Here is a 56,336-nt window from a genome sequence, read left to right as displayed (position 1 = left end):
CTGCTCTCAGTTTCGTAGATAACGGGCGCGGACGGCGCCAGCGGGCATCAACTGCTCCGACCGACGCATTCGGACCTTCCGACCTGGAACATGCTATCGACCGCGAAGGTGTCAGCCGCGGGTTTTGCTCGCATTCGGCTTGAAGTTGACCAGCAGGGATTTCAGCTCAATTTCGCGAACGCGCCTCGCCGCCTCGCTCGGGCTCACCCAGTCCAAAACGCGTTGCCCGCGCTCTTTGAAATCGGTCTTGATCTCCGTCACTTCAATCTGAAACATCGCCACGATGCAGGGGGCCACATTGCCGTCATCGAGTTCTTTCAGGTAGGTATAGTGGCCTACTGGCCTCTTTTCTGCCTTACCGCGCACGCCGGCTTCCTCCCATGCTTCAATAGCGGCTGCCTCGTAGGGCTTCTTGCCCTTCATTGGCCATCCTTTGGGAATGATCCATCGCCGACTTTCGCGCGAGGTGATGACCAGGATCTCGATCTCGGGACCACCCTCCTTGTAGCGAAAGCAGAGAGCACCGTATTGCTGGCCAAACGCTTTTCCGAACAGCTTGTTCGGAGTTCGAGCAAGCTGCTGGAGCAGCGTCGGTGATTTGCCCGCCGCGGGCGGGCTGCCTGGTTTCTCTGACGTCATGACAATTGAGCGTGTCAAATTTTCTTTTCTATCTCAATTGCCTGCGATGTTTTATGACAGTTTTATGACAGTGATCCACACCGGAGTGATCACTGCTTCTTCGGGACCGAGGACCAACCGAGTGAAGCTGAAAGCGCAGGAAAAAATCTCAGCATCCGCTGCACGCGGTCTTGCCTCCACGGCCGAGGTCGATGAGCGCTATGCCCAGAAGCAGTTCGGGCTCGCCAGCACGGAGATAACGCGGAAATATCAGCGGCGACGCGACCGCTTTCTCGTCAATCTGGTAATGGCCTCCGGGCTTTGAAGCGCGCCCTCCCCTACCGACGTGAAGCCGTTAAGTCAAAATTGGGTGCCAGATTTTCAGCTTGCCGCTTCAATTGAAATCGGGAAGTAAAAGCCACAGATACCGGCGTCGAAGGCCGGCCGCATCAAGGTGGATATGCTGATTTTCGTGAGATCATAAGCCATTGAAATCATGGTAAATGATTTGATAAAGGAACTCTATCTGAATATTAGAGTTTCCCACATGGTACGATCGCGGGTTGACCCTATAACCATCGATAAGTACCTCTTATCGGAAGTGATTGATTCCAGGCCGCAAATCAGCGAAAACACCATCATCGGGCGGCCGAACCGCCGTTCCGACAGCCTGCGTTTGCCGCTCCAGGAGGCTCTTTGGACAATCTTGCCCCGACTGCAGACGCCATCGCCTGGCGCGCCGAGGCGCTCGACACCATCGCCGCGGTGCTGCCGATGGACCGCCGCGACAAGCTCGCCGAGCTGCTGACCGATCAGGACATTGAGACGCTCCGCCATCTGGTCAACCAAGGCATGGGCGACAATACGCTTCGGGCGCTGACGTCCGACCTCGCCTACCTCGAGGCCTGGGCCATGGCCGCCACCGGAAATCCCCTGCCCTGGCCGGCGCCGGAAGCGCTGCTGCTGAAGTTTGTGGCCCATCATCTGTGGGATCCGCAGCGCCGCGAAAACGATCCGGAACATGGCATGCCGATTGACGTCGACCATGTCTTGCGGGACGGCGGCTTTCTGCGGGCTGCCGGACCGCACGCGCCGGACACCGTGCGCCGGCGGCTGGCCAACTGGTCGACGCTGACCAAGTGGCGCGGCCTCGAGGGCGCCTTTGCCTCCCCTGCCTTGAAGTCGGCGCTCCGGCTGGCCGTGCGCGCTGTGCCGCGGCCACGCCGCCGCAAGAGCGCCAAGGCGGTCACATCAGACGTGCTCGCCAAATTGCTGGCGACCTGCAGCGGCGACAACCTGCGTGATCTTCGCGATCGGGCGATCCTGATGGTCGCCTTTGCCTCCGGCGGCCGCCGGCGCAGCGAAGTGGCTAACTTGCGAACAGAACAGCTGACGGTCGAGCCGCCGGTTGCGGTCCAGGACGGCCCTCCCCTTCCCTCTCTGTCCATCCATCTGGGCCGCACCAAAAATTCCGGCGCCGGCCAGGACGAGATCGTCTATCTGACCGGCCGGCCGGTGGAGGCTTTGAATGCCTGGCTCACGGCTTCAAAAATCGACAGTGGCAGTGTGTTTCGGGCGATCGATCGCTGGGGCCATGTTTCGCGCCGAGCGCTCGACCCGAAGGTGGTCAATGATATCGTCAAGCGGCGGGTGAAGATGGCAGGGCTGGAGGTCGGGGAGTTTTCGGCGCATGGGCTGCGATCGGGATACCTGACGGAAGCTGCCAATCGCGGAATACCCCTTCCGGAAGCGATGGATCAGTCACGGCACCGCTCAGTACAGCAGGCCTCTACCTACTACAACAACGCGACGCGTCGGAGCGGGCGAGCCGCTAGAATGCTGTAGCCTGTGCGAACGGCAAAGAATGGCAGCCCTCCTCCGGGAGCGATTCGCTCGCTTTGAAGTTATCCAGGCGCCTTTGATTACTCATAGTGAGTTCTCTGCCCAGGATTCTCAACAGCAAGGTCCAGGGAGGCCGCTTGTCCCAAATGCTTGTTTCAGTTGGTGATTACTCGCGGTTCGGCTATTTGTCTTGTGAAACCAGTAGCTTCGTTAAGATTTTGTTTACCATAAATAGCTTGCCGCGCCGACAGAATCGAGGCTTAGTGCAACAGCGGTGTAAATCGAGTTGAACGCCGCAAAGCGCTGTTTTGGAAAATCGGGCTGACAATGAAGCGGACGGCTGAACAGAAAATTGCGGCACAAGATACGTTGGTCGATCTGATCGAGCGGCACTCCTCGGCGCTGGCGACACAGCTCCAAGCCCACCATCTGAGCACCTTCCCGCCTGTCGCGGAGAAAGGGATTCGCCACTTTCAGCCATCTGAAGCGGCCAAGCTCGTCGGTGTCAAGGAAGTCTATCTCCGGCAGGTATCCAACGATATTGAGGATCTTGAAGTTAGTATAACTGCCGGTGGCCGCCGCTCTTATTCCGTAGAAGATATCGACAAGATCCGCCGGCACCTCGACCGTGTTGGCCGGGCTGATAGGCGGTATTTGCCTCACAGGCGTGATGGCGAAGCACTGCAGGTCATCTCCGTCATGAACTTCAAGGGCGGCTCAGGCAAGACCACAACGGCCGCGCACTTGGCGCAATTTTTGGCATTGCGTGGCTATAGGGTTCTGGCGCTCGACTTGGACCCTCAGGCAAGCCTCTCGGCTCTTTTCGGCAACCAACCCGAACTAGATGTCGGCTCGAACGAGACGATGTATGGAGCCATTCGCTATGATGATGAGCGCCGGCCAATTCAGGAGATCATTCGATCGACCTATATTCCGGATCTGCATCTGATCCCGGGCAATCTGGAACTCATGGAATTTGAGCATGACACGCCGCGTGCGCTGATGAAGCGGCAGGCAGGTGACGTGATGTTCTTTGAACGCGTTCGCCAGGTGTTGGACGAAGTCGAAAGCAATTACGATATCGTCGTCATCGATTGCCCGCCGCAACTTGGCTATCTCACCTTGTCTGCCCTCACCGCGGCAACGTCGGTGATCGTGACGGTTCACCCCCAGATGCTTGACGTGATGTCGATGAACCAGTTCCTGGCGATGGTTGCTGATCTTCTTCGCGAGGTCGCAACTGCCGGAGGAAATGTGGATTTTTCGTGGCTGCGTTACCTGATCACGCGCTTCGAGCCAGCTGATGGGCCGCAGAATCAGATGGTCGGGTATCTGCGATCGATCTTCGGTTCGCATGTTCTGAATTTCCCGATGCTTAAAACGACAGCCGTTTCGGACGCAGGATTGACCAACCAGACCCTTTATGAGGTCGAACGAGGTCAGTTTACGCGCACCACATACGACCGAGCCCTCGAAGCGATGAACAACGTCAACGAGGAAATCGAGACCCTGATCAAGAAGTCTTGGGGGAGAGCTGCATGAGCCGGAAAAACCTTCTTAATCTTGTCGCGGTGGATGCCGCTCGCCCGACAAAAACCCAAGGCCGTCCCCTGCTCTCGTCTACCGCGCAGCCGGAGGACGGTTCTGCCGACAACAAGCTCGTCAAACAAGTCGGCACTACCATTCGTGAAGAGAAGGCGCGGCAGGCTCGAGCCGATGAGATCGAGCGGCGGTTAGCCGAGGGGCAGACCGTCATTGAGATTGACCCGGCCGATATTGAGCCTTCCTTCGTGCAAGATCGTATGCCCGGCGATATCGACGGGCTGATCGCCTCCATAAAGGAAAGCGGACAGCAGGTGCCTATCCTTGTGCGCCCTCATCCGGAGCAGAGTGGACGCTATCAGGTCGCGTTTGGGCATCGTCGCCTGCAGGCCGTTCAGGCTCTTCAGAAGCAGGTCCGGGCGATCGTTCGCGAATTGACCGACGAGCAGCTCGTCGTGGCGCAAGGCCAGGAAAACAACGAGCGGCAGGATCTGACCTATATCGAGAAAGCTCTCTTTGCAGACAATCTCCAGCAGCGTTTCTCAAGGGATGTCATTATGGCAGCCCTGTCCGTCTACAAGAGTGATCTCTCCTACATGTTGTCCGTGGTGGTCAGGATCCCAAGGGAGCTGATTAATGCGATTGGCCCTGCCCCTGGGGTCGGCCGCCGCAGTTGGGTTGAACTTGCCGACCTGTTGACCAAGGATGGCGCGCTTGACGCGGCGAATATTTTCCTTGCCACTGCCGAGGCCAAAGCCCTCCCCTCGGAGGCCCGCTTCAAGTCGCTCGTGCTACATTTGAAACCGCAGTCGACGCCGGTGAGTGCTGACGTGTGGACAACCGACAGCGGGAAGCGTCTCGCGAAAGTGCTCAGCACGGATGGGAAACTGGAAATTGCAATCGACAGGAAGGAAGCGCCGGAGTTCGCCGCGCTCGTCCTGGAGACGCTTGAGGGTCTCTACCGCAAGCACCGTTCGTCGAAATAACATACCGGATCAACAGACCACGGAGAAACCCGCAAAAGAAAAGAGCCCCCTCAACGTTGCCGTCGTGGAAGCCCTCATCTGTTCTGTAGCAAGACAGAGAATCGCATTTCCATGAATCTTCGTCAAGAGTCTTTGGCACCGTTTTGGTGAGCGTATTTCTTTTGCCTTCTGAAAGGTAAAAGACGATGCATACGGGAAGTGTGACGACGCCGTTTGGACGGCGGTCGATGACGCTTGCCCTCGTGAAACGGCAGGTGGCCGCGACCGAGATCAAGCAAGGCAAGTCCGTCGATAAGTGGAAGGTCTTCCGTGATGTTGCGGAGGCCAGGGAAACGCTTAGCCTGCAGGATCGCAGCGTGGCCGTCCTGGACGCGCTCCTGACGTTCCACCCGAGCAATGAGCTTCGGCAAGACAAGTCCACGGTGGTCTTTCCGTCAAACGCCCAACTGGCGCTGCGCGCCCACGGCATTGCCGGAGCGACACTTCGACGGCATCTGGCCATCCTCGTGGACGCGGGTCTTATTGTGCGGAAGGACAGCGCCAACGGCAAGCGATTTGCGCGGAAGGATAGTCACGGCGAGATTGAGACTGCCTTCGGCTTCGATTTGTCCCCTCTTCTTGCGCGCGCCGAGGAACTTGCTCTGATGGCGCAGGAAGTCGTGGCAGCCCGTACCGCTTTTAGGAGGGCAAAGGAGACGCTCACCATCTATCGGAGAGATGTCCGGAAGCTGATCAGCGCGGCCATCGAGGAGGGCGCGGAGGGAGACTGGCAATCGATCGAAGACACCTATCTCGATCTGACGGCACGCATTCCGCGCAGCCCATCACGCGCCGATGTCGACGACTTGCTCGACGAGATGCAGCTTCTTTACGCCGAGGTCGTTAGCCGCCTGGAAACTCAGGGAGAAACAGAATTTAATAGCACCAATGCTGCTCATGATGAGCGCCACATACAGAATTCAAAACCCGAATCCATCAATGAACTTGAACCTAGCTCTAGAAAAGAGCAGGGGGGCAAGTCCGGTGGAAATAGCTTGCTACGACGCCCGGCGAACGCATCCTTTCCGATTGGCATCGTGATGAAGGCCTGCCCGCAGATTTGCGACTATGGATCTGGCGGTGCGATAGGAAGCTGGCGGGATCTGATGTCAGCTGCGGTTGTGGTCAGATCGATGCTGGGCGTCAGTCCGTCAGCCTATCAAGAGGCCTGCCAGGTGATGGGGCCCGAAAACGCAGCTGTAGCGATGGCTTGCATCCTCGAAAGAGCAAACTTGATAAATTCTCCTGGAGGCTATCTGCGCGACCTTTCGCGGCGCTGGGAACGCGGCGAGTTTTCACTGGGGCCGATGGTCATGGCACAGTTGAGGGCGAACAATGGGGACACAGTTAGGCGCGCCTAACCATGGGCGACCCGGCTCGTGTTGGCAGTTTATTCGCCGACTTGAAATCAGGTGACGCTCAGAGTTAGCGGGTACTTGTCCGCGACGCTTCCCAGCAGCGTGGCTGCAGAAACCAGAGTTGCACCCGCTGGGTCAAATCCGATTGGCTCTTGGACACCTCCTTGCCAGAGACGAGTCCCGTTGACAGTACAGTAGGTGATGGATTGGCGGCGCGTGGTCTTGCTCATGTCCGTGGGTCGGCAGGATGCCGGAAGGGGTTTCAATCGACAACGACTGAGACTGCTTCTGGGATAGTTTTGACTGGGCTTGATGTCCGGCGTTAGGCGCGCCTAACTGGATCCGTCTTAGGACCCTGGGGTCATTCCAGGTCGGGGGGCTGAGCTAACTGTAACGTGCCGGGCAGATCTACCGCCGCGAGGGCAAGTGAAAAAGGCGCGAACGCGTGAGCTTCTATTGCCGAGTTAGGCACGCCTAACTGCTGTACAGAGTTTATGACCTCCTGTCTGCCGGCGCGACGTTTTAAAACCGGTCTGGGCGCGGCGACTGAAGCAGCATCAATTTTTTGGGGTCAGCCAATTGACCTGTAGCCTGGTTTTCATTTCAAGGCGCGCATCGTTGCCGGCGATAGACTCTATTTCAACGATGCCGGACGTCCGGCGAGATAGGTCCGATTAGGACAACTAAAATGCCGGCAAGGCGGTAGGCCAATTGTTTCTGAGATGAACTTGGCGCGACCATGCGGACTCGTACCGGAAAAGGATTCGGTGCCACTTCTTCTGGAGATTGCTCCAAGCAAGGATGTGCAGCAGATCGTCGTCGATCAATTTGACAGGCATGTTGATCAAGAGCTTCGCCGGAGTAGACCTCATGGATCAGCTTCAATTCCGGCATTAGCAGGCGAGGGCGGCTGTAATCGCCGCACCTGCAGGCAGGGAAACGCGCGGGGCAGAGCTTAGCGAGGGGCAAGATCAACGGGGGCGGATGGATGGATGTTCGGCCTAGATGAGCCAAGTGATCGCTGATTTCGTGTGTTTCTCCATGCCCCAGGCCTGAATGTTGACTCTTGGATTGAGCTGATCGACAAAGCAGTAATTCACAGAGGACGATCAATGCCTAACGAAGAGAATCAGATTCAGCCGGACGGTACCGGCAAGGCGGGAGTTGAGCCGCCTGCGCCGAAAAAGGCTTCAAGGATCAAGAACGCAACTGCCGCAAAGCCCGGCGTAGGCTCATCCAAACCGGTGAAGCCAAAAACCCGCGGCCTCAGCGATCAGGAGAAGCTAGAAAGGATAGGTCAGATCGAAGCGGAAGTCGCTGGCGGTGCAACCTTGAAAGATGCCGTTAAAAGCGCCGGTATTTCCGACCAGACCTATTATCAATGGAAGAAAGCGACGGCTCAGCACGTCGGGCAGATCCAGGCAGCACCTGCTTCCGAGGACGATGAGCTCGCCGAGTTCATTCAGCTTGAGGAAGAAAATCGGCGGCTCAGAAAACTGCTTTCTGAAAAACTACGTGCGGAAAACGCTGCTCTCCGGAAGAGACTGGGGATGAGCTAGCGGTCTGACGGCACTCTCCAAATGATTTCCATGCATCCTCGGCGTTTGATGGCCTTTAAAAAAGCGCCACTGACTAGATCAGTGGGCGTCATCACCCAACCAAATCTTCCGGCATATGAGAACACCACGATCCAATTTCGTCGTTGAATACAAGATGAACAGGCGCCATACAGGGGCCCGACCAAAGTCGATATGGGGCAATCTGGACTTGCGGGCGATGGCGCGCGCGGTCGAGGCCGACGGCAACATGCCGGAGGTTGACCTGCCTCAAGCCCCTTCAGGCGCGGACGCGGTGGAACCCGCTGTGGTCACCTCGCATGCTTCGGTTGACGTGGAGCGCTCTCCGGGCAGTCCCGACGCAATGTCTTTGCCAGACAAAGCTGCCGAGCCGATAGCTGGCGAGCATTACACGGTCGACGGCGGACCGTCCGCGCAGGAGCAACCGGCATCAGTGCCAACAGGCACTGCGAAATCTCGAGGGACGACACGACGCTCTCGTATCCTACAAGTTCCGGTGCTGCTCCAGCATCCCCGCGATCTGTCAGTTCAGCACGGTTCGGACGAAGATCTGGCAGCTCTTGAGGCTGAAAACCGCCATCTGAAACGCCTCCTAGTCATGAGGCTCCGCGAGGAGAACGACAGGCTCAAGTCCATGCTTCGGTGATTCGGCGGCGCCTAATATAAGTGCTGAAATCCATAGGTCATGGCTCCGGGCGCCGTGCGGACGAGCGCTGGGTGCGAAGTGAACAGAGCTGCGCAATTACCGGCTGAAGAGGCGTTCGATTTCTCGACGCTGCTCTGCGTGTTTTGTCGGATTGTCGTTCTTAAGGCGTTCCAGATTCAGAAGCTTCCATCGTACGGCCGGCAACTCAAGTGCAGCCGGCAGCCCGACGGTATCGAAGTCCGGCTCGATGTCGTGTAGAGACAGCAGGAACTTTTGGGCTGCGTCGTCGAGGCGTTTGCGGATGTCGGCGAGAAATCGCTCACGGGTCTGCAGCAATTCGTCCAGCGAGACTTTTTCGATCGTCATGCCCTCGAATTCCTGATTGAAGACGTAGGAAATGTCTGACGGGTTCGGCGCCAGCAATTCGTGTGGCGGACGTCCAGAGCTCGCCACGTAGACCAGGAAAGTCCGAAACAGCAAATCGCTGATGCCTTCGTTTTCGTAGAGTAACTTGATATCGAACAAGTCGCGGGGATGTTGGCGATCGACTGCAGCATGCATCTTGCCACCGAAAAGATCTTCGAATGCGACAACCTGCATTTCAGCAAAGCCAAACTCGTCTTCGACTCGCTCGCTCACCCTTCGTCGTTCGACGGGATGAACCGTACCTCTGGCGACGGGGGACGTCTCTATCTTGATCGCCGTTTGCCCGCGCCTAACTTCGATACGCGTATCGCCACCACCGCCGCCGGCTATTCGCTTTGCCCGGACGTCCTTGATCTGTTCAACTTTGGCTGCGACACGATCCAGCGTCTGGTCGATGTCGGTCAGGCTCGCCTCTCTCGGTTTGAGTGGCAGGTAGGTGAGATCGATATCGACCGAAAGGCGCGGAAGATCCCTATAGAACAGATTGATGGCGGTTCCGCCTTTCAGCGCGAAAGCGGGTTCGTCCGCAATAGCCGGCAGCACCTGAACGAGCAGCTTGAGTTGAGAGATGTATTGATCACGGGCCATTGGCGCCCTCTGTCTGTCGGGGTAGATATTCTTCGGGAATTGTGATTCGATAGATTGGATGGAGTTTCCCGCCCTTGACGAAAGAGCGGTCGCCGCTGCCCAGGTCGACGGCCGAACGATCGACGTGCTTGAGCCAAGCGTGCTTGTGGCGGTCGGCGAAGACGAAAAAAAGTCTCTTCACCTGAACCTTGGTGCAAGCCGCCAGAAGCTCTGTTAGGCGGCGCGGACGCAGATTGCTCAACCCTTCAAAGATTGCGTCGATGTTGTGAAAGCTCTCGTTTTCCGGAAGTTCGTCTAACGTTTCCAAAACCGCCCGCTCCGGCGTCGAGGCTTGTATCGCCCAACGCTGTAGGTTCAGGATTTGGTCCGCCTCGGTTGGCAATGGCTCGACGCCGAGATCGGCCGTATCGAACAGGCGCGTGCTGCGGGCGATGACAAGACCGTTGGTAGGAAGACTAATCAGCCATCGGGGTGCGTTACCATAGACAAAGATGTTTTCGGCCGCGCCGAGCGCGAGGTAATGCACGTGGCCTTGAAGCGCGAGTGCTGTGCGGCCGCCAACATGAAATTTGTAGTCCATGATCGTCTGTGCGGAAAGGACAGCGATACGCCAGTCCGTGATTTTTTCCGCTGCACCCTCTCGTGTTGAAGGGCGTCGATAAACACCGTGAATAACAGGTTCGAGCCAGCTTCGGCGAACGTAGTCATGTGTGGAGCTTCGGCGAATTTCCATTTTCCGCATCCATGCGGAGTCCACGAGGAAGCCGGCAGGGACCTTTTCTATTACGGACTTTAATTTTTTGCGTTTCTGTTCGTTCATGACGGACAAAAGTGGCATAAAGTAAAGTGCGGAGCAAGCGCGCTTTAGAAATTTGAAAAAATGTCCGCTTAAAGCGGACTTTTGCGAAATGTCGTGTGGCGACGAAGACGAGTCATGTGGAGTCCGCTGTGTCCGTCAAAACATCTCTGCAAGGCGGCCCGAACTTTGGGAGATTCGTTTCAGGAAGCGAAGGGGAGGCCGGCTTCTTACTTAGAGCGCGGCTGCCGGCAAAGCAGAAGCTCGACGACCGTCTTCCTCATTTTGGGCCTCCGTCCCGAATGTAGCGACCGGTTAGCAATCGTCGGTCGCCACTTGCGCCTCCGGTGCCGCAGGAGAAGCTTCGCGCGGCGAGCAGACACCGTGCGTAGCGGAGCGGAGCAGAGGGAGAGGAGGGAAGGGGGATTTGTGGCGGGTTAGGAGGCTGGAGAGAGGTTCCCGGCCGGTCCGCCATGGAGAAACTGACATGGCACAAGCCATCCAGAAAATCACCCTGAGTGCAGCCCGGGATATCCCCTTCAACAAACTGGTGCTCAGCCAGCAGAACGTCCGCAAGATCAAGGCGGGCATCTCGATCGAGGATCTGGCGGAAGACATCGCCCATCGCGGGCTGCTCACCAGCCTCAACGTCCGTCCCGAGCTCGACGGCGATGGCAACGAGACCGGCATCTACCGCATCCCGGCCGGCGGGCGCCGGTACCGCGCCCTCGAGCGCCTCGTTGCGCGGAAGCGCCTGGCCAAGACGGCAGGCGTTCCCTGCATCGTCAGCAAGGGCGAAACGCTCGAAGTCGAGGACTCGCTCGCCGAAAACGTCCAGCGCGTCAGTCTTCATCCGCTCGATCAGTTCCGCGCCTTCCAGACCTTGCGCGAGCAGGGCCTTGGCGAGGAGGAGATCGCTGCGCGCTTCTTCGTTTCCGTGGCGACAGTCAAGCAGCGCCTGCGGCTCGCCTCCGTCTCACCGCGGCTTCTCGATCTTTATGCCGAAGACGAGATGACGCTGGAGCAGATCATGGCGTTTTCGATCACCAACGACCATGTTCGCCAGGAGCAGGTCTGGGATACGGTCTCTCGCTCCCATAGCCGGGAGCCCTATTACATCCGGCGCTTGCTGACGGAGACCGCGATCCGCGCCAACGACCGCCGTGCCGTCTATGTCGGCATCGAAGCCTACGAGGCCGCGGGAGGCGTCACCATGCGTGATCTGTTCGACCAGGATCAAGGCGGATGGCTGCAGGATCCGGCGCTGCTCGAGCAGCTCGTGATGGAGAAGCTGAAGGCCGACGCCGAGGCGATCCGCCTGAGCGAAGGCTGGAAGTGGGTCGAGGCGGCCTTCGACTTTCCCTACGGTCACACGTCCGGTCTGCGCCGCTTCTACGGCGAGCAGGCGGAAATGACCGAAACTGAACTGACGCTCTACGATGCCACCCGTGCCGAGTACGACAAGCTCGACGCAGAATATTCAGAGGCAGATGAGTACTCGGAAGCGACCGAACAAAAGCTGGAGGAACTCGGCAGCGAGCTCGACCGGCTCAACGACCGCCCCTACGTATTCGATCCTCAGGAAGTCGCCCGCGCCGGTCTCTTTGTCTCGCTCGGCGTGGGTGGCGAGCTCAAGATCGAACGGGGCTTCGTGCGGCCCGAGGACGAACCGAAGGATGAAGCTCATCCCTCGGCTGATGTCGGCGACGCTGTCGATCATGGCGGTGACGTGGCGACGACCGGCTCCGTCGGCGACGACACCCAACCAGACGACGAGGACGAAACGATCAAGCCGCTTCCGGATCGCCTGATTCTCGATCTGACAGCGGCGCGCACGATCGCTTTGCGAAATGCACTCGCGAACGATCCTGTCATCGCCTTCATTGCGGCCCTGCATGCCTTCGTCCTGAAGACCTTCTACGTCTACGGCTCGGATTCATGCCTGGAGGTGACGCTGCAAAGCGCTCGCTTCGCCCAGACGCCCGGCCTCGGCGATACGGTCTGGGCGAAAGAGATCGATCAGCGGCACGAAGGCTGGGGCCAGGATCTTCCCAAGGATCCAAACGATCTCTGGGATTTCCTGATCAGGCTCGACGAGGTCAGCCGGGAGGCTCTGTTCGCCCATTGCGCTTCGTTGTCGGTCAATGCGGTCATCGAACCCTGGAACAAGCGGACCCGGGCGATCGCTCATGCCGATCAGCTGGCCCGCTCGATCGGTTTCGACATGGTGGAAGCCGGCTGGACACCGACCGCCGACAACTATCTCGGCCGTGTCACCAAGGCGCGGATCCTGCAGGCGGTTCGAGAAGCCAAGGGTGATCAGGCGGCGGAGCTGATCGGCCATCTCAAGAAGACCGACATGGCTCGCGAGGCCGAACGGCTGATGACAGGCAGCAGTTGGTTGCCGGAACCGCTTCGCATGACGAGTGACGACGCCATCAGCGAAAGCGGCGCTACCGCCGATGATGCCCCCGACCTGCCGACCTTCCTGCTCGACGAGCCGGAAACATCGGACGATGGCACCGGCGATACCGAAAGTGGCATGGACGGCGAGCATCTCGCGGCGGCCGAGTAGGTTCACCAGCATCCCATCAGCCTGACCCGATCGCCGTTGCGGTCGGGTCTTCTTTCAAACAGCCCGGCCATCGCGCCGGGTTTTTCCGTTTCAGGAGGCATCTATGCCTGACTTCACCATCGAGACCACCTATCATCTGCCGGTCTTCCGACATCGCACCTACGCGGCCGACACGCTGGAGGCGGCCTGCCGTGCCGCCATCGACGACGACAGCTGGGACATCGCCGAGAAGGACTTCGACTCCTCCGGTCCAGTTCATATCACCGGCATCTGGGACGGTGCCCATGCGGCCTACGCGGGTCCGCCGCTCCAGATCCCCCAGCAGTTCGACGAACCTATCCAGCGCCGGGCGCGTCATTTCGAGATCCTGCTCGGACTGTTGAAGATGCTGTTGGATGACATCAGTTCGGCCCGGCCGCCGTCGCTCGAATGGCTCGCCCGATCTGCCTGGGCGATTGCACGAGGAGAAGCCATTCTCGCCGGAGAACCGGATCCAGAAGAACCGGCCACCCCACCAAAGCCTTCCCACGTCCTGGTCAGGCTGCAAGAAGCTGGTGTGCGCGACGCAATCGCCGCCGTGCTCGAAATCGATCCGAGCTTCAAAGCTCTGTCACCCGAGGCGGTGACCGACGACGATGTCCATGCGGCATGCCTGTCCATCGCCAGGACGATGGATTTTTCCGACCTCGTCGGAAACGCCGAGTTCCAGGCGGCGCTCTCGGCTATCCGGTCGGCGCATCGCCGGCTGGCTTCCGGGTGATCCCTCTCCCCCGACATCCCTCAACCTCGCCCGGCCACTGCGCCGGATTTCCGTTTCATGGAGACAATGCAATGACCTCACATGCTTCCACTAACCCGCCCGCTTCCTCTGGCTTCAAGGTCGATATCTCCCGTGGCGAACGGATCGGCCGCGTTTCGTCCGAATGGTTTTCGCGTCCCGATGACGAACGCTTCCTGTCGCTGACCGATCTCTACGATACCGTCCGATCCCGAGCCAAGCGCGCCCATGCTCGAACGATCGAAAGTGCTGCGATCCGTGTCGAAGCAACCCGCGACAATGCGGAGCGGCTTGAGCTTCTTGTTCCCGGTCAGCGTCAAGCGATCGCACCGACCCACTGGAGCTACGGCCAGCTCTGCAGCCTGGTTGGCGCACCGGCCACCTATATGCGGCAACTGCCGGCGCCGCTTGCAGCGATCAACCTGCAGCACGGCCTGCTCAATCACCGTCCCGAACTGGTAAAAACGCTCGAGATGGACGATGGCCGGCTCGAACTGCGCGCGGTGACGGGACCCGAATACGGCCGCATCTGGGATCATGAACTGGTTTCCGCCGTGATGAAGATCGCCGGCAATGGCACCGGCGACACGATGTGGAAAGTGCCGGGTGTCCTGGATTGGGCGACGATGACCCACAATCCGTTCGTCGACGTCACCAAGGACACGACGACACTTTATGCCAGCGACCGTGATGTCTTCCTGTTCCTGGTTGACGACACCCATCCGATCGAAGCCGGGCGATTGCCGAACGGCGAGCCGGATCTCTACTTCCGTGGGTTTTACGCCTGGAATTCCGAGGTAGGCTCGAAGACGCTCGGCATCGCCTCCTTCTATCTCCGAGCCGTGTGCGCCAATCGCAATCTTTGGGGCACGCAAAATTTCGAGGAAATCACCATCCGGCACTCGAAGTTTGCCGCCCAGCGGTTCGCGCATGAAGCAGCACCCGCGCTGACGAGCTTTGCCAATTCCTCACCCGCCCCATTCATCGCCGGCATCAAGGCGGCGCGCGAGCGGATAGTCGCGCGCAAAGATGACGACCGCGAAACCTTTCTGCGTCGTCGCGGCTTCTCGAAGGGCGAGACCGGCAAGGTGATCGAGATGGTCTTGTCGGAGGAGGGGAGACCGCCGGAATCGATCTTCGATTTCGTGCAGGGCATCACCGCGCTGGCGCGCACCAAGACCAATCAGGACACGCGTCTCGAACTCGAAGGCAAAGCCAGGAGGCTGCTGGAGAGCGCCTCCTGACATGTTCATGCGCGCCTGGCTCCGACCCGGCCGCGTCTGCAAACCCCATCGTCGTCATCCCAGAGCCCGGTCAAGCGCCGGGCGTCTTTTTGTCTGGAGCACCCAATGGCTATCCCCGATCATGCCCGTACAAACTTCGACACCCTGCTGCGCGCAGCGTCCGATGGCAATCTTGCTCTCATGGAATGCCTCGATGCGGCCACACGCCAGCCGCGTTACGTGCTCTGCGCTGTCGGCCGCGATGATGGCGAATATGTCTTCACGCCATTCGGCCATCTCGCCGACGGCAATCCTTACGACGTCTATCTGCCGCCCGATCCCGACGGTCCAACCGGTTTCATTGCGGGTCCTACAACCTAACCGCCGACGATCGCCGACAATTTTAGTTGGCGATCCTCGATCCCACCTTGGCTGTCCGATTTCGCTCCTCCGACCCGTTCGGCAGGTGCCGGGCCTCGCCGTTCTTTTCTCACTCCTGGAGCATCCTTCGATGAATATCATCTCGTATCCTCAAACCGTTTCCGCCCCTTCGCGTATCGCGACCAATAGCCGCGCTGACGACCTTATAGAAGCTGCCGGTCGGATCGCCTCGCTTTTGGAGCAAGGCAAAGTCGTCACTTCAGGTGACCTGCGGCAGGTCATGACCGAAGTTTTCGGCGGCAGCGACGCCGAAGGCCTCTGGCTGTGGAAAGACGCCTACGAAGCGACAGAGGCCGCCCAGGTCCTGTTTCTGCGCAAATTCCGCTTAATCGCCTCTGGGACCCAGTCGCCTCAGTTGACGCTTGCGATGGTGACGAAGGTGGCGCGGCTCCTGCCGCCGCACACACGCCGATCCGAGGAGAGCCAGGCCCTGCAGCAGTTCTCGACACCGATCCCGCTTGCCTATGTCGCATCTCGTGCTGCCAGCATCACGGCCGCTGACATGGTTCTCGAACCGTCGGCTGGAACCGGCCTCATGGTGATCTTTGCGGAACTGGCAGGCGCCCGCCTGGCGCTCAACGAATATGCGGCTACTCGGCACTCGTTGTTGCAGCAGCTCTTCCCCGGCGTTCCGATATCGCAGCACGACGCCGCGCATATCGACGATTACCTCGAGCGTTCCATCCGACCGACCGTGGTACTGATGAACCCGCCGTTTTCAGCTGGCGTCCATGTCGAAGGTCGTGTCGCCGACGCCGCCTGGCGGCATCTGGCCGCCGCTTTTGCTCGTCTCGCTCCCGGTGGCCGGCTGGTCACGATCACCGGCGCGAGCCTTTCTCCCGACAATCCCGCGTGGCGCGACGCCTTCGTTCGGCTGCAGGGGCAGGGCACGATGCTGTTCACCGCGGCGATCGATGACAGCATCTATGCCCGTCATGGAACGACAATGGAAACCCGCCTGACTGTCATCGATAAGATCCCGTCCGACGATCCGTCGAAGTTCGCAACGTGGAGCGGCACTGCGTCCGATCTGGAAACGCTGCTCAGTTGGATCGCTGACCTACCACATCGCACCCTGGCGAGCGCGCCAGACTCCATTGGAGCGCCCTCCAACGGCATCCTGCGCGCTGGCACGATGCGTCCAGCAGCAGTTGCCGCGCCGCGGTACCGCCCTACACCTGTCGACAACGAGATCATTGAACTTTCCTACGAGCTGCGCGATGCTCAGCCGAAGGATGAGGCGAGCGCTGCTGACGGCATCTACGAACCCTACCGGCTCCAGTCGATCCACATCCCCGACGCAAAACCGCATCCCGACAGGCTGGTCGAGTCTGTCGCGATGGCCTCGGTCGCGCCGCCAAAGCCGAGTTATCGTCCACACCTGCCGAAGCGCATCGTCGTCAGCGGCGATCTTTCCGACGCTCAGCTTGAAAGCGTCATCTATGCCGGCGAGGCTCATTCCGGCTACCTCGCCGGGCACTGGAGCGTCGATGTCTCTTTCGACAATCTCAAGGCGGTCGCGTCCGATGCGGAACATGCCGTTCGTTTTCGCCGGGGTTGGTTCCTTGGCGACGGAACAGGTGCCGGCAAAGGCCGCCAGGCTGCCGGGATCATTTTGGACAATTGGCTGAAGGGCCGCCGTCGGCATGTCTGGATATCAAAATCCGACAAGTTGATCGAGGACGCCCAGCGGGACTGGAGCGCGTTGGGTCAAGAGAAGCTGCTGGTCACACCCCTGTCGCGTTTCCGGCAGGGCAAGCCGATCAAGCTTGATGAGGGCATCCTCTTCACCACCTTTGCGACGCTGCGCAGCGATGAGCGCGAGGGCAAGCGCTCACGCGTGCAGCAGATCGTCGATTGGCTCGGAAGCGACTTTGACGGTGTCATCGTGTTCGATGAAGGCCATGCGATGGCCAATGCCGCCGGCGGCAAGACCGAGCGCGGCGACAAGGCGGCATCGCAGCAGGGTAGGGCGGGGCTCCGTCTGCAGCGCGCCCTTCCGGACGCTCGCGTCGTCTACGTCTCGGCGACAGGAGCAACAGACATCGAATCCCTTGGCTACGCCGAACGGCTCGGTCTCTGGGGCAGCAGCGACTTTCCCTTTCCGACCCGTTCCGAGTTCATTGCCGCGATCGAAGACGGCGGTGTCGCTGCGATGGAAGTTCTGGCGAGAGACCTGAAGGCCATGGGCCTCTACGCATCGCGCTCGCTCTCCTTCGAAGGCGTCGAATATGAAATCCTCGAACACGAGCTCACTGAGGAGCAGGTCCGCATCTACGACGCCTATGCCGAGGCGTTCCAGGTCATCCACAATCATCTGGACGCTGCCATGGAGGCGTCCGGTATAACTGGTGCGACCAGCGCGGCCGGGAAATCCGTCACGCTGAACAAAAATGCCAAAGCTGCTGCCCGCTCCGCTTTCGAAAGCTCGAAGCAGCGCTTCTTCAATCATCTCCTGACCTCGATGAAGACGCCGGCTCTTCTCAAAGCGACTGCAGCAGACCTGGCGGACGGGCATGCCGCTATCGTCCAGCTCGTTTCGACAGGGGCAGCGCTCACCGAGCGCCGGCTGGCGCAGATCCCGACCGAGGAATGGGGCGATCTGCATGTCGACGTGACGCCGCGGGAATACGTCATCGATTACCTGATGCACTCCTTCCCGGTGCAGCTTTTCGAGGAGTTCTCCGACGCCGAGGGCAATCTCAGCTCCCGACCCGTTCATGACCCGAACGGCAACCCCGTCATCTGCCGGGAGGCCGAACGGCGCCGCGACGATCTGGTCGAAACGCTGGGCAGCCTTCCGGCGATCCCGACGGCGCTCGACCAGATCGTCCAGCACTTCGGAACCGAGAAGGTGGCCGAAATCACCGGCCGGTCACGCCGCATCGTTCGCCGCGAGGAAAACAGCGCGATCGCCCGCTATGCCGTGCAGACCCGGCCGGGCAGCGCCAATCTCGATGAAGCGCGCGCCTTCATGGACGACGAGAAAGGCATTCTGGTCTTCAGCGACGCCGGCGGAACGGGCAGATCTTACCATGCCGATCTTGCCGCCAAAAATCAGCGTCTGCGTCTTCATAACCTTCTGGAAGCCGGATGGCGCGCCGACGTGGCGATCCAGGGCCTTGGGCGCAGTCATCGCACCAACCAGAAGCAGCCGCCGCGCTTCCGGATGATCGCCACCAATGTCAAGGCAGAACGGCGCTTCCTCTCGACCATCGCCCGGCGTCTCGACACGCTCGGCGCCATCACACGCGGTCAGCGCCAGACCGGCGGGCAGGGCATGTTCCGGTCCGAGGACAATCTCGAATCGCAATATGCTCGCGACGCGCTGCGGCAATTCTACGGACTGCTGCATGCCGGCAGGATCGGTGGCTGCTCGCTTGAGAAGTTCGAGAGCATCACCGGCCTGGCGCTGACATCCGACGAGGGCGGATTGAAGGATGAGCTTCCGCCGATCCAGACATTCCTCAATCGCATGCTGGCACTGACGATAGCCATGCAGAACGTGCTCTTCGAAGCCTTCGAGCAACTGCTGGCCGCTCGCATCGAGGGAGCGATTGCCGCCGGCATCTATGACAAGGGCCTGGAGACGATCACCGCCGACAGCATGACGGTCACTGAGCGCCGGCTGATCTACACGCATCCGGTCACCGGCGCGCAGTCGCACTTGCTGACGATCGAACGCCGCGATCGAAATGCGCCGATGCAGTTGGAGGAGGTTCAGCGCCTCGTAGAGCAGGATCCACGCGCGAAGCTCATGATCAATGGCAAGTCGGGCCGGCCGGCGGTGATGGTCCCGGCGCGCTCCATCATGCTGGACGACGGCTCCATTCAGCCGCGCGTGTCGCTGATTTGGCCGATGGACGAGCTGCGCTTCGACCTGTTCTCCGAGATGATCAATTGGAAGCTGCGCTTTTTCGTGCCTGTCACAGACGAGGGTGCGGCGATCCTGTTGAAGCTGATCGAGCGCCATCGCCTCGTCGATATCGCGCGCCGGTCTTGAGGGAGGTCTGCCATGCTAGCTGCCTCGGATCTGGCGGATCGTCTCGCGCAGGACGCGGAGGCGGTCTGCCGGCACTATCTCTCCGCCGGTCGTCGAGCCGGCAACTACTGGCTCGTCGGCGATGTCGCCAACAACAAGGGCCGGTCCCTATATGTGCATCTGACCGGTCCCCGCGCCGGCCGATGGACGGATGCGGCGACCGGCCAATTTGGTGATCTGCTCGATGTGGTCCGGGAGACCTGCGGCCTCGTCGATTTCCGGGACGTTGCAGACGAGGTCCGCCAGTTCCTCAGCCTGCCTCGACCGGAGCCGGTGTCGTCTCTCAGGAGGCACGCCCAAAATTCTGCCGCGGTCGAGCGGCCCACGGCTGAACGCGCCCGGCGTCTGTTTCGGATGACACAGCCATTGGCAGGCACATTGGCCGACGCGTATCTCCGCAAGCGCGGTATCCTGAGGGCATCGACCCACGCGGCGTTGCGGTTCCATCCGTCTTGCTATTATCGCGATCTCGTGACCGCCCGGACCACCAGTTATCCGGCCCTGATCGCAGCCGTGACCGAGCCTGCCGGCGCAATCACCGGCGTTCATCGCAGCTGGTTGGATCCCGACGGCGCCGGCAAGGCCAAGGTCAACGATCCGCGCCGCGCACTTGGCGGACTGCTCGGGAATGGCGTCCGTTTCTGCTTTCCGGTCAATGCGCCTGTGCCGGTCATGGCGGCAGGCGAGGGGCTTGAGACCATGCTGTCGCTCTCACACGTGATGCCAGGAATGCCGATGGTGGCGGCGCTCACGGCCAATCACCTTGCCGCCTTCCGCTTCCCGCCCGGATGCCGGCGCATCTATATCGCCGCAGACGCGGATGCCGCCGGCCGGCATGGGATTGAGGGCTTGAGCCGCAGGGCACAGGAATGCGGCATCCTGCCGCTGGTGCTGTCGCCGGAGCTCGGCGACTTCAACGAGGATCTGCGCTGGCTGGGGGCGGACCGGCTGACCGCAAGCCTCAGGGCTCAACTCACTCCGGAAGATGCAATGGCCTACCTGCCCGCGTGAAGCGCGTCGGAGGCTTGGGGGAGGGGTGCGGGCGGTACTGGGCGAGGTGCAGTCCATTGGCCTCATTCGGGATGGGCGCGCGCCCGCGGGCCTGCCGAGAGGCGACCCTTACCACGCGGTCCTCCGGGCCTTCAGCGGGTCGGTCAGGTTTCTTCCCCTGTCAGACCGCAGGCGCGGTCCGTCATTCCTCGCGGATCAAGAAACCCTCCCTCCGCCGCCCGGCGCTTCGCTGGGCCGCGGCACTTCGCTTGCGGTTCCGGCCTCGGCCCCGCTTGACCGGGTTCGCCGTCAGGCCGCGAGAGGCGCGGCCCAAACCGACGGAGACCACCATGGACCTGATCCTTCACCCCGATGACAGCTTCGAGCCCCACCACGCATCCTCCCCGACCGACCGCTTCATCTACGAGATGCAGGTCTTCGGCTATCGTCCCTTCCAGGACGAGCCCGATCCGCGGCCATTGCCGGAGGAGCCGCAGGTCCAGACTTCGATCACCACGATCTTTGACGCCCTCGCAGAAATGCTCGGCGACACCCGGCTGGAGCCCGATCTCGAAGACCTGCTCTGGTCGGTCCCCAATCTCTTCCACCGGGCCGGCGAGCGCATCCAGCGCGAACTCGACCGCAACGAAGAAGCGCAGCGCACCGGCCAGCGCGAGCAGGACGGCTCGGAGGTGAAGAGTGTCGAGCTCGAACGCCTCATCGCCGAGGGCATCACGCTCCTGGAACGCCGCAATGCTTTCGAGTTCATGCGCGACTTCAGTGCCGACCTGTTCGAGGCGCGGACTGGATCGTCCTGGCGGCCGCGCAGCGGCTCCAAGGTCAACCACGCCAACATGACCGCGGCGATGATCGACAGTCGCGACTTCCTCTCCGCCCGACGTCGCGCCGAGACAGAGGTGCTGATCCCTGCCGGCACCAAGATCGCCTTCTCCGGTGGCATGGATTATAACGATCATGAGCGCATCTGGGCCAAGCTCGATCAGGCGCATGCCAAGCATCCCGACATGGTTCTGCTGCACGGCGGCTCGCCGAAAGGCGCTGAACGCATCGCCGCCTGCTGGGCGGAAGCCCGCAAGGTCACGCAGATCACCTTCAAGCCCAACTGGACCAAGCATGCGAAGGCCGCGCCATTCCGGCGCAACGACGAGATGCTGTCGGTCATGCCAGCCGGACTGATGGTCTTTCCCGGAAACGGCATCACCGGTAATCTTGCCGACAAGGCGCGTCGCCTCGGCATTCCGGTCTGGCAGGCTTCAGGAGACGGCGCGTAAGCGCCGATTTCCTCGAAGTACGCAAAAGATGGAAAACATGGGAAAATTGGATTATATGGAGAACCATACCGGAGACCATAGCGATGAAGCAGTTCACCACAGGCGACCTGAACAAACAGATCGGCGATATTACCGATGCGGCGAGCCGCGAACCGGTCATGCTCACTCGCCACAAGAAGCCTCGCTTTGTGCTGATGAGTTACGAGCACTATGAGCGCATGCGCACGGGCGGCGACCCCCGCCGCGCCTATCATATCTCCGAAATGCCCGCCGAGCATGCGGAGCTGTTCGACGAGGCGCTCGATCGGCTGGCGCGCGGCGAAGGCTACGATGATGAGCCATGAATTCCGCCCCGGCGAGGTCATATCTTATCCGTACCTTTGGGCCTGGCAGCAACAGCGCGGCGAAACCGAGGGCCGCAAGCAGCGCCCGGTCTGCGTCGTCATCGCCATCGGCAGCGCCTCCGATGGGAATACCCATCTGGCCCTCCTCGCCATCACCACGCAACCGCCGCAGACGGGTCGTGCCGCTCTGGAGATCCCGGACATCGAGCGCAAGCGCGCTGGCTTGAGCGATCTGAAGCAGTGCTGGATCATGGCCGACGAATACAATTACGATATCGTCGAACGCTCCTGGTACATCGAGCCCGATCAGGACGTCCTCGGCCGCTTCAGCAAATCCTTCATGGTGAAGATCGCCCGACTGTTTGCCGAGACGCGCGGCCGAACCGGCCGGGTCAACCGCCTCGATTGAGCGGCGATCGAAACGGTCATCATCCGGTACATCTCCGGCGACTACATCGTCAGCGCCATCAACATCGTAGGCCGTCCTCACGAGGCAACTCTCCGACTGCCGGGTGTTTTCGGCTGGTCTCATTTTCCTAACAATCACCGGGGCGGGAGCGATGCTTGGAAATCAAGCCGGTGTTTTGATCTCGATTCAACGGAGCTGCAGTCGCGCCAGAGCGCACGGCAATTCGAGCGCCACACCGACCAAAGCAATCTCTGATAATGACGATGGGACTGTAACGGTGGCGGTCGCTCGCGCCGCGTCCACCTCGTTGAAGGCCAGCATCGGTTGACCCGAACACCCACCGACGCAAGCGACAAGCTCGGCACTCTGCGGGTCCGCAGAGGGCAGCCACGGCGAGGTCTCCTGCCGATGTTGCAATCAAGGACCATTCCCGTTCTTTGTGTCGCCTTTCTAAGGGACCGGCCGCGATCAGCGTCAACCCCGCAAGGGGGTTGCCCTCCGCTTAAGCTTCGGTGACGCCTGCGGCACAGCCCCTTCTTCGGGCGCCATCGGGAATGGTCCCGATGCAACGAAGGAGACAATCCCATGGCTATCACGATCGCAACCCTCACCGAAAAGACCGACGGCACTCTCGAAGGTGTCTTTGCCACCATCCGGGTCAACGCCCCGATCGCCCTCGTCCCGAACGCCAGCAAGGCGAGCGAAGAAGCCCCCGATTACCGCATCATCCACCGCAAGACGGGCTTCGAGATCGGCGCAGGCTGGAACCGCATCTCCCGCCAGACTGGCGAGGAATACATCTCCACGAAGATCGAAGCCCCTGAGATCGGCGTGATCTTCGGCAACGTTGCCCCGGCGCCCGGCGGCGAGCCCGGCAAGAAGGTCATCCTCTGGAACAGCCCGGCCTGAACCGGACCGCCGGCCCCGCAATCGGGGCCGGCGCTCCCCGAATTCAAAGGAGGCCGCCTTGAGCCGCTACACGATTACTGTCACCCGAACCGCATCCCGCCACTCAGACCCGGATGCGATCATCGGCTACGACCGCCCGCTTCAGACGTTCTTTCTCCAGGCATTTCCGGATGCCGAAGGCGAGAATCTTGAACTCTGGCTGGGCACTGAGCTGAAGGAATTCGAAACACTGTCGCAACTGCGGTCCGCAGCAATCGCACGCGGTTTCGACTTCATGCCGTTGGCATCGAGCATTCTTCACAAGCTGCTCGACGACCATGTCCGTGAAGCGCATCACGCGGTCAGCGACACGACTATCCAGGACCTTATCAACGGGACACCCGCCTTTTAGCGCACGCCGAAAACGAAATAGCCCGGCTCGGCTCGGGCTATTTTTTTGCTTGGCTGGCAAGATTACTTGTTCAGCGCGTCCTTCAGTGCCTTTGCCGGCGTGAACGCCAGCTTTTTCGCCGCAGCGACCCTGATCGTCGCACCGGTCGCAGGATTGCGCGCTTCGCGCTCCGGCGTTTCCTTTATCTTGAACTTGCCAAAGCCCGGCAGCGAAGTCTCGTTGCCGGCCACCGCCGCTGCGGTGATCGAGGCGATCACTGCCTCAACAATGGCTTTCCCCTGCGCCTTTGTAAGGCTGTGTTCGGTCGCGATCTTGTCGGCGATTTCATTGGTTGTAGTCATATTCACTCTCCGCATCGTGTCAGATGCAGAATCCCTGCCATTACCGGCCCGAGCTGTCATCGACACGCTGCGGCAAATGGTGCGGAAAGCCCCGATCTCCACAGTTATTCACGTGCTCAGGTGTCAGATAACCCGAAGACGGGCATCGAGCCCGTCCTCGGGTCCGGGTGCGATACGGAGAGGAAATGTCTGCTCAGTCCGTCCGAGGATGCCATGGCGGCATGTCGGCCTCAAGGACGAGCGGTGCCCCCAATTTTGCCTCCGCTCCGGTTCCCTGCGCTCCGACAAAATCGGCACCCCCACTCGCCGGCTCCGCCGGTCGCTGGCGCGATCCTTGACCCCGCCACGCCCCCATGACCGCACGCGCCGTCTTTCACAAACCTCAAGGAGACGACGATGCTTCTGGAACAACACATTGAAGAGCTGCGGGCCGAATTGCGAAATGCCGTGTATCCCGACGAACGCCACGCGATCGAGGTCGAGCTGGAGCTCGCCTGCGCCGAGCTGGCGGTGATCATGGCCGAACAGGAGGGTGTCATCGACGCCGAGCCGCCCTTCTGAGGCGGCTTTCGCCATATCGCGCGGCCTGACGCGCCGGATCGACCGGCGCTTCAAACCCAAAGCTTCACTTCGCATCGGCAGTTACCGGAAGCAGCCGCATTTCCCGCGTGAAGGACCCGGTCGGATTCCCAACTCGTCTTTAATCCCATGCCATCCACCTGAGGATAGGATCGTCCCATGGCGCACCCTTTGCTATCTGTCAGCCGTTTCAGCTTGCCGGACAGGCCGTTTCGGCCTGTATCCTCGCGACCGTCTCTTTCGCAGAACCTGAAGGAATAGCCTGACCGCCTCTTCCTCTCGCGCGAAATGATGCTCCCGCCTTTGGCCTGCAGTACCGATCCGGCCCCATCGCCGGATGAGACAGGCTTCGCCGAACAGGTTGGGTTCGATCGACATGGCATAAAAGCGGGCCATGTTTTTCTTGGCGTCGATGCGTTCGACGTAGAGCTGGTAGGATTGGGTAATCATGGTCCGGAGAATCGGGTAAGGCCGACTCAGCGTCCAACGACATATTTGAATCGGTTGGTTTCGATCGATTCATGCTGATGATGAGTTGTCGGCTGACGATCCGGGCGAGCCGCCTGCGGCGGCCGGTGCTACTCGCCTTGCTCACGGAGCCCGCCAGCGGTCTCCGCCCATCCGGGTCACGCCCCTCTCGCCGTTGCCGCACCGGTGGCGCGAAATTTCCGCGACCGTGGGCGATGATATGCTGCATAGCCGGCTGGGCGCCGGATATGGGCACGGCGCCCGGGCGCCGTGGTCTATCTCTCTCTGACGTCCCATTGTGCACCCGCCACTCCGGCGTCAAGGACAGCGCGGCCCCTCCCATTTTCAGCCGCCGTCCCTTCGGGCCATCGCCAGAAAATCGGTTCCTCCGCTTGCCGCCGCTGGCGGTCGCGATGCGATCCCTGACCCCTCGCGGCTACGGTGCGGGCTCCTTTCGTCAGAGACAGAAAGGAGACACTACAATGTCCGATGACTGGTACTACGTCCATCAGCTCGCAGTGCTTGGGGGCTTCAGGCTTGTCGTGCTCGCAAATCGCATCGGTTGCGAGGACGAATTGTTGCTGGAACTGCACAACGAGCTCGCCGAAGGGCTGGCAGCGGCAATTGCGCGGCTGCGATCCATATCGGCGCTGGAGCGCCAACTTGCCAGCGAGCCGGACGAGGAAGGCCTCGCCGCTTTCCAGCTTCACGGCGAGAAGGAATGCTTTGCGCGCTTCCGGATCACTTTGCTCGACGACCTCGAAATCGACTTCGACACGAACGAGTACCGTCTGAACGGCGGCGATTGGCACAATGCGCTCCCGGCCGATTGCGACGGCGTCGAGATCAGTTATGCGAGGCTTGTGGCCCTCACCGATGAGGAGCTGGGCACGCTCGCCCCGATCGTCCGCGCGATCCGCAGCGAGGCGGACATCGGCATCAGCATCGCACGCGTCATCTATGGTTGACCGCTGGCGAGGGGCGGCTTCGGCCGTCTCTGGCCTCTTTTGTTGGCTTGATCGCTTACCGGCATCGAGCCAGCCGCGCGGTCTTGAGGGGAGAGACTTGCCGCCTCTCCCCTCAAGCACCCCTCTCCCTGCGGCGCGGGCCAAGGCCCGCCCGGCCTTTCCGGCCGGTAGACGGACGCTGCCGCGACTTCCCAAAACAAGACGGAGAGGAGGATCACTTGCGCTACGCCCCTCATGCTTCGGGCATTCGCTCCAGATGATCGTCCTCTCCTGCGGCGCGCTCGCCGTCTCATCGTTCGCGTGCCATCGATGTCCGTTCCCTTCAGTCACGGACATCCCGGCACCTCACGACGACGGCTCGCATCAGCATCTCCAACCAAATCGGCCTGGACACCGCGCTGTTCCTCCGGCGCGGATCAAAGGCCTGAGCCTATGATCGCTGTTGCTTTGTCTGGCGACTCGCAACAGCATTGGCGCCTCGGGCACGGTGGCCAGGCCGATTTGGTTGGAGATGGCAGGATAGGCTATTGGTATACCAATAGCCGTTTCGCCCGAGGGGCGAGTCACCTCAGAGGCGAACAAGGGTTTCCCGGTCTTTCATTTTCCAGACGTAACGAGGCCATGAGGGGAAGACGTCGGGTCGCCAGAATAGGGGAGGCTCCGGAGCGGACTCTTTGGGCAGACAGCCTTCGGCCGCCGTGAAATGCAGCGGCATCTCGGCGGTCAGGCGTTTTCGCTCATCAGCGAATCGGCGTATCCGCCGATCGGTGGATGGTCGATTCGACGGACCTGCGAATGTGCGAATAGGCGACTGCGCGTATACGCAAGTAGGTGAAACGCCGTTTGAGCGTATCAGGAGGTCGGCGAATGAGTGAACCAGTGATTGAGCAGTTGGGTGAAACGGCAGATCGGTCAGCCAGCACATAAGTGAAACGGTGCGACACGGATCTGGCGAATGGGAATTCAGGCGATCCCCTCAATCAGTGTATTGGTGATTGCGCAAATCGCCGAACGGGTGGTTGCGTGCACGCGCGATTGGGCGGATCAGCGAACAGGTCATTCCGGGAACGGGCTATTGAGCGATCCGGCGCATCGGTGAATGAGTGATGCACCCGTCTGGCGAAAGGGTGAAAGCGTGTCTAGGCGGCCGCCGCCTTTGCGGATAAGCCCTCAATTGGCAATTGTGATCGCAGTCGTGGTCGCTGCGGTTATCGCAACAAACAAGACGCGACAAAGGCTCTATCACAACCGTTCGCGTCAGCGCAGCAGCGTGGTCACCTGATCCTCTTCGGAATCCGACGCCCGGCTCCCTCGTCTTTTCCCGCTTGAGCAAGCCAATTGCCGCTGATAAATTATACCGGAGTATAATTTGGAAACTTGGTCTAGGCTGCGGGCCGGGCCGGTACTCCGTCTTTCAAGGATAAGGTTTGACTCTGATACACAATCGGTCCCTCCTGACGAAGGAATGGTACATGGTGCCGTTCACTGCGGACTGCCCTGACTGTGGTGCGCAGACACGGTCCGCAGCTGTTGTCGTTGGCCCTTCAAGCCTGGTGGGGGACGCCGGGTCTGAGCCGGAAAGCGATATACTCGCGAAGCCGCGCAGAACACTTGATGCCTTCGCATTCGTCGAGGCACTAGGCGGTCAGACCGAACATGTCGAGCGATCCGTCGTCAACCGCTTCCATAGCACCTTCGCCTTCGTGAACGGCCAACTGACATCGATCTGCGAACACTGCGCGGAAAATCTTCCACCCGCAGCAATCCGCTCCGCCGTCATGAACGCCTTTGTTCGGCTTGGGCGGAAGCGCCTGCTGGTGAACGAGCGCTTGATGCTCTTTTCCTCTGAGGTGGTGCTGACGGAATTTCGTGGGGACACGTCTATAGAGGAAAGCGCGATGCGCGATCCGGATTAGGGGCACTTTGGGAATCTCTGCAATAATACCCGCTAAGGTTTTATGGCTGAGGTGACGGAAATAAAGGACAGGGTGGTGTCGGCGCCAAGTCGTTCGCTACGGATTTTGTAAGCGGCGTTCAGATGCGAGAGATCAAAGATGCGCTCTGCACCGTTGTACTGTAGAAGGCTGATGGTCTGCATCTTCGATGCAGAAGAAGATCGCCGAGGCTTCGGCGCTTCAAGTGCTTAGAGGTCGAGCAGCTGATGTATATGGGCGAGCGTAATCTCGTCCAGTGCTGGCCGATCTCTTTAGACGCATTGAGAAGCGGCTCGATAGATCACCAAGCCTCATCGTTCTGGACGAGGCATGGCAGATGCTCAGCCATCCGGTAGTCGCCGCACCCCTTGTGTGGTGCCTTGCCTGGAGAAAAGTTTGCCTTTCAGGACGTCGTCAGTCAGATCGGCAGGCAAAAGCCAGGACAGCGCTGCCGTCGCAGCTCGCCCAATCCCGTCCTGCACCGTGCTGCGGGCAATCCCGAGCAGATCGGCAATATCGCGAACGCTCACGCCGTCTGATCGCAGTCGACGCAATGTCGTCGTTATCTCATGGTCAGCCTTCGTCTCTTCGACATGCCATCTCCTCACGTTCAAAAGGAGGTGCACGCCAAGGTTGCTGTCCCAGCCGCACTGCTTACGTTGAAAAACTGTCCGGCATCGAATTGGAATTGCGTCCGGTAAATCATCGGAAACTACACCATGATTTCTCAGATTGACCTCGTAATCCTAGGACGCGTCGACGCGGTCCTTAGCAGAGTGCCGGTTCTGGCTCATCATGGTGACGGGCGCTTGAACGGCGGCCAGCATGGAGAGGATAAGGTTCAGGAATATGACCGGGTAGGGATCGAAGGCGTGCGAGGCTGCGATCAGATTGACCGCTACCCAGATGGCGAGCGCAGCGGCGAAAATTGCAATGAGTGTCCAAGAACCGCCGAATTTCGCTACCTTGTCTGCCAATCGTTGAGCCGAGGAGAGCTTCTCGTCGAATGACTGATTTTGAATCGCGGGTAATTTCCCTTCGTGAAATCAGTCGCCGGAATACCGCTTGCTTTCGCTGCGTCAGCGGCTAGAAGGGCTTTCCCAGGTAACGATTGGCACCAAGCGAAATTTCCTGCGCAAATATCTCGCGCTCATGTCTCTACAGACATGATCTCCTCCAGATGTACAAACTGGCCGCGACTTCAGGGCGTAAGCGCCATTCAAGACGCGACCAATTCCCTGCCAGATATCTGAGCAATCGAGATACTGAAGAAGATCGGAGCTTCCTTACCCTCCGAGTCGGCGCCGGGCTTGGAGGATCCGGGCTCCCACCACAATGGCCGCTTTTGTAATAGGGACCAGGCGTAAAGACGTTCGTTGTGCCGCTCCGAAGTGTCCGGCAGTTCCTCGTAGGTCCCTTGAACGAGGACGCTCCTCCAACGGTGATGTTCCCCGCTTTCCTCCACCTGAAGGCAAGCGTTCGGATTGCTCCGCATCCAATCTACCTTTTGCCCCGCCAGGGAAAAGACATAGAGCTTTTCTCCATCGAACGCATAGTGGACGGGCACGACGTAAGGTCGATTGTCGCGGACACAGGCAAGATGCCCAACATTTTGGTGGGCAACGACCTCCCGGCTTTCGCGGTCAGTCATTTCTCGAACGCCCAATTTATGATCCTCCTAGCTCTGAAACGCGGGTATGGAACGGCGCGAGCCTTGGCGTTTGCTCGAAGGTGCAATGGTTTTCGTTGCTTCTTCCCGGCCCATGTTTTCGAAAGTTGCCTCGAAAAGCTCCTGCGCATATGCAATCGCAGAATCGGCATCCAAGGACGACAGCTTGATGTCTTCGCATTTCAACCGCATCGCACGGCGAATGGCTGACAGCGCCTGTTGGGCTGCATGTTTGTCACCATCTTTGATGAGGAGGCTCAACGAGGTCATTGCGACAACCTCCAGTACCGTCATACGGCCTTCGATCTCGCCCATGGACTGAATGGCAAGGTTTGCGCCGTTCCCGTAACCATCGCGCTTGGCATTGTACATTTCGGGAATCCCTTCATGAAGTTCGGCTTATCGTATCGGTTCATCGGAATTTACTCCGTGTGAACGGCTTAGCCTTCTTGCGGACGTTTTTGGCTTCGGCCGTAGCACGGACCCTCCCTCATTTTCCCAAGCTGAAACAGCCGCAGAGTCCGCGTTCAGTCTTTGCCGTTTGGACGCCGGATAATTGACGGTCGGGATAGTTGCGGCCTCAATCCGACGAATGACAGCGACCTCCTGCAAGTGCCGATCACCTTCGGTCGCTTGCATCTCAGAAGTAGCGTAGTCAGCCCGCTTGAGGACGCGTCTAAGTGTTTTTCGTTCCTCGGGCGTGGGGCACATCGATTCTGATCCTTCAGACTTGGCGAAGCAAGTATCGAGAGCACATGCGACATCGCTGTCCATCTCGGCTTGGATGAAGTCGCCGACGCGATATTCATCGCATGCACGTTTGTGCCTTCTTCATCCAAGGTCCCCGGCGGGGTTCAGCGGCCTTCTTCCGGCGTTGAGAAGAAGCTGGCGCTCTGTCGCAGTTGGCCCCAACAGCTTCAGCAGTCGTTTCTCTTCAAGCGGGTCAAGCCGGAAGCGTTTGGCAAAATCACTTATTGTCCAGACCCTGGCCAATCTGGACGAACGAGACTGTTGAGCCTTCGTGGCAGTCATTTGCTGCTCTCCTCAGTTGCGGCCGTCACTTGAACGTCGCGGTGGCCGGGACCTGTCCTGTCGCACGCGAGATCCAGGGGCCTGCTGCGCCATTGGTTTCTCCATGAGCATCGTACGGGCTGCTCAATCTATAAAGGACCGCGAGAGCGAGCCCAATTGCCAAAGCGGCCACCATTATCCTTCGACCAGCCCGAGAAACCATAAGGCCGCAATCCTTTGTAAATAAGGTACCGTAAGGGGCCGCTCGCTATTCCTTACCCTCGGCATCCTTCTTGATTGCCGACTCCAAGTCCTGCGGATGAACCTGCAACAATTGCCTTGTCCCGATACTGACGCCCACGGCTGGTATTTCGATATGCGTTGCAGTTCTTCGGTAAGCGGGAAATGACAGTCCTTCTATCAATTCTTCATCTACTATCACTCGGTAGGTGCCCGCATCGAGCGGGACGACCAGAGCGCTTAGGGCAAAAGGACGAGAAAAGGTAATCTCAGATTCTGTTGTGCGTTCTGACATAGGAACCTCAATTGGTCGATTGGACCAACGCTCACCGCAAACGATGCTATTTCGGTAACTGCAATCCGGACGCTACCAGAACGTGCCTTGCAGTATGACGTAGAGAATGAATGCGACAGCCATGACCGGGATCGATTTCATGACGAAATCCCCGTATCTCAAGCCGCTGAGGAATCGCATTGCGCGTTCGTGTCTGGAAGTTCTTGCTATGGAAGACATCGCGTCCTCCCGCTTGGGGCTAGAGCTTTTTGCGGCTCTAAAAAGCAGCGCCCGTTCCGTGGCTGCTACTATATCTCAAATGGGGAGGCTGGACGCAATTGCAAGGCGAAAACGACTCCTTGCAGAATAATGGATAGCGGCATTTTTCATTGTCGCGAAGTAAGCGGGTCTGCCACGCTGGCGTTTGGCTTCCATCGCGGATCGACGCCGACAGCTTTCGACATTCATCTCAAAGATTGTTGCGTGGTGGACGAGACGATCAACGACGGCGAGTGTCATGGCGGGATCGGGGAAAACCCTGTTCCATTCACCGAAGGGCTGGTTGGCGGTGAGCATGAGTGATCGCCGCTCGTAGCGCGCGGAGATGAGTTCGAAGAGCACGCTCGTTTCAGCCTGGTGCTTGGTCACATAGGCGAAATCGTCGAGGATGAGCAGATCGAATTTGTCGAGCTTCGGACTTGAATGACGTTGCTCGAGCTGGAGGAAAGCGTGAAGAATTCGCGCCCGTGTCATGACGGGGCGGCCCTTCTGGCCGCCATTGTCAAGTCCTCCGACGCGATCGTCAGCAAAAGCCTGACGGGCGTTATCAGGACCTCGAACAAGGCGGCCGAACGGCTGTTCGGCCATACCGCAGCCGAGCGAATGGAAATAAATTAGGTCATTTGCATTTTGCAGCGTAGGATACTCTGTCGGCCTATTCTTCCAGGGCAGAGCCGATTGGGAGATTATACGCGCTCTTGCCTGACGGTAGGAGTAGATATGATGAGACGTAGATCTCTCAACGACGATAGAACAACGGTTCCCGCTCCAAGGACCGCCACGCCTATTACGAACCCCAACCCTCCACGAGCGCAGAGCAAGCTGCACAAGTTTGCGATCAGCGGGGTTCCCATGAATGAACGCGTCCAAACCATAGTTTGCTCGATCGGCGACTTGCGGCTGGCACTGGAAGCGGACGTTGCTTGGTCGGTTCGAGAAAGTGCACGTGGGAGAACGTTATGACTACCCCACTGCCGTTCGAAAAGATGCCTGTCGAAGAAAGGCAGGCCATCCTTAGGGCACTCGCTCACAAACTTCATGCTTGCGCCCTCATCGCTGAGCGTGATGGAGATCTGGTCTGGAAGCTGCTTCTGGCTCTCAGTGCCCGGTTGGAAGGGAGCAGTGAGGAAGTGGCAGCAGATCCATGTCGTGGCGAGGATGTTGTTCGAAAGTCATTGAAGTTGCTCAGTGAGTTCGAGTTGCGTCGACCTCACTGCACGGTTCATGAGTTCGCAATCATGCCGCGACATTGACCTTTAGCCAATGATCGGTGTGATCAGGCGGAGGTCCCAGTGAACCGGAAAAGGCGGATCGGACGGTATGCGGGCTGAAAGCTGGGGGCGCCTTGAAACGGAGGCAGCAAGGCGTCCAGGCGGCTGCGGAACGGGACGCCAACTTCGTTCTAGAATATGCCGTTAAGGGCGGCTCTCCTTGGCTTCAGCTTCAGCGATTAAGATGGCGCAAAACCAGCGGCTGGAGTGCAGTTGTCGATCAGAACGAGAATTAATGGAGACGGAGCCGGGAGGCTGCTGTGCAACGGTTCATTCTCAGGCAAAATATCGACCTGTTTCGCGCGCGGCTGCTGGAGCCACGTAACGAGCACGACACCCACTTCCTCAAGGTCATGCTCTCGCCGGCTCTGAGAGAGCTGGCGATCCTCGAAGCAGTGAGTGGCTTCGGTGTGGAGATCGATCCATTGCACGCGGAGGTACAGCGGAGAATCTTCCGTGACGAATTTGAGCATTCGTCAAAGCCCCACCTCCTGCTGGACCCCCGCAAGGGACTGCACATCGTCGACATTAACGCCGCGTACGAAAATGCCACTCTGACATCTGCCGCCGAGGTTGCAGGGAGTTGCATGTTCGATGTCTTCCCCGACAACCCTTCGGACGAAGAGGCAGACGGGGTCAGCAATCTCTATGCATCGCTTAAACATGCCGCCGAGGATGGCGTTTCCAATGCCATGCGTATCCAAAGGTACGATGTCCGGGACACCAGCGGCCTCTTCGTGACTAAATTCTGGAAGCCGGTGAACACTCCCATCTTCGATGCCGAGGGTCGCCTTATCTACCTGCTTCATCAGGTGGAAGACGTCACCGAGGCCATTCAGAAGAAAATGACCGAGGCAGCCGGCAGTCCGGAAAAATCTAGCCGTTTGATCCAGCGCAACGACTGTCTCGATACGAGCCACTATCCGTTTGTCCGCCGCCAACTAGGTCACGCGTCTGCGGCACCCACCAGCCGACATCAGCAAGAAGAGCATAGCGAAGAGATCACTGCACCCAGAAATCCAAGGAACATCCGATGCGACATGCGACGACAGCAACCACCCCTAAAGCCAATGAAAGCCGGTCGGCAGAGAGTGCCGGTATTCAGGATGGCAAGGTTCCTGACTTTCGGTTGCAGAAGCCAGACGAGGGCGGCTGGCAGGTGCGCGTGGTGAGCGACCGCGGATCTTACTGGTTGCGCGCCAACCACGTGGAACTTTGCGACCACGGAAAACGGATCGATCTATCGGATGCGAATGCCTTTCTGCGCGCAGCTCGAAAGGATGGGTTCAACACCGAATATGTCGGCCCGAACGGTAGCGCCTTCATATAGCTGCTTTTGGTGGCTGACGGAAAACACATGATTTCCGCGCAGCGCCGTCGCAGGGTGAAGTTGGCGTCGTAGGATGGCGATTTTCTGCGCGACAAACCCTGTCGGAATGTGAGACTGTGCGACAATTCCTGATTTGAGGTTTGTCGCACATGTTGATCGGCTACATGCGGGTGTCGAGTAGTGATGAGCGCCAATCGGTTGCCTTGCAGCGTGATGCCCTTATCGCGGCCGGGGTTGATGAGCGTCATCTGCATCAAGATCGCGCTTCCGGAGCGCGCGACGATCGGCCGGGCCTGAAGACCTGCCTCGGGGAATTGCGCAAGGGCGACGTGTTGGTTGTCTGGAAGCTCGATAGGTTAGGCCGGTCGCTCTCTCACCTGATCCGTATCGTTGAAGAGTTGAAGGTACGCGGCGTCGCCTTCCGCTCTCTGACGGAGGCGATCGACACGACGAATTCGCACGGCTCGTTTCTGTTCAACCTATTCGGCACGCTTGCCGAATACGAGAGAGCGTTGATTACGGAGCGGGTCAATGCCGGCCTGGCTGCGGCGCGCCGGCGCGGCCGCAAGGGCGGCAGGCCTCCGGCGATCGATGCGGAAAAGGTCGAGCAGGTTCTGGCTGCTTTGGAAGCTGGCGCCAGCAAGGCCTCCGTGTGCCGGACGTTCAAGGTACCGCGCTCGACGCTGATCGACACACTGAGACGGATTGGATGGACCGGGTCCGGGAAGAAAGATTCGCCCGACACCTCGCATTAAGGGCTGATGTGACCGATGTCCTTCCTCGATGCGCAGGCGCGCACCATTTTGTTCGAGCCGCCTGACATTTATGAAGAAGCCCTGGCGCGCTATGCTCTGTCTGCTGAGGATATTGCTTTCGCAAAGGCGCATCGCCGGTCGCATAATCGGCTGGGCTTTGCAATCCAGCTCGCGCTGGTCCGGGATTTGGGGCGTCCGCTGCGTCCAGGAGAAGTCCCGTCTCAGGCGGTCGTCTCTATTGTCGCCGACCAGCTTGGCATCGACCCTGCGGTGTTCGGGCTCTATGCCCAACGGGAGGAAACACGCCGCGAGCATGCGCGCGAGATCGTCGCAGCGTTGGACCTCCAGCCTGTTCGGGCGAGCGACTATCGCACACTGATCACCGTGGCTGCACGTGAGGCGGCCGCGACCGAGCAAGGCGCGCCGATCACCAAGGCGGTGATCGAAGCACTCAAGGATAGGATGCTGCTCGTTCCCGTGCCGGAGCTGCTGATACGTCTGGCACTGGCCGGCCGGGCGGCGGCACGCCGACAGGCTTATCGCGAATTGATCCGGGGCCTGGAGCAATCGTCTATCGAAGCGCTTGATCAGCTTCTCGCTGAGCGGGCGGGCGATCGGAGCCACCTCGGCTGGATCGCGGAGGCGCCTGAAGGAGCGAAGCTGAAAAACCTCAAGGGCCTGATCGCCCGCCTCGAGGTTCTTGATGCGGCCACCATTTCCGATGAACGTCGCAAGACGATCCATGCCAACCGCTATGGTATCATCGCCCGGGACGCGCGCGTTCTGCATGCACGCGAGATACGACGCCTGACATCCGAGCGTCGCTGCGCCACGCTGACCGCCTTCGTCATCGAAAAGCAGGCGGCGATCACCGACCTCGCGATCGACATGTTCTGCAAATTGATCGGCAGCACCCGTCGCAAGGCCGAGATCAGCCGCAAGGAGCGGCGGCTGAAAGAGGCAGACGTTCTTGATGGGGTGGCGCTCAATCATCTCAAGCTCGGCGAGGCTCTTCTCGCCGCCCGTGAGAGTAACACCGATTTTGCATCCGCGATCGCAACCTCCCTCGGCTGGGACGGATTGATCGCCAGCATGACGGCTGCAGCCTCTGTCGTGCGCCCAGATCGCAGTGACGAATTCGACGAGCTCATTGAGCGGCACAAATCGTTGCGCAAGCTGGGCAGACTCATGTTCCGCACGTTCTCGTTCCGGTCGTTCCGTCCCGACGACCCGATCCTGACGGCAGTGGACCATCTGCGTGCACTGTACGATGGCCGGAAATTGCCCGCGCAGGTGTCGCTCGCATTTATGACCCGCAAATGGCGACGGCGTGTGCGCTCGGATGGCACCCATATCGACCTGCGCGCCTGGGAAGTGGCGGTGCTCGTTCACCTGCGGGAACGTCTACGGGCCGGCGACATATGGGTCGATGGCAGCCGGGCATGGCGCAGTTTCGAGGATTATCTTCTGCCTCGGCCGATCTTCGCCCTGATGCGCGCCGAAGGGCGGCTCGGGCTTGCCATCCCTGACAGCTTTGCCGAATGGCGAACTGAGCGCACCGCCACGCTCGACGCGAAATTGAAAGAGCTGGCCAAGGCGGCCGCCGCCAACGCCATTCCGGATGCGGCGATATCCGACAAGGGTCTGTCAATCTCGCCGATCCGCGAGGAGGACCGCGACAGGATCGTCACGCTCAGCCGCCGGCTTTATATTCTGGTCCCGCGGATCAGGATCACCAGCCTGCTCGCCGAAGTCCATAGCTGGACCAGGTTCCTCGACAGCTTCACCCACTACCGCACCGGTGAGACGGCAAACGACGAGGCGGCGCTGATGGCCGCGATCCTTGCCGACGCTACGAACGCCGGCGCTGAACGCATGGCGGAAAGTTCGCGCGGCGTCACGATCCATCAGATGATGCTGATGGTGGACCGGCATCTGCGATCGGAAACTTATGCCACAGCGACCGCCGTGCTGGTCGATGCCCAACAGGCCCATCCCTTCGCCGCAGTCTGGGGCGACGGCCATATCTCATCCTCGGACGGGCAGTTCTTTCCGGCCGGCGGGCGCGGCGAAGCCAGTCTCGACTACAATGCAAAATACGGAAAACGGCCGGGTGCGTCGATCTATGGCTTCCTGTCCAACCGCTTCGCCTCCTTCTTTTCCCGCATGATCCAGGCGTCCGAAAGCGAAGCGCCCTACGTGCTCGACGGTCTTCTTCACAACGAGAGCTCCGTCGAAATCCATGAGCACGCAACCGATACGGCCGGCGCCACCGAAACGACGTTTTCCATGTTCCACGCCTTCGGCTACAGGCTCATTCCCCGTATCCGCAATCTCGGCAATCGCAGGCTCTTCGTCATCGATCCAGACCCGGCCTACGGACCGCTCGACGCGCTGATCGCGGGAACGGTCAACATGGATGTCATCGAGCAGCACTGGGACGAGGTGTTGCGGCTGAAAGCGTCGATCGCTGCAGGTCTGGTGCCGCCATCCGTGATCCTCAAGAAGCTGGCAGCATCACCCCGGCAAAACCGGCTCAACCAGGCCCTGCGTGAAATGGGCCGGATTGAACGCTCAATCTTCATCTGCGACTGGCTGCTCGACACGAAGTTGCGCCGCAGATCACACGCGATCCTCAACAAGGGTGAAAGTCGGCATGCTCTTGCACGCGCCGTCTTCCTCCATCAGCTCGGCGAACTGCGCAACCGCGTCGCCGAAACCATGGCCTACCGGGCGTCTGGCCTCAACCTCGTCGTCAACGCCATCATCCTATGGAACACCGTCTATCTCAGCCGCGCCGTCGATTATATCCGCAGCCAGGGCATCGTCATGCCCGACGAGGTGCTTTCCCAGGTCGCACCGCTGCCCTGGGCACATATCGCGCTGACCGGAGACTACCTCTGGAACGAAATTGACCGCCCCCTCGAACGCTTCAGGCCGATCCGCGCTAACCGCTTCAATCCAAACAACTTCAAATTCCCTTAGCGGGTATTATTGTAGAAATGCCCATGGAGCCCCTCTCGGCGTCAGCCAGCATTCGCTCTACGAATGGAAGAAGAAGTTTGTTTGGTCGAACGCAAAGGGCAACGACGAGGCCGATGAGATCAGGCGGCTGAAGAAGGAACTGGCTCGCGTCACCGAGGAGCGAGATATCCTAAAAAAAGCAGCCCGTATTTCGCGAGGGATGCAAAGTGAACAGACCGATCTGCTCCTGAAGGTATGGGAAGAAGCGGCGAGGGCTACGGTTATCGCAAGCTGCACGATGACCTTCTCGATCAGGGCGAGATGTGCTGCCCGAACCGGGTTGCGTCTGACCCGCATTGCCGGGAGGCGCAGATTGGCTACAAACGCCATCCCGGCATCTATGGCGGCGGTCCTGCCGTCGCTATTGACAACACGCTCGACCGGCAGTTTGACGTAGCGGCTCCACGGACATCACCTACATCCGGACGTGCGAAGGTTTTGCTTATTTGGCCGTCGTCATCGACCTCTATTCCGGCCGGGTCATCGGCTGGGCACTGCAGAGCCGCCAAACCACGGACGTCGTGTTGCAGGCTCTGCTCATGGCCGCGTGGAGGCGCACGCCGAAGAACCAGGTGCTGATCCACTGGTACCAGGGCTCGCAGTTCACCAGCACGGATTGGGCTTCGTTCCTGAAACACCACTATCTGGTTCATTCGATGAGCCGACGCGGCAACTGCCATGACAATGCGGTGGCCGAGCTTCTTCAATCTACTGAAGCGAGAGCGGATACCTCGCAAGGTCTACTGTTCACGCGATGAAGCTCGCCAGGACGTGTTCGACTACATAGAAATGTTCTACAACCCGAAACGCAAACTGGTCAGGCCCGGGATGCTGTCACCAGTGGAGTTTGAGAAGCAGCAGAAAATCTAACCCGAGGGTGTCTACGAAACTCGGGGCTATTCGTTAACACGCTTGGAGATCAGGACGAATGCCTTTTGTCGGGCGCTGGCATGGACTTAGCCGGTCTTCGGCATGTCCGCTCGTCCAGTGGTGTCCTCCCCTCATATGAAAGTCTTGAAGGCGCAGCCGAACGGGAGCCTTATACGTTTGACGATCGCTGCCCCTGCCATTCGCATTGGTCAAGAGCCTCGACGCCAGAAGACCCGAGACCCCTGTCGAAGGTGGTCCTGTGCCGGTCTTGGTCGTTGTCGTATACTTGCCCGATCCGGCAGCGCTGCGCACTGCGTCTCACCAGAAACCGGCACAGGACCATCCTACAGGTTTCTATCAGCGAGAGTCCGTATCAGATCTTCGCCTTACGGACTCACATAGATGCCGGAGCGGGAACAGCCTGGCTGCGGCGCTTCGGCTGGGAATGTTCGGCGCGTCTTCCACGATTCTCTCCTGCCTGACCGACGCGTCCGGGAACCTCGGCAAACCTTAGCGGCTATGGGAATCTCTCTCCCGGGAACGCTCGCCCCGGTCCGATAGCAGCTCCGTCGGTGCAAGCGTCGCACGGCCGGATGTTACTATCTCGATCTTAGTGGGCTTCAGACCGGCGTGAACGGAAACCTGACCGGCAGTCGCGTATGCAAGTTTTTCCGGTGTACGACCCGGCGCACTGGCGTTGAGCTTCTTCAGCCCTGTAGGGCGGTGAATGGAAATGCTGATCGCCGTCGCGATGCCGGAAGGATATGGAAGACCAGTCGTCTCCATGCTTGCGCGGCTCGTCGCGCCGCTAATGCTTGTTCGCCGGGTGGAGAAACCGTCGCTTCTCTCGATCGAGGATGTTGAACTCCGCGCGGACGACAGGCGGTTCGATGGCGTGGGAGGCGTAACCCAGGACGGAAGGGGCAGCGCACCGTTCAGGGGTCTGATATTCTCGAAGTCAGCTTTCTTTTCGGCAAGGGTTCGCTCCCGCAGGCCTTCAAGCCCGGCCTCTTTCGGCCCAAAAAGCACCCCTCCACGACGGCGCGCGGCTTCAGCCGGCAGAACCTGCGGGCTTGACGGCCAGGAGGGTAGCGCGTGAGCGCCCGGCCCATTCCTGCCGTCCAGGGTATTCTCCGTTTCCGCGATCATGCGTTGCGCTTCCGATCGGCTCTGCTGCGCGTTCGGACTTCGGGACTGAGATGGCGAGTGCTTGGGTGACCCGGCTTGCAGACCCGGCCCGTGCCTTCCTTCCAGGGTCGCTAAAGCCTCGGCGACAGCGGACACGGCTGCCGGATCAGCCTCCTTTGACTGGGCAGGCAATGCGCGGTGCGACAAGGGCTGTGAATTGGGTAGGCTGATAGGAGCGCCGATCTTCAAAGCGGACGGAGGCTTGAAGTGTGCCAGTACCACTTTCACGCCCAGTATAGCCTGAAGAAACCTGAGCGCTCCTTTTTTCCTCTCCGCCATGAGATAGTCCTTTCCTGGGGCTGACGCCGATTGGTTCTTCGGCCCGATCCGAAAGTACCTAAGATATCGCGGCGGTGAAACACGTGTTTGACTTCATCTGAAATGTTGAGCCGTGACGACCTCTGTCTTGGGGAAAAGCCAGCGGGTTGCGCCAGGGCCGGCCGGCGTGCCGCAAATGCATCGGAGAGCCCCCGGTAGGGAGTTTTCGAGGCACGGGCTAGGTGAGGCTATCTCACTGAGGCTGCCGATCGCGGCATCCTCCTCCCCGAGCCAATGGAGCAGTCGCGTCATCGCTCCGTCCAGAGCTGTCCACCTAAAAGAGGTGGACACCAAGTTATGGACGAATGTCAAAAACTCGCTGTGCGGCTGGTTGGTCGGAATGGGAGACGCCGTTTCGATCAACGTTCGAAAGATCACGCTTTGTTGCGGCCTGCCTTGAACCCGGCGCATCGGTATCGAAACACGCGCGCCTACACGGGGTCAACACGAACCTCGTTTGGAAATGGATCAGGAAACACACCCTGGCCCATCCTTTGCCGCCGTCTTCGCCATCGGCCTCTATCCCGGTTCAGATCGCCGCCGCGAGCAGCAAGTTTGACATTGAGATGCTCGCGACGGATCGTGAAGAGTCAACGTGGAGAGGAACAGAGGAACGGCCGTTGTGTCCTAGAAGATGAGCGCGTCATCGCCGAATGGTGTGAGAGTGACGCTGGAATGCGGCGATCTGGACGCATTGACGGCCGCAATCGGAGCCTTTGGTCACGCCTTGATCTAATAAACAAGAATATTAAGGAGGGGAGATTGCAGGAGATGTTCACGAGGATCGTGTCGAGTGGCATGCCTCCTTTCAATCAAAACGCTAAGTTTGAGATTAGCCGAAAGAGAGCCAAGCAGATCAAAATGATGATGGTCGCTACCAGCGGATTCCGGAAATAGTTGCGTTTTTTCGCGCTCGATTCAATCGCGCCGCGAAAAGGAAGGAATCCAGGTCCTGTGCCTTTGACGCCATCGTAGACGTAGAGTTTGCCGGGCGCTCCCCCTCCATCTAGGATGGGTCCGAATTCCTCCCTCATCGTCGCTTCTTTCAAGCCGGGCGCCTTCTTACACAGGTCGTCATCTTCGCTTGGGGGGTTGCGCCCGAAGTAAAAGGCTAGTGTTTGGGACCCGATCGACCTTTGGGCCAGGCGAATAGCTACAAAGCAGCCCCGCCAAGCTGCTAACGTTTCAGGATCGCCGAAATCTGTCGGCGTCGGCCAGCGTCGTGGTAGGAAGCCCCTCCCTTCGCTCATAAGGAGCCCCCGCGCCAAAGCGCGGCGCGCATAGCGCACTTGCTCAGGGTTATTCAGATCCGGCCGCCACTCCCGCGTCTCGGCAAATAGGATTGCCACACCCTCTTCATCTGTCATCGCGAGCCCCGTCAAATTGGCGAATGATGCAACCTACACAATATCTACCTTACCGATTCCCGATTCCTAGTATTGATATTGACCTGACCTGCTACTTCAGAACCGTTACAGCCCACGCCCTCCACGGGAACGTTCATCGAGCCCCCTACTGGCGTCCTGCGCGCGTCGGCGATGCGCTTCGCCGTTCAAAATTTCGGTTTGATGTTGTTGATTCGTAACCCCGTGGCGCGCAATGGCATCTGAACCACTCATCCCATAATCTATCGAGTCGCGAAAAGCTCCTACTTTTCGCACTCTATCCGACTGCGAGTTGGGGAAGGGACCGCGTCTAGCGATGACGTTATCGGCCATTCGCTCGTCCCCTGGGCCGCCAACTTCCTGGACTGCAACGTTCGCACGTCCGAGAACAGTAGCGCGGGCAAGTTGCTGAAACTTTGCTCCAAGCGTTGCAGGATTGGAGACGAGAGTTTGCCGATAATTCGGACTGGCTTGACGCAAGGCGTTAGCGGTAAAGAAGGCTTCTTCTTCAATATCGGGGCGGGACGCCCCTCGCATTGCCTGCCGCATGATATTCATGCGAATCTCAGCCGGTAGATTGTCGAAGGTGGTGTGATTTTCCTCGATCAAAGGCTCTCGTCGATTTTGGTTCTCTGGATTATCTGCCATCAGTCTCGCGTCCTTTCCACACGAAGCTCGCTCAATTCACTTCGAGCGAGGCGAGCGAAGCCGTCTTCTCAGTCTCGCGCTAAAAAGTAATGCGCATTGCGCACAATATCTGGCGTAGGAGTATCGGGTAAACTGATAACGCGCTGCATTTGTAATACCCAAACGCCCGATTTCTGAGTAAGGCTGTGTGTCCGTCTGAATTCTAGAGATCAGCCGTTCCATCGTCCGGGGCCAATCGCGTCTACGGGCTGTACCGCCAGGAAGGACTTTCGTATGCGGCGTCCGCGCCCCATTGATTTTTCAGTTGCAGCGATCTGAGGTTGGTCTACGGGCCGTCAAATGAGCTCACCGATGAGTACCTGATGAGCTCATTGTGAGGCCTTGATGCGGGCGGCATAGGCCCAGGGCATCAGAGCATCGATGTCTTTGGCGAGGTGGCCGTTTGCGAGGCGGGTGAAGAGGTCGCACAGATAGGCGTAGGGCTCAACGCCATTCATTTTACAAGTGCCGATCAGGCTGGCAAACCGGGCCCAGTTCCGTCCCCCTTCGTCATGGCCCGCAAAGAGCGCGTTGCGGCGGTTCATGGCCGGGCGACGGATGGCGTTTTCCACCAGGTTGGAATCGATATCGACGTGTCCGTCGTTCAGGAACAGCCGGAAGCCGTCCTGTCGCGTCAGCATATAGGCCAGGGCAATTCCGAGGTCCGACTTGCGTGAGACACGCTTGGCCTGTGCTGCCAGCCAGGTGAAGAACTCGTCCACCAGCGGGAGGGACAGCTCCTGTCGAACCGCCCGGCGATGTTCGGGATCTGAGTCCCGGATACTGTCTTCGATCTTGTAGAGCGCGGCGATCCGCACCAGCGCCTCGTCGACGATGGGCGATCCGCTCTTTGGTGTGGCCTTGATCAGCTTTCTGCGTCCGTGTGCCCAACAGAAAGCCAGCTTCAACGGGTCGCCGCCCGTGCGTTTTGACGTGGCGAGATGAGAGTAGCCTCCATAGGCATCGACCTGGATTGTGCCGTTGAAGCCATCCAGGATTTCTGCGGCATATTCGCCTTTACGTCCTGCTCGATAATGGAACACCACGCCCGGCGGGGCTGAGCCCTTCCAGCCGCGGTCGTCACGCAGGACAGCCCAGAGATAGCCGATCTTCGTCTTGCCGCGCCCAGGATCAAGAACCGGAGCCGTTGTCTCGTCGACATAAAGCCGAGTGCTTTCCCACAGCAGCCGTTCGGCCATGTAGTCGACCACCGGTGCGATTTCGCTGCCCGTGCGCCCGAGCCAATCGGAAAGCACCGTGCGGTCTATCGGCACCCCGTGTCGCGCCATGACCTCGGCCTGCCGGTTGAGCGGCATATGTTCGGAATGCTTGGCGACGGCGATCTCAGCCAGGAGGGCTTCCGTCGGCCAGCTCCCTTCCAGCAGATGCGCCGGCGCTCTGGCCTGGACGACGCCCGTTCGACCCTTGGGGCAGGCGTATTTCGGGCGGATCGTGACGATCACCTCGTAGCGTGCCGGGACCCGGTCGAGCCGTTCCGTCCGATCCTCGCCGATCCGGACCATGTTGCCGCAACCGCAGGGACAAACGATGCTCTCGGGCTCGATCACTCTCTCGACCCGCGGCAGGTGTTCGGGCAGTGCACGGGCCTTACGCTCCTTGCGAGGAACGGCCTTGTCCGGATCGGATGCGCTGGCGTCGATCTTTTTCTCGACGGCGGCGATCCGCGCCTGTGTTTCGGCAATCGCCGTTTCAAGGTCTTCCAGCGCCAGTTCCATCTGCGCCGGATCGAGCTTTTCCGATTTCGGCCCGAACTTCGTGCGCCGATAGTCGTGAACCTGCCCCTCAAGCTTCTCGATCAGTTCCTTCAACTCGGCGATGAACGCGTCCTTTTCGGCCACCACCGCCTGTTCATGCTGGCGTGCGGCACGCTCGACCTTAAGCTCGAACTGCATCGCCGCAAAGGCTTTGATAACCTCTGGCGGAAGGTCCGGAAACAGGCTGAGATCAAGGGGCGACGACATGCGGCCTTATAGCAAGGCAGCACAAAAAATCCAAATAAAACAATGCAAAGACGGCCGGATATTTACCCTGCCGCCGACGGCGCGGTCACCCGTTGTGCCATGACCCGTCGCCAGTCAAGACCTTCGAACAAAGCCTCATATTGACCCCTGGAAAGACGCATCGTCCCATCCTGAACCTTGGGCCAGGCAAAGCTTCCATGTTCAAGAATTTTGTAGATCAGCACCATTCCGGTGCCATCCCACACCAGGATTTTCAGGCGATCCCCGCGCTTCGACCGGAAGATCACCGTCACCCCGGAATGCGGGTCGAGCTTCAACTCGGTCTGCACCATCAGAGCCAGCGCCTGATGCCCACAGCGGAAGTCCACCGGCCGCGTTGCAATCAGGATCGGCAGTCGTTGGCCCGCGACGATCATGCCGTCCCTCGCATGGCTCGCACCAGAGCCGCCACACGTTCAACCGGCACATCGCCGGGAACCCGCATCACGACATCCGGGCCGATCTCCAACGTCAAGACCGACGAAACCGCCTCCGGCAGCGGCGGCGCCAAAATATTCACAGCCTCGCTCGGCTCCGCCGCAATCGCCAAAGGCACAAATGCAGGCTCGGCATCGCCGCTCTCCGCCAGGTCCGGCATAGCCTCAAAAGGCAGGGCCAGAATGCCCTCGCGCACTTGCCGGCGCCACAAGGAAAGCTGGTGCGGCACAACGTCATGACGGCGCGCGACATCAACAACACGAACACCAGGCTCAAGGCTTTCCGCCACGATCCGCGCCTTCACATCATCCGGCCAACGCCGGTTTCCACGACGCGGCTCGACAACTTCGTAGCGCCCAACAAATCCTTCTTCTGCCATGCAAATCTCCAGATACTCCTGGAGACCTTCTCGCATAGGCAACAAGCCTCAAAATACTGCCAATTCAATGGGGCGGAAACGGCGCTTACGGACTTTCCGTTCGCAAACGGAAAGTCAGACGGCGTGCTGTCGGCACCCGTGCACCGATCTTGGTCGAAGCTAAGGCCAATGCCCGCTGGTCACTGGACTTCGTGCACGACGAGTTCGCCTGCGGAAGGAGGTTTCGCGTGCTCAATGTCGACGACGTGACGCGTGAATGCCTGGCAGCAATCCCAAATACCTCGATCTGCGCGGTCGTCGTGTTGCTCGCGAGCTGACGACGCTGATCGAACGGCGCGGCAAGCCGGGAATGATTGTCTCCGACAACGTCCTATAATCGGAATGAAACGCCGTTTTGGCAGCAGGTCGTTGTCGCGTCGGTCTCCCGATGCGTTTGAATTATGATGTAGGCCCGGCCAATCGTCAACGAACGGTCTCTCCCATAACAAACACAGAGTACGCATGATCGCGGCTCTCACCGTCCTTAAGACGAGATCCTTTTTGCCGTCGAGCGGAAGGCCTGAACATTATCTACGAGGTCGCTGAGCAGCTCAACGCCTCCACGGCACTGTCAGAGAAGGGTCCTTCCGCTGTGGATCGTCCCCTCAAAGAAGGGGCGATAAGGTTCACCGCTTTTGATAACCGCATGTACGGTGCGGGCCATCTTGGCGGCGATTGCTGTTGACGCCTTGCGACGTAAATGGGTGTTGTGACGGTCCTTGGTGATGTATCGCTCGAACTTGTCGCGGAAGCTGTTGGCGCGCTGCAATATCGCGACTTGAGCTGCCATCCATAAGGTCCGCCTCAGCCGTGCATTTCCATATTTGGAGAGTTTGGTCTGGCCTCGAAACATTCCTGACTGGATTGTCGCAAGATCCATGCCGCAGAACTTCAAGAACTGGCGATGGTGTTGAAACCGGCGCAGGTCCCCAGCTTCTGCCATGATTGTCAGAGCATTGATTGGGCCAATGCCGCGGATTGTGCATAAGAGCTGGTAATCTGCGTTGTCCTTCAGCATCGCAACCGCACGCGCCTCGATCTCATTACGTTGGGCGATTAGGCTTCTGCCCTCGGCCAGGATCATACGAAACATGCAGATAGCGTCAGAGTCCGGTGCAACTGGAAGGCCTATCGAACGGGCGGACGTTGCGTAAATATCTGCCAACAAACGCTCTTTGCCAACTTTGCGACCAACCACCTCCCAGGCAGCTTTGATGAAAGCGTCCTTGTTCATGGCTGCGATGAAGTGCGGAGACGGAAACAGTTCAAGGAAAGCAAAGAACCAGTCGCTGCGCGAACTGCGGTGGAAGCGATCCGCTTCAGGGAAATACAACGGCAGGTAATGCGTCAGAATCCGATGCCACAGTTCGGTCTTCGACCTTGAGATCATATCGTGGGTCTTCGACAACTCCTGAATGTCGTTGGTGCCGCGCATCAACGGGTCATGGTAGAACTGCTCGGCACCAATGGTCATCATATGGAGGATAACCTGGGCATCCTTTGGATCATTTTTATCCCAGGAATTATGCAGTGCCTCCCTGGTCCGAGCCAGTGCGATGGACGAGATCAATTTGATCTCGAAGCCCGCTAAGCCGAGCCGATATGCCAATGCGCGATGATAGTTTCCCGTTGCCTCGAAGTCGACACGGACAGGACGCTGATAGCTACGCAGCAGGCCGATGAGGCGATCGAACTCATCGAGATTGTTGAGCACGCTCACTCGACGTCGACGCTTTTTGTCCGGTGCTTCGATCAGCACCTCGTGGCGTTCTTTGGAAACATCGATAGCTGCCAGAACGGGGGTAAATGCGGTAATGTCGCAATCGGTCATAGCCGGTCTCCTTGCAGTGTGGCTTCGCAAAACCACTGTGAGACCTATTGCCTGGCTATGACCACCTGCTTCGCCTGATTGGGGCTACGCAACTGGTCATAGCCTCATTCAGCGCAAACTTCCGAAGGTGTTACGGCACGGAGTTCACCTCGAACGCAATCCTCGCGTGGTCGAAGGAGCACAAGGTCGAATGGCACTACATCGCGCCGGGAAAGCCGATGCAGAACGGCTACGTCGAATCCTTCAACGGCCGCATGCGCGACGAACTGCTGAACGAGAGCCTGTTCTTCGGTCTCGGCCACGCCCGCAGCGCCATTTCCGAAAGGGCGCAGGATTATAACCATTTCCGGCCGCACTCATCGCTCGGATATCAGACCCCGGCAAGCTATGCCGGGTCCATCGCCGCAACCGGCTCCAACGCTACGCAAGATGAAAGCTTCGCGTTTCCGCCGGTTGCTCCCACCGCGCCATTTGGCGTATTCAAAGCCGCCGAGGCTCTAATTGCCGCTCGAAGAAAGACCAGTGGCACGTCAAAATGGATCAAACGGTAGAGACTGCAGCACGGCAGCGTCCGATCGCATGTTTCGGTCCAGTGAGTGCGCCTGTGAGAAGGGGCGAGGCCGTCTAGATACGCGGCTACATCTGTGAGTATTAAATTCTGATAACCATTGCCCTGGCTTCCATCCGGTATCCCAAACATATGATCCGTCTGACCGGTGCGGCGAGGGCCGCGCTTACTTCGCTGTAGTTCACGTCCAGCCCTGCAGCTCAGCGACGATCGAAAGCATGTCGTCCAAACGCTTGTTCTCGACGACCTCCGGTCGGTGGATCGACCGCAGGGTATCGAAGGTTCTGTAGGGCAGGATGAAGCTCTCGTGCATGATCTCGAGGCGGCCATCCGGATAGTCGCAGACGACGGTCTTCTTACCCGCCAGCGCCCTGGCCTGCTCCGTTGGATCGAGAATGAACAGCACCTTGTCATATCGCAACGTCAGAGACTGCGACAGCGTGCGGACTTCCTTCCGGCACATGGCGCCGTCAAGGTTCTCATGATCGGCCAGGGGCCGATGCATGTCCTTCGGATTGCGTGGCGGCTTGCCGAAACGGGTATTGAAATCCGCAATGAATTCTGGCGCATAGGCGTTGGCCGCCTCGATCGTGTCGATATTGCGCAGGCGTAATTCCTTCACCAGCCGATCCTGCAGCGTCTGATTGGCTCGTTCGACGCGTCCCTTGGCCTGCGGGGTGTTGGCGCAGATGATGTCGATGTTGAGCTCATAAAGCGCCCGCCCGAACTGCGTCTGGAGAATCTAACCGAAGTGCGTCATGCCGATTTTAGGGTAGGGGTTCAGCGTCCTTCTTGCAAATGGGCCATGAAGACTTCGGCCGGTGTCCTGTAATCGAGGCACTTTCTTGGCTGGTGGTTGAGATGGCGAGCAAGCTGGATGAGGTTGCGTTGCGAGACGGCCGTCAGGTCCGTCTCGCCTGGCATGAAGCGACGGATGCGCTTGTTGGTGTTTTCCACCGCGCCTTTCTGCCACGGCGCACTGGGGTCGCAGAACCAACTACGGGCGCCGATGCCATCTTCCAAAGCCCTGAAACCGGCAAACTCCGTGCCGCGATCAAAGGTGAAGCTCTGGCGTGCGAACGCCGGCAAGGAAGAGAATGCTTCGATGATCCTGTCCATGATTGGTCGCGAGTGTCGGCTCTGGTTCTTGATCATCACGGTGTAGCGGCTTTTGCGCTCGATCAGGGAAGTGACGTTGGCGGTGCCCAAGTCACGTTGGAAGATCAACAAGTCGCCTTCCCAGTGGCCGAATTGCGAACGATCACCAATGAAGTCAGGCCGTTGCGATATCCTACAGGCAGCAGGAAAGGCACCGTCGCGGGGTTTCCTCGAACCGCGAGGGCGGCGTTTGCGGCGGCCCTCCGGCAGATGCTGATAGAGCTTCAGCGCATAATCTTCCTTGCCGTAGATGAAGCGATAGATCGTCTCGGTGCAGACACGCACGGTGCAAACGCCATCCGCGAGCAGGCGGCCGGCGATCTGTTCGGGTGACCAAAGCGCCTCCAGCTGCTCGATAACCAGTGCGCGCAATTGCGGGTGGCGCACAAGCTTCCTCAAACGCCGTCGCCGCTCTTTGCGGATGTCGTCAGCAACCGTGCTGTAGTAGCCGTCGTAGTCCGGTAGTTCGCGATCGCGAAACGTATTGCGCTTGATCTCGCGATAGATGGTCGAGCGATGGCGACCGAGTTGGCTGGCCATCTCATTGATCGGAACCTTCCGCTCGACCAAATGATGCAGGCGCCGTCGATCGGCGAGGGTCAACTGTGAATAGCATCGCGACATGCCAAAATCTCCAAAGTGAAACCATTGAAATCATTCGCATGTCGCACTTGGAAATAGAATGTACCCCCTTACATCGCAAAATTGCATAATGCGATTTATGGAACTACGAATGCTCCTGCCTCGACGGACTACAAGCGGCGGCCGCAGGTTCCGACGGCCTCATCCACGTCGCTCACCGGCAAGATCTGCTTCCAACCGAAGGCCTCGACGCGGTGGCTGCCGCGGAGCAAAAGATCATTCTCGCATACAATGAGGCTCTGAAGGGGACCGGAAAGCCGCTGGTCACGTCGGGGAGCATCGGCTCGCCGGGTTGGGAACATCTCGGCCGCCCAGCCATCGAGGAGGATCCGACCCTCTCTGGCGGCGAGAAGTTCAAGGGCACCTTGCGAGTTCGAAACATTGTCGAAACGACTGTGCTCGGTCTCGCTGAGCTAGGCGTGCGCTCTTCGGTCGTACGGATTCCGACGAAAATGCACAGCACGAGCGACAATGCCGGTTCCTGCCGATAAACACGATGGCGAGGACGTTTAGAGAACAAAACGAGCGCGATGATCAACCCCGAATAATTTCGGCCGCCCGGCGGGCGTACTGGTTGGATTGTTCGTCTTCACCCATCGCTGCAAGCAGGAGAGAAAGATTCTGGTACGTTTGAGCGTCAGCAGGACGTAGTCTTATAGCGGTCAAATAATGCGAGCGCGCATCCGAAAACGATCCTTTCTCATGAAGAAGTACTGCCAGATTATTGTGGGCTTCTGCGTAATCAGGCATCGCCCTGATGGCTGCACGATAGTGTTTCTCCGCTTCCTCTAGGTCTCGTTCTTCCAGCAGCATCGCGTAGTTGTAGTGAGCTTCGGCGTAATTTGATCTGGCCTGCAACGCTTGTATGTAGTGCGCCTCGGCCTCCTTCACGTCGCCTAGACTTTCGAGGAAGACCCCGAAATTATTATGCGCTTCGGCAAAGCCGGGTCGGAGCCGCAGGGACTCTCGAAAATGATGTTCCGCCTCGTGCCGATCACCCCAGGCGTCGAATAGACCGGCCAATCGCAGGAGGGCGTCTACGTATTCCGGCCGCCACTTCAGAGCCTGCCTGTAATGCGTCTCGGCCTCCTCCGGTCGATCGGTTTCTTCGAGTAGGATAGCCAGGTTGTAATGGGCTTCCGGATATTGAGGCCAAAGACGTATGGCGTCTCGATAGTGCTTTTCGGCGGTTGTCCGATCACCGCTGCGTTTTAAGATGACGCCGAGGTTGTTATGCGCTTCGGGGTAGTCAATTCGAAGCTCCAATGCTTTCTCGCAGCAATGCATCTCTTCTGCCAACTGACGATCATCCGTGCCGACGATGGCTGCTCCTTTCAAAAACCAGTCCTCTGCCGTCATCTGCTCTTCGGAGCGCGCTGCTAACGCCCCTTGATCCACTGAAAGGACGCGATAGAGGTGCCGTCGCGGAAGGTAGTCGCCTTTCAGTTCAAAGACGTCGACCTCCTGGAAAAGGTAGACCGGCAGGTCGATGAGATCGAGGACAGTCTGCGTGACCAGGAGGGTATCGGGCTCGGCGCAAGATTCCACTCGCTTGGCGATATTCAACGCCCGGCCAATCCAGGCATCGTCGTCGTGCATTCGAGAGCACTCACCGAAATGGCAACCGACTCGGATTGGCAGGTCGTGAGCCGGGTCCGACATCAAGTGACGTCGTCGTTGCTTCCAGTAGGCGATCAGTTTCAAGGAGAAATGAACGGCTACATCAGCAGATTCGAATAGATAAAGATGCCCGTCGCCTGTAAAGTTCTCATGCCGTCGACCGTATTGGCTCGCGAGCGTCTGAGACAGGTATCGATATTCGGCAATCGTAGTTGTAACGGAGTCGCGCGAAACCCTGTTCCAGACCGCTGAGTGTCGAACGAGATCTGTGAACACGGCGGCAAAGTAGATGTCCATTCGCAACTGCCGAAGTTCCAAGCGATCGAGGGGAGCGGCTTCAAACGCAGCCCCAGTAATCGCACAACGCTAGGACAACTATCATGCCACAGTACATGGTCGAAAGACACCTGCCCGGGATAACCCCGGATCAGCTCGGCGCAGCGGCCTCCCGCGCCAAGAACGTCACGGCGGAGATGACCAGCCAGGGCAAGCCCGTGCGCTATCTTCGGTCGACGTTCGTGCCGTCCGAGGAGCGTTCATTCTGCCTGTTTGACGCCTCGTCCGAGCAGGATGTGAAAGAGGCAAACGAACGCGCAGGGATACCCTTGATCCGGATCACCGAGGTGACGCATATCTCTGCCGACGACGTCATTTAGCGCCGCCGTATCCCTCGGCTTCATATCCTGCAAGCCCTCTGCCGCCTTCCTGAAGAGGTCCTCGGCCGGTTCAGCCGCCTTCGCCTGCACCGAACGTCCGTCCGGAGCGTGGAACGGGCGGACTCCCGCGGGTTTGAATGTCGAGATAAGCATTTTGGATAGATATTCCCAGTGCTCTATCGCGGTTACAATCTTCGCTTAAGGAGAAGGGAGTGGACGATGAAAGCGATCACGGTTTCTGGCCTCATTTTGCTAGCCTTCGCATCTGGTGCATATGCCGCAACGATGACGGCGGAGCAGTTGAAAAGCGAATTGGTAGGCCACCCAATTCACTGGAAGTCAAAGACACAATCGGGCGTCACAACTTATAAACCAGACGGAACGATTGAAGCGACTGTCGACGGGGACAAGGCCACCTACAAAGGCACGTGGAGCATCAAAGACAATAAGATGTGCGAGAAGTTCGGTAAGGAGAAATGTGCAACGATCAATTCGCTTGGAGGTAAGAAATACTCCAAGGGGGCTGGAACATTTACGGTGGAATAGCACCTGTTTTGGTTTTCGTCACCAGGCGGCTTACGTGCCGCCTGGCTTCTCGCGTAACGGGAAAAAGCGCCTGAACTCAGCCAGCGGCCTTGATGCTCGTGTTGCAGAGGCTCCAATAGCCGCCACCCTTCTGGATCCACTTCAGATCGCCGAGCGTGCCGGCATCCTTGGCCGCATGGTAGGCGTCGACGCAGGTGTGCAGACGGGCCTTACCGGCCGTCTCGCTCGAATATTTCTTATCGATCGCCTTCGGGAACTTGACGCTCTTCGGCGCCGCGGTCGTCGGCTTTGCCGGTTCCTTCTCGCTCGTAGCGGTGACGTCCGCTTCGTCAGCCTTATCGGCAGCAGCAGCGTCGGCGCCACAGAACTTTGCGCGGAAATCGTTCCACTTCACGTCTTTGCCGGAGCCGTCGGCCTTAGCGGCTTGGTACTTGGTGCTGCACTCTTTCATCGTCAACGCATGCGCCGGCGACGACATGAGGAAAGCAGCAACCACCGAGCCGGCGGCGGAGAGAAGCAGTTTGTGCGTGGTGCTATATGACTTGGTCGATCCAACGAAACCCATGACACTCTCCCTGGTTAATTTACAGCGCGAACGGTGACACCCACCGAATGAACAATGGATGAACAAAGGCCACTGCGAAGTGCATCAAAGACGCTGCGTCGGGGAGAATTCGCCCGGACGTGGAATCCAAAGCAGCGGAACGATCGGTTTGACTGATTGCGATGGAAATCGTCAGGGGCCGCCCAACGTACAGGAGACCCAATGCTTGGGGTAAGCAATGATCGCTGAACGGCCGAATAGCATGATATGAAATACTGCTCGAAATCACAGTCAATTTATGTTTTGGAGCAAAATGAAAGAAGGAAATTTTTAGTTGAATAAATAACTGTAGCACTACCGCGCGCCGATGGTTTGTCCGGAATAGCACAGGAACCGCTTTCGCGCGCGCTCAGTTTTGGAAGTCGGATCGCGGGAGAAAGAGACCCAGGCTGCGGGTCTCAGCCGCCCCTAAACTCTTGCGATCCACCCTCTCCCAGGGTTAGCCGCGCAGAGGCAAGGTTTTTAGTTGTTCCTCCACACTATCGCCTTCGGTAACGCTCTGCGCGGCCTCCTGTCCAAAATTCGATCGTTCCACGCCTCCGTTCCCTGTGTGCGACCCACGACGACCGAACAGAAGCCCGCCGCCAAGTCCGGCAGCACCGATACACGCGACTCGGCCACGTCAGGCACGAAGAGCAGCACGCAAAATGTCAAGCCTGCAGAAGGCTCGGGCAACGCCGCCACCACGCAAAGCGGCAATGCGTCGAAACAGTCGACCGACCAGAACTCTTCGACGACGAGCAAAAGCTCTTCCGAAATCAACGTCAACAAGGCCCCGAACCAAGAATAATGGCGAGAACCCGCGCTTCCGAGCGCGCCGGATCGAGCAGGTCGCCGACACGCCGGCTGAGCCACGTGTCTCGGGTTTCAGCCCACCTTCGTGTGGCGAGAACCTCCAGAAGGGGAACAACACGCCTTAATACCCACCGCCCAAGACGCCAAGTGACCCAACCCGTTGCGAGCAGAATAACTAAAAGGATTGCCAACGGCTTTGCTGCCGAGCCCAGAGCACTGAACATTACAATGACGAGAACGCCCGGTAGAATGTGTGACGGTGCCCATACCAGGGCCGAGGCGGTGTTGACCGCATAGAACCGCCTGACGGACATCCCGAGCATGCGCGCGAGAAGCGGGATGAATGCTCGAACACCAGGCGCAAAACGAGCGATAAGTACGCTCTTGTCACCGTGTCGTATGAAGATGGTCTCGCTACGCTCGACCAGTTCCGGGTATCGCTTCAGTGGCCAGAGGCCGAGAATCTCCCGATGGTATCGGTGGCCGAGCCAGAATGATAAGCCGTCTCCAACGATCACGCCAAAAGTCGCCGCGGCCATCAAGGGTCAAAGGACGAGAACGCCACTCGGCACCAGCGTTTAAGGTAATTATGACCACCGTGCCGGGAACAACGACGCCCACGATTGGGATCGACTCGCAGAGTGCAAGCAGGAACACTGCGATCTAGGCGATGTGCGGATGCGCGCTCAGCCAATGGATCACCGATGAGAGAAATGACGCGAGCATTACCGGCAGCCTAAAAGATTCGAGTGATCAGGCGGTCGGCTTTGGTGCCTTCGCGATATATTGCAAGGACTATGAGTGCTGCGATGACACCCGTCAGTGCTCCGCCGAAGACGTCGCCGGCGTAGTGGGTCCCGATATAGATGCGGGAGAAGGTGACAAGGCAGGCCGCCGCAAGGAAAGCAAATCCGGCGCGTCGGGCGCCGTGAAGGAGAAAAGCGGCCGCAATCGCAAAGGTCGCCGTTGCATGATCGGAGGGAAACGAAAAGTCGGCGCTCCGTTCGATCAACAGGTCTGTTACGCCGTTGTCATAGGGACGAGCCCGGTGGATAAAGAGAAGAATGAGTTGGTTGAGGCCGAGTCCCAGCAAGAACGAGAAGCCTGCCGCCACGAGGACATGCCGTATATGCGTCCTATCAGACCCGCGCCACCATTGCAGGGCTACCGCCATCACCATGACCGGGACGCCGATACCGGAGACCCAGACCATCAAGTAGTCGATCGCAGCGCTATGTCCCGCTAATCCATTGCTGGCGCGTGTTACAGCTACGTCGAGTTCATACATTGTCACACTCCAGTTCAACCCTTGCAGCCCGAAAACGGCGACAGCAAGGAATGTCGCCGCGGTTGGGTGATGTCCCGGAATGCGCCGGCGACCGCTTCAGAATTCGTCGTTGGCGGCAATCAGCTTTTTGCCTTCACCCACTGCCGGCACCTCCCCATCTTGACCGACTGCGACCAATTCGTCGCCACCGTGCCGCAGGCTCATGAAGGCGACGATCGTGACGATCGCGGCGAGAAAGATTGCACTCGTTATGATCGTGCCGAGGCCTAGGCCGCCATATTGCGCGGGCTGAGACATCAGATCCCCGAACGAAGCTCCCAGAGGCCGGGTCAGGATGTAGACCAGCCAGAAGCCGAGTATCGGGTTGAGATCGAGGAAGAAGTAACCGACACTGAGCGAGATGATAATCATCGCGAACAGAATACCGGTCGCCAAATATCCAAGCGCGAACTTCTCGGCGACCAGATCGCCGGCCGCCGTGCCAAGCGCAAAGGTGAACAGAATGGCGAGCCAATAGAAGCCCTCGCGTCGATTGGTGAATATGGAATGGATTGAAAGCGTACGCTCTGTCTGGAACCAGAGCAGGAAAGTCAGCGCCAAGGCGATCGAGAATGCGATGGTCGTATCCAGTAGCGGTACATTGAAGTTGTCGACCAGATTGTCGGTAATCAACGTGCCAACGATGCTGATCAGCACCACCGAAAGCCAATAGGTGGCAGGAACATACTTCTTCTGGGCAAATTGCCAAACCAGTGCGCCGGCGAGAATTGCTGACATGATCAGCGATGTCGCCGTCAGTCCCAGGCCCATTTGCATGTTGAGATAATCGGCCGCCGTTTCGCCCATGGTGACGGCCATTAGTTTGATGAGCCAGAAGTCGGCCGTGACACGAGGAACGCGATTGTAGACGAACGCTTTGGCGGTTTCTCTCGTAGCGGGCATTGCGAGTATCCTTGAATGGGCAATGAAGCGTCTCGCGGTTAAGCGGCGCGAGCGGTGCGAAGGGCGCGGAACAACGGTTAGCCGTCGGCTACTGAGATGGCTGGGCCGGATGATTGAGAACCGCCATAAGGGTGGCGAGCGTCTTGTTGACGTTGTCGGCCGAGGGGTCCGATTGGCGTAGCGCCTTGAGCGCAGCATCAGAGGCAGCGTCAATGTGGTCCCAGTCGTTCGGATTCAGCGGACGGATTGCGCTCTCGGCCTGATCCCAGGCGGTCTCGTAGTCCGTGATCCGCTTTGCAGCCGCCGTCAGATCCCCCTTGGAAGCGAGGGCCTGAACGTCGGCAACGATGGTCTTGAACGATGAGAGATCACCGAGGTCCTTCGTTTTGGCGGGCGCATTGTTGGC

General features: G+C 59.1%; 50 protein-coding genes and 9 pseudogenes (1 of these 59 only partly in view). 33 read left to right on the top strand and 26 right to left on the bottom strand.

Annotated features, from left to right (window positions below):
* Positions 1-111: 111 nt before the first annotated feature.
* Complete coding sequence (locus AB8B31_RS35275; RefSeq protein ID WP_112849313.1) at positions 112-639, bottom strand: NUDIX hydrolase; 528 nt, start codon at positions 637-639, stop codon at positions 112-114.
* Positions 640-802: 163 nt separating this feature from the next.
* Between AB8B31_RS35275 and AB8B31_RS35270 the strand changes: the two are divergent.
* The 7 genes and pseudogenes from AB8B31_RS35270 to AB8B31_RS35240 form a co-directional block, all read left to right on the top strand.
* Positions 803-943 (top strand): annotated as a pseudogene (locus tag AB8B31_RS35270) (integrase); the annotation flags it as partial.
* A gap of 371 nt (positions 944-1,314) precedes the next feature.
* On the top strand, positions 1,315-2,463 hold the full coding sequence (locus tag AB8B31_RS35265; protein ID WP_439007724.1) for a site-specific integrase: 1,149 nt from the start codon (positions 1,315-1,317) through the stop codon (positions 2,461-2,463).
* 324 nt (positions 2,464-2,787) lie between these two features.
* Positions 2,788-4,002: a plasmid partitioning protein RepA gene (gene repA / locus AB8B31_RS35260; RefSeq protein WP_064696190.1), complete on the top strand. Its 1,215-nt coding sequence runs from the start codon at positions 2,788-2,790 to the stop codon at positions 4,000-4,002.
* Entirely contained in the window at positions 3,999-4,988 is a 990-nt protein-coding gene (gene repB / locus AB8B31_RS35255; RefSeq protein WP_439007723.1) for a plasmid partitioning protein RepB, read from the top strand. The genes repA and repB overlap by 4 nt, the downstream gene beginning before the upstream one ends.
* Positions 4,989-5,173: 185 nt before the next feature.
* Complete coding sequence (gene repC, locus AB8B31_RS35250) at positions 5,174-6,388, top strand: plasmid replication protein RepC (RefSeq protein WP_439007722.1); 1,215 nt, start codon at positions 5,174-5,176, stop codon at positions 6,386-6,388.
* A 1,109-nt stretch (positions 6,389-7,497) separates the two neighbouring features.
* The gene (locus AB8B31_RS35245) at positions 7,498-7,944 is read left to right on the top strand and encodes a transposase (protein ID WP_439007721.1); all 447 of its coding nucleotides are present in this window, start codon (positions 7,498-7,500) and stop codon (positions 7,942-7,944) included.
* A 217-nt stretch (positions 7,945-8,161) separates the two neighbouring features.
* Positions 8,162-8,608 carry a hypothetical protein gene (locus AB8B31_RS35240; RefSeq protein WP_439007720.1) on the top strand — a complete coding sequence of 149 codons (447 nt, stop codon included), beginning with the start codon at positions 8,162-8,164 and terminating at the stop codon, positions 8,606-8,608.
* Between the two features lie 96 nt (positions 8,609-8,704).
* On the opposite strand, the gene AB8B31_RS35235 is transcribed toward AB8B31_RS35240, so the two are convergent.
* The gene (locus AB8B31_RS35235) at positions 8,705-9,622 is read right to left on the bottom strand and encodes a nucleotidyl transferase AbiEii/AbiGii toxin family protein (RefSeq protein WP_439007719.1); all 918 of its coding nucleotides are present in this window, start codon (positions 9,620-9,622) and stop codon (positions 8,705-8,707) included.
* Positions 9,612-10,442 carry a type IV toxin-antitoxin system AbiEi family antitoxin gene (locus AB8B31_RS35230; protein ID WP_064696323.1) on the bottom strand — a complete coding sequence of 277 codons (831 nt, stop codon included), beginning with the start codon at positions 10,440-10,442 and terminating at the stop codon, positions 9,612-9,614. Before AB8B31_RS35230 ends, AB8B31_RS35235 begins: the two co-directional genes overlap by 11 nt.
* A gap of 463 nt (positions 10,443-10,905) precedes the next feature.
* Here AB8B31_RS35230 and AB8B31_RS35225 point away from each other — a divergent pair, with 463 nt between their 5' ends.
* The 11 genes from AB8B31_RS35225 to AB8B31_RS35175 all read left to right on the top strand — a co-directional run bounded on the left by AB8B31_RS35225 (position 10,906) and on the right by AB8B31_RS35175 (position 23,812).
* On the top strand, positions 10,906-12,993 hold the full coding sequence (locus AB8B31_RS35225) for a ParB/RepB/Spo0J family partition protein (RefSeq protein ID WP_439007718.1): 2,088 nt from the start codon (positions 10,906-10,908) through the stop codon (positions 12,991-12,993).
* 103 nt (positions 12,994-13,096) lie between these two features.
* A complete protein-coding gene (locus tag AB8B31_RS35220) occupies positions 13,097-13,753 on the top strand; it encodes a hypothetical protein (protein WP_439007717.1) in 657 nt (218 codons plus the stop codon).
* 71 nt (positions 13,754-13,824) lie between these two features.
* Positions 13,825-15,015 (top strand): DUF932 domain-containing protein, encoded by a 1,191-nt coding sequence (locus AB8B31_RS35215; RefSeq protein ID WP_439007716.1) that lies wholly within the window; start codon positions 13,825-13,827, stop codon positions 15,013-15,015.
* Positions 15,016-15,120: 105 nt separating this feature from the next.
* Positions 15,121-15,375, top strand: a complete 255-nt coding sequence (locus AB8B31_RS35210; RefSeq protein WP_439007715.1) for a DUF6117 family protein — start codon at positions 15,121-15,123, stop codon at positions 15,373-15,375.
* Positions 15,376-15,505: 130 nt separating this feature from the next.
* Positions 15,506-19,438 carry a strawberry notch-like NTP hydrolase domain-containing protein gene (locus AB8B31_RS35205; protein ID WP_439007714.1) on the top strand — a complete coding sequence of 1,311 codons (3,933 nt, stop codon included), beginning with the start codon at positions 15,506-15,508 and terminating at the stop codon, positions 19,436-19,438.
* A gap of 12 nt (positions 19,439-19,450) precedes the next feature.
* Positions 19,451-20,488, top strand: a complete 1,038-nt coding sequence (locus AB8B31_RS35200; protein WP_439007713.1) for a DUF7146 domain-containing protein — start codon at positions 19,451-19,453, stop codon at positions 20,486-20,488.
* A 329-nt stretch (positions 20,489-20,817) separates the two neighbouring features.
* Positions 20,818-21,759, top strand: a complete 942-nt coding sequence (locus tag AB8B31_RS35195) for a DUF2493 domain-containing protein (protein WP_439007712.1) — start codon at positions 20,818-20,820, stop codon at positions 21,757-21,759.
* A gap of 83 nt (positions 21,760-21,842) precedes the next feature.
* Positions 21,843-22,103: a type II toxin-antitoxin system Phd/YefM family antitoxin gene (locus tag AB8B31_RS35190; protein WP_047622831.1), complete on the top strand. Its 261-nt coding sequence runs from the start codon at positions 21,843-21,845 to the stop codon at positions 22,101-22,103.
* On the top strand, positions 22,093-22,512 hold the full coding sequence (locus AB8B31_RS35185; RefSeq protein ID WP_439007711.1) for a hypothetical protein: 420 nt from the start codon (positions 22,093-22,095) through the stop codon (positions 22,510-22,512). Before AB8B31_RS35190 ends, AB8B31_RS35185 begins: the two co-directional genes overlap by 11 nt.
* A 585-nt stretch (positions 22,513-23,097) precedes the next feature.
* Positions 23,098-23,421 carry a DUF736 domain-containing protein gene (locus tag AB8B31_RS35180; protein ID WP_439007710.1) on the top strand — a complete coding sequence of 108 codons (324 nt, stop codon included), beginning with the start codon at positions 23,098-23,100 and terminating at the stop codon, positions 23,419-23,421.
* A 58-nt stretch (positions 23,422-23,479) separates the two neighbouring features.
* A complete protein-coding gene (locus tag AB8B31_RS35175; protein WP_064696206.1) occupies positions 23,480-23,812 on the top strand; it encodes a hypothetical protein in 333 nt (110 codons plus the stop codon).
* Between the two features lie 62 nt (positions 23,813-23,874).
* Here the strand turns inward: AB8B31_RS35175 and AB8B31_RS35170 are convergent, their stop codons facing one another.
* Positions 23,875-24,168, bottom strand: a complete 294-nt coding sequence (locus AB8B31_RS35170; protein WP_439007743.1) for an HU family DNA-binding protein — start codon at positions 24,166-24,168, stop codon at positions 23,875-23,877.
* 381 nt (positions 24,169-24,549) lie between these two features.
* Here AB8B31_RS35170 and AB8B31_RS35165 point away from each other — a divergent pair, with 381 nt between their 5' ends.
* Positions 24,550-24,714, top strand: coding sequence for a hypothetical protein (locus tag AB8B31_RS35165; protein WP_439007709.1), 165 nt, complete (start codon positions 24,550-24,552; stop codon positions 24,712-24,714).
* A 192-nt stretch (positions 24,715-24,906) separates the two neighbouring features.
* Here AB8B31_RS35165 and AB8B31_RS35160 read toward each other — a convergent pair whose 3' ends face one another.
* Complete coding sequence (locus AB8B31_RS35160) at positions 24,907-25,110, bottom strand: WGR domain-containing protein (protein WP_438826592.1); 204 nt, start codon at positions 25,108-25,110, stop codon at positions 24,907-24,909.
* Positions 25,111-25,682: 572 nt separating this feature from the next.
* Between AB8B31_RS35160 and AB8B31_RS35155 the strand changes: the two genes are divergently transcribed.
* Both AB8B31_RS35155 and AB8B31_RS35150 read left to right on the top strand, forming a co-directional pair.
* Complete coding sequence (locus tag AB8B31_RS35155) at positions 25,683-26,168, top strand: hypothetical protein (protein ID WP_439007708.1); 486 nt, start codon at positions 25,683-25,685, stop codon at positions 26,166-26,168.
* 1,472 nt (positions 26,169-27,640) lie between these two features.
* Positions 27,641-28,084, top strand: coding sequence for a hypothetical protein (locus AB8B31_RS35150; RefSeq protein ID WP_439007707.1), 444 nt, complete (start codon positions 27,641-27,643; stop codon positions 28,082-28,084).
* A gap of 359 nt (positions 28,085-28,443) precedes the next feature.
* Here AB8B31_RS35150 and AB8B31_RS35145 read toward each other — a convergent pair whose 3' ends face one another.
* From AB8B31_RS35145 to AB8B31_RS35120, 6 genes and pseudogenes are all read right to left on the bottom strand, one after another.
* The gene (locus tag AB8B31_RS35145) at positions 28,444-28,632 is read right to left on the bottom strand and encodes a hypothetical protein (protein WP_162735831.1); all 189 of its coding nucleotides are present in this window, start codon (positions 28,630-28,632) and stop codon (positions 28,444-28,446) included.
* A gap of 219 nt (positions 28,633-28,851) precedes the next feature.
* Positions 28,852-29,245: pseudogene (locus AB8B31_RS35140) on the bottom strand (DUF1003 domain-containing protein); the annotation flags it as partial.
* Between the two features lie 76 nt (positions 29,246-29,321).
* Entirely contained in the window at positions 29,322-29,753 is a 432-nt protein-coding gene (locus AB8B31_RS35135) for a pyridoxamine 5'-phosphate oxidase family protein (protein WP_113207729.1), read from the bottom strand.
* A gap of 27 nt (positions 29,754-29,780) precedes the next feature.
* Positions 29,781-30,143, bottom strand: coding sequence for a hypothetical protein (locus AB8B31_RS35130; RefSeq protein ID WP_113207728.1), 363 nt, complete (start codon positions 30,141-30,143; stop codon positions 29,781-29,783).
* Between the two features lie 907 nt (positions 30,144-31,050).
* Entirely contained in the window at positions 31,051-31,317 is a 267-nt protein-coding gene (locus AB8B31_RS35125) for a hypothetical protein (protein WP_113207726.1), read from the bottom strand.
* 294 nt (positions 31,318-31,611) lie between these two features.
* Positions 31,612-31,992, bottom strand: a pseudogene (locus AB8B31_RS35120) (ATP-binding protein); the annotation flags it as partial.
* Between the two features lie 6 nt (positions 31,993-31,998).
* On the opposite strand from AB8B31_RS35120, the gene AB8B31_RS35115 reads away from it, so the two are divergent.
* From AB8B31_RS35115 to AB8B31_RS35090, 6 genes and pseudogenes are all read left to right on the top strand, one after another.
* Entirely contained in the window at positions 31,999-32,193 is a 195-nt protein-coding gene (locus tag AB8B31_RS35115; RefSeq protein ID WP_113363160.1) for a PAS domain S-box protein, read from the top strand.
* A 341-nt stretch (positions 32,194-32,534) separates the two neighbouring features.
* Positions 32,535-32,828 carry a hypothetical protein gene (locus AB8B31_RS35110; RefSeq protein WP_113207725.1) on the top strand — a complete coding sequence of 98 codons (294 nt, stop codon included), beginning with the start codon at positions 32,535-32,537 and terminating at the stop codon, positions 32,826-32,828.
* Positions 32,829-33,106: 278 nt separating this feature from the next.
* The gene (locus tag AB8B31_RS35105; RefSeq protein ID WP_439007706.1) at positions 33,107-34,018 is read left to right on the top strand and encodes a PAS domain-containing protein; all 912 of its coding nucleotides are present in this window, start codon (positions 33,107-33,109) and stop codon (positions 34,016-34,018) included.
* Between the two features lie 307 nt (positions 34,019-34,325).
* Positions 34,326-34,931, top strand: a complete 606-nt coding sequence (locus AB8B31_RS35100) for a recombinase family protein (protein WP_113207723.1) — start codon at positions 34,326-34,328, stop codon at positions 34,929-34,931.
* A gap of 15 nt (positions 34,932-34,946) precedes the next feature.
* A complete protein-coding gene (locus AB8B31_RS35095; RefSeq protein WP_113207722.1) occupies positions 34,947-37,916 on the top strand; it encodes a Tn3 family transposase in 2,970 nt (989 codons plus the stop codon).
* Positions 37,891-38,825: pseudogene (locus AB8B31_RS35090) on the top strand (IS3 family transposase). The gene AB8B31_RS35095 and the pseudogene AB8B31_RS35090 overlap by 26 nt, the downstream one beginning before the upstream one ends.
* A gap of 510 nt (positions 38,826-39,335) precedes the next feature.
* Here the strand turns inward: AB8B31_RS35090 and AB8B31_RS35085 are convergent.
* Entirely contained in the window at positions 39,336-39,974 is a 639-nt protein-coding gene (locus AB8B31_RS35085; protein ID WP_439007705.1) for a hypothetical protein, read from the bottom strand.
* Between the two features lie 654 nt (positions 39,975-40,628).
* Between AB8B31_RS35085 and tnpA (AB8B31_RS35080) the strand changes: the two are divergent.
* A pseudogene (gene tnpA, locus AB8B31_RS35080) lies at positions 40,629-41,067 on the top strand (IS66-like element accessory protein TnpA).
* Between the two features lie 76 nt (positions 41,068-41,143).
* Here tnpA (AB8B31_RS35080) and AB8B31_RS35075 read toward each other — a convergent pair.
* The 5 genes from AB8B31_RS35075 to tnpA (AB8B31_RS35055) form a co-directional block, all read right to left on the bottom strand.
* Positions 41,144-41,698: a hypothetical protein gene (locus tag AB8B31_RS35075; RefSeq protein WP_439007704.1), complete on the bottom strand. Its 555-nt coding sequence runs from the start codon at positions 41,696-41,698 to the stop codon at positions 41,144-41,146.
* A 105-nt stretch (positions 41,699-41,803) separates the two neighbouring features.
* A complete protein-coding gene (locus AB8B31_RS35070; RefSeq protein ID WP_439007703.1) occupies positions 41,804-42,364 on the bottom strand; it encodes a hypothetical protein in 561 nt (186 codons plus the stop codon).
* Between the two features lie 368 nt (positions 42,365-42,732).
* Positions 42,733-44,385 (bottom strand): IS66 family transposase, encoded by a 1,653-nt coding sequence (gene tnpC, locus AB8B31_RS35065; protein ID WP_439007688.1) that lies wholly within the window; start codon positions 44,383-44,385, stop codon positions 42,733-42,735.
* A 62-nt stretch (positions 44,386-44,447) separates the two neighbouring features.
* Complete coding sequence (tnpB, locus tag AB8B31_RS35060) at positions 44,448-44,801, bottom strand: IS66 family insertion sequence element accessory protein TnpB (RefSeq protein WP_077976417.1); 354 nt, start codon at positions 44,799-44,801, stop codon at positions 44,448-44,450.
* The gene (gene tnpA, locus AB8B31_RS35055; RefSeq protein ID WP_077976416.1) at positions 44,798-45,241 is read right to left on the bottom strand and encodes an IS66-like element accessory protein TnpA; all 444 of its coding nucleotides are present in this window, start codon (positions 45,239-45,241) and stop codon (positions 44,798-44,800) included. The genes tnpB and tnpA (AB8B31_RS35055) overlap by 4 nt, the downstream gene beginning before the upstream one ends.
* Positions 45,242-45,330: 89 nt before the next feature.
* On the opposite strand from tnpA (AB8B31_RS35055), the pseudogene AB8B31_RS35050 reads away from it, so the two are divergent.
* Positions 45,331-45,608: pseudogene (locus tag AB8B31_RS35050) on the top strand (DDE-type integrase/transposase/recombinase); the annotation flags it as partial.
* 243 nt (positions 45,609-45,851) lie between these two features.
* Here AB8B31_RS35050 and AB8B31_RS35045 read toward each other — a convergent pair.
* Complete coding sequence (locus tag AB8B31_RS35045; protein ID WP_439007702.1) at positions 45,852-47,111, bottom strand: IS110-like element ISRel25 family transposase; 1,260 nt, start codon at positions 47,109-47,111, stop codon at positions 45,852-45,854.
* Positions 47,112-47,245: 134 nt separating this feature from the next.
* Between AB8B31_RS35045 and AB8B31_RS35040 the strand changes: the two are divergent.
* A pseudogene (locus AB8B31_RS35040) lies at positions 47,246-47,662 on the top strand (integrase core domain-containing protein); the annotation flags it as partial.
* A gap of 107 nt (positions 47,663-47,769) precedes the next feature.
* Here the strand turns inward: AB8B31_RS35040 and AB8B31_RS35035 are convergent.
* The 3 genes and pseudogenes from AB8B31_RS35035 to AB8B31_RS35025 all read right to left on the bottom strand — a co-directional run.
* Positions 47,770-48,412: pseudogene (locus tag AB8B31_RS35035) on the bottom strand (ISNCY family transposase); the annotation flags it as partial.
* A 47-nt stretch (positions 48,413-48,459) separates the two neighbouring features.
* The gene (locus AB8B31_RS35030; protein ID WP_439007701.1) at positions 48,460-49,461 is read right to left on the bottom strand and encodes an IS30 family transposase; all 1,002 of its coding nucleotides are present in this window, start codon (positions 49,459-49,461) and stop codon (positions 48,460-48,462) included.
* A gap of 552 nt (positions 49,462-50,013) precedes the next feature.
* A complete protein-coding gene (locus tag AB8B31_RS35025) occupies positions 50,014-51,396 on the bottom strand; it encodes a tetratricopeptide repeat protein (RefSeq protein ID WP_130722845.1) in 1,383 nt (460 codons plus the stop codon).
* An 83-nt stretch (positions 51,397-51,479) separates the two neighbouring features.
* Between AB8B31_RS35025 and AB8B31_RS35020 the strand changes: the two genes are divergently transcribed.
* Positions 51,480-51,755, top strand: a complete 276-nt coding sequence (locus AB8B31_RS35020) for a DUF4242 domain-containing protein (protein ID WP_130722846.1) — start codon at positions 51,480-51,482, stop codon at positions 51,753-51,755.
* Between the two features lie 219 nt (positions 51,756-51,974).
* Positions 51,975-52,301: a hypothetical protein gene (locus AB8B31_RS35015; RefSeq protein ID WP_130722847.1), complete on the top strand. Its 327-nt coding sequence runs from the start codon at positions 51,975-51,977 to the stop codon at positions 52,299-52,301.
* Positions 52,302-52,377: 76 nt separating this feature from the next.
* Here the strand turns inward: AB8B31_RS35015 and AB8B31_RS35010 are convergent, their stop codons facing one another.
* Positions 52,378-52,779, bottom strand: coding sequence for a hypothetical protein (locus AB8B31_RS35010; RefSeq protein WP_404943736.1), 402 nt, complete (start codon positions 52,777-52,779; stop codon positions 52,378-52,380).
* Between the two features lie 685 nt (positions 52,780-53,464).
* Here AB8B31_RS35010 and AB8B31_RS35005 point away from each other — a divergent pair.
* Positions 53,465-53,674, top strand: a pseudogene (locus tag AB8B31_RS35005) (DUF1236 domain-containing protein); the annotation flags it as partial.
* Here AB8B31_RS35005 and AB8B31_RS35000 read toward each other — a convergent pair.
* From AB8B31_RS35000 to AB8B31_RS34985, 4 genes are all read right to left on the bottom strand, one after another.
* Positions 53,670-54,239, bottom strand: a complete 570-nt coding sequence (locus AB8B31_RS35000; RefSeq protein ID WP_197727561.1) for a DedA family protein — start codon at positions 54,237-54,239, stop codon at positions 53,670-53,672. The pseudogene AB8B31_RS35005 and the gene AB8B31_RS35000 sit on opposite strands and share 5 nt — an antisense overlap.
* Before the next feature lie 197 nt (positions 54,240-54,436).
* Entirely contained in the window at positions 54,437-54,988 is a 552-nt protein-coding gene (locus tag AB8B31_RS34995) for a phosphatase PAP2 family protein (RefSeq protein WP_130722849.1), read from the bottom strand.
* Positions 54,989-55,084: 96 nt separating this feature from the next.
* Positions 55,085-55,930, bottom strand: coding sequence for a COG4705 family protein (locus AB8B31_RS34990; protein WP_130722850.1), 846 nt, complete (start codon positions 55,928-55,930; stop codon positions 55,085-55,087).
* An 88-nt stretch (positions 55,931-56,018) separates the two neighbouring features.
* On the bottom strand, positions 56,019-56,336 hold the 3' portion of the coding sequence (locus tag AB8B31_RS34985; RefSeq protein ID WP_130722851.1) for a hypothetical protein. Its footprint extends 72 nt past the window's final position; the window shows 318 of its 390 coding nt (coding positions 73-390); its start codon lies beyond the right edge, outside the window; its stop codon occupies positions 56,019-56,021.

Origin of the sequence: Rhizobium sp. 62_C5_N11_2 (assembly GCF_051811185.1) — a bacterium.
Taxonomy (GTDB): Bacteria; Pseudomonadota; Alphaproteobacteria; order Rhizobiales; family Rhizobiaceae; genus Rhizobium; species Rhizobium leguminosarum.
The sequence above is the reverse complement of the archived record's forward strand: the minus strand, read 5'-3'. Positions and strand labels throughout refer to the sequence as shown.

Coding starts and splice junctions, on each gene's coding strand:
- AB8B31_RS35275 (WP_112849313.1), bottom strand. CDS start 639: ATGACGTCAGAGAAACCAGGCAGCCCGCCCGCGGCGGGCAAATCACCG.
- repA (WP_064696190.1), top strand. CDS start 2,788: ATGAAGCGGACGGCTGAACAGAAAATTGCGGCACAAGATACGTTGGTC.
- repB (WP_439007723.1), top strand. CDS start 3,999: ATGAGCCGGAAAAACCTTCTTAATCTTGTCGCGGTGGATGCCGCTCGC.
- repC (WP_439007722.1), top strand. CDS start 5,174: ATGCATACGGGAAGTGTGACGACGCCGTTTGGACGGCGGTCGATGACG.
- AB8B31_RS35245 (WP_439007721.1), top strand. CDS start 7,498: ATGCCTAACGAAGAGAATCAGATTCAGCCGGACGGTACCGGCAAGGCG.
- AB8B31_RS35240 (WP_439007720.1), top strand. CDS start 8,162: ATGGCGCGCGCGGTCGAGGCCGACGGCAACATGCCGGAGGTTGACCTG.
- AB8B31_RS35235 (WP_439007719.1), bottom strand. CDS start 9,622: ATGGCCCGTGATCAATACATCTCTCAACTCAAGCTGCTCGTTCAGGTG.
- AB8B31_RS35230 (WP_064696323.1), bottom strand. CDS start 10,442: ATGAACGAACAGAAACGCAAAAAATTAAAGTCCGTAATAGAAAAGGTC.
- AB8B31_RS35225 (WP_439007718.1), top strand. CDS start 10,906: ATGGCACAAGCCATCCAGAAAATCACCCTGAGTGCAGCCCGGGATATC.
- AB8B31_RS35220 (WP_439007717.1), top strand. CDS start 13,097: ATGCCTGACTTCACCATCGAGACCACCTATCATCTGCCGGTCTTCCGA.
- AB8B31_RS35215 (WP_439007716.1), top strand. CDS start 13,825: ATGACCTCACATGCTTCCACTAACCCGCCCGCTTCCTCTGGCTTCAAG.
- AB8B31_RS35210 (WP_439007715.1), top strand. CDS start 15,121: ATGGCTATCCCCGATCATGCCCGTACAAACTTCGACACCCTGCTGCGC.
- AB8B31_RS35205 (WP_439007714.1), top strand. CDS start 15,506: ATGAATATCATCTCGTATCCTCAAACCGTTTCCGCCCCTTCGCGTATC.
- AB8B31_RS35200 (WP_439007713.1), top strand. CDS start 19,451: ATGCTAGCTGCCTCGGATCTGGCGGATCGTCTCGCGCAGGACGCGGAG.
- AB8B31_RS35195 (WP_439007712.1), top strand. CDS start 20,818: ATGGACCTGATCCTTCACCCCGATGACAGCTTCGAGCCCCACCACGCA.
- AB8B31_RS35190 (WP_047622831.1), top strand. CDS start 21,843: ATGAAGCAGTTCACCACAGGCGACCTGAACAAACAGATCGGCGATATT.
- AB8B31_RS35185 (WP_439007711.1), top strand. CDS start 22,093: ATGAGCCATGAATTCCGCCCCGGCGAGGTCATATCTTATCCGTACCTT.
- AB8B31_RS35180 (WP_439007710.1), top strand. CDS start 23,098: ATGGCTATCACGATCGCAACCCTCACCGAAAAGACCGACGGCACTCTC.
- AB8B31_RS35170 (WP_439007743.1), bottom strand. CDS start 24,168: ATGCGGAGAGTGAATATGACTACAACCAATGAAATCGCCGACAAGATC.
- AB8B31_RS35165 (WP_439007709.1), top strand. CDS start 24,550: ATGCTTCTGGAACAACACATTGAAGAGCTGCGGGCCGAATTGCGAAAT.
- AB8B31_RS35160 (WP_438826592.1), bottom strand. CDS start 25,110: ATGTCGATCGAACCCAACCTGTTCGGCGAAGCCTGTCTCATCCGGCGA.
- AB8B31_RS35155 (WP_439007708.1), top strand. CDS start 25,683: ATGTCCGATGACTGGTACTACGTCCATCAGCTCGCAGTGCTTGGGGGC.
- AB8B31_RS35150 (WP_439007707.1), top strand. CDS start 27,641: ATGGTGCCGTTCACTGCGGACTGCCCTGACTGTGGTGCGCAGACACGG.
- AB8B31_RS35135 (WP_113207729.1), bottom strand. CDS start 29,753: ATGACTGACCGCGAAAGCCGGGAGGTCGTTGCCCACCAAAATGTTGGG.
- AB8B31_RS35130 (WP_113207728.1), bottom strand. CDS start 30,143: ATGTACAATGCCAAGCGCGATGGTTACGGGAACGGCGCAAACCTTGCC.
- AB8B31_RS35125 (WP_113207726.1), bottom strand. CDS start 31,317: ATGTCAGAACGCACAACAGAATCTGAGATTACCTTTTCTCGTCCTTTT.
- AB8B31_RS35115 (WP_113363160.1), top strand. CDS start 31,999: ATGACGTTGCTCGAGCTGGAGGAAAGCGTGAAGAATTCGCGCCCGTGT.
- AB8B31_RS35110 (WP_113207725.1), top strand. CDS start 32,535: ATGACTACCCCACTGCCGTTCGAAAAGATGCCTGTCGAAGAAAGGCAG.
- AB8B31_RS35100 (WP_113207723.1), top strand. CDS start 34,326: ATGTTGATCGGCTACATGCGGGTGTCGAGTAGTGATGAGCGCCAATCG.
- AB8B31_RS35095 (WP_113207722.1), top strand. CDS start 34,947: ATGTCCTTCCTCGATGCGCAGGCGCGCACCATTTTGTTCGAGCCGCCT.
- AB8B31_RS35085 (WP_439007705.1), bottom strand. CDS start 39,974: ATGATCGCGGAAACGGAGAATACCCTGGACGGCAGGAATGGGCCGGGC.
- AB8B31_RS35075 (WP_439007704.1), bottom strand. CDS start 41,698: ATGACAGATGAAGAGGGTGTGGCAATCCTATTTGCCGAGACGCGGGAG.
- AB8B31_RS35070 (WP_439007703.1), bottom strand. CDS start 42,364: ATGGCAGATAATCCAGAGAACCAAAATCGACGAGAGCCTTTGATCGAG.
- tnpC (WP_439007688.1), bottom strand. CDS start 44,385: ATGTCGTCGCCCCTTGATCTCAGCCTGTTTCCGGACCTTCCGCCAGAG.
- tnpB (WP_077976417.1), bottom strand. CDS start 44,801: ATGATCGTCGCGGGCCAACGACTGCCGATCCTGATTGCAACGCGGCCG.
- tnpA (WP_077976416.1), bottom strand. CDS start 45,241: ATGGCAGAAGAAGGATTTGTTGGGCGCTACGAAGTTGTCGAGCCGCGT.
- AB8B31_RS35045 (WP_439007702.1), bottom strand. CDS start 47,111: ATGACCGATTGCGACATTACCGCATTTACCCCCGTTCTGGCAGCTATC.
- AB8B31_RS35030 (WP_439007701.1), bottom strand. CDS start 49,461: ATGTCGCGATGCTATTCACAGTTGACCCTCGCCGATCGACGGCGCCTG.
- AB8B31_RS35025 (WP_130722845.1), bottom strand. CDS start 51,396: ATGGACATCTACTTTGCCGCCGTGTTCACAGATCTCGTTCGACACTCA.
- AB8B31_RS35020 (WP_130722846.1), top strand. CDS start 51,480: ATGCCACAGTACATGGTCGAAAGACACCTGCCCGGGATAACCCCGGAT.
- AB8B31_RS35015 (WP_130722847.1), top strand. CDS start 51,975: ATGAAAGCGATCACGGTTTCTGGCCTCATTTTGCTAGCCTTCGCATCT.
- AB8B31_RS35010 (WP_404943736.1), bottom strand. CDS start 52,779: ATGTCGTCGCCGGCGCATGCGTTGACGATGAAAGAGTGCAGCACCAAG.
- AB8B31_RS35000 (WP_197727561.1), bottom strand. CDS start 54,239: ATGGCCGCGGCGACTTTTGGCGTGATCGTTGGAGACGGCTTATCATTC.
- AB8B31_RS34995 (WP_130722849.1), bottom strand. CDS start 54,988: ATGTATGAACTCGACGTAGCTGTAACACGCGCCAGCAATGGATTAGCG.
- AB8B31_RS34990 (WP_130722850.1), bottom strand. CDS start 55,930: ATGCCCGCTACGAGAGAAACCGCCAAAGCGTTCGTCTACAATCGCGTT.